The 55,019-nt window shown below is 64.7% G+C and carries 62 protein-coding genes and 1 tRNA gene (2 of these 63 running past the window's edge); 31 read left to right on the top strand and 32 right to left on the bottom strand.

Features of this window, described 5'->3' with window-relative positions; translation table 11 throughout:
- Together J2Z17_RS16060 and J2Z17_RS16055 are read right to left on the bottom strand one after the other, a co-directional pair.
- Nucleotides 1–208, bottom strand: the 5' end (the start) of a protein-coding gene (locus tag J2Z17_RS16060; RefSeq protein WP_209946632.1) for a GNAT family N-acetyltransferase. Its footprint begins 329 nt before the window's first position; only the first 208 of its 537 coding nucleotides appear in the window; it begins with the start codon at nt 206–208; its stop codon lies beyond the left edge, outside the window.
- Between the two features lie 27 nt (nt 209–235).
- The gene (locus J2Z17_RS16055; RefSeq protein ID WP_209946631.1) at nt 236–811 is read right to left on the bottom strand and encodes a helix-turn-helix domain-containing protein; all 576 of its coding nucleotides are present in this window, start codon (nt 809–811) and stop codon (nt 236–238) included.
- 188 nt (nt 812–999) lie between these two features.
- Between J2Z17_RS16055 and J2Z17_RS16050 the strand changes: the two genes are divergently transcribed.
- On the top strand, nt 1,000–1,611 hold the full coding sequence (locus J2Z17_RS16050) for a hypothetical protein (RefSeq protein WP_209946630.1): 612 nt from the start codon (nt 1,000–1,002) through the stop codon (nt 1,609–1,611).
- A gap of 50 nt (nt 1,612–1,661) precedes the next feature.
- Here J2Z17_RS16050 and J2Z17_RS16045 read toward each other — a convergent pair whose 3' ends face one another.
- The 3 genes from J2Z17_RS16045 to J2Z17_RS16035 form a co-directional block, all read right to left on the bottom strand.
- On the bottom strand, nt 1,662–2,519 hold the full coding sequence (locus J2Z17_RS16045) for a sigma-70 family RNA polymerase sigma factor (protein ID WP_245224150.1): 858 nt from the start codon (nt 2,517–2,519) through the stop codon (nt 1,662–1,664).
- Entirely contained in the window at nt 2,519–2,974 is a 456-nt protein-coding gene (locus J2Z17_RS16040) for a carboxymuconolactone decarboxylase family protein (protein ID WP_209946628.1), read from the bottom strand. The genes J2Z17_RS16045 and J2Z17_RS16040 overlap by 1 nt, the downstream gene beginning before the upstream one ends.
- A 107-nt stretch (nt 2,975–3,081) precedes the next feature.
- Entirely contained in the window at nt 3,082–3,483 is a 402-nt protein-coding gene (locus J2Z17_RS16035; RefSeq protein WP_209946627.1) for a ketosteroid isomerase-related protein, read from the bottom strand.
- Between the two features lie 88 nt (nt 3,484–3,571).
- Between J2Z17_RS16035 and J2Z17_RS16030 the strand changes: the two genes are divergently transcribed.
- The 7 genes from J2Z17_RS16030 (at nt 3,572) to bla (ending at nt 9,040) form a co-directional block, all read left to right on the top strand.
- Nucleotides 3,572–4,168, top strand: coding sequence for a GNAT family N-acetyltransferase (locus tag J2Z17_RS16030; RefSeq protein ID WP_209946626.1), 597 nt, complete (start codon nt 3,572–3,574; stop codon nt 4,166–4,168).
- Nucleotides 4,168–5,037 (top strand): carbon-nitrogen hydrolase family protein, encoded by an 870-nt coding sequence (locus J2Z17_RS16025; RefSeq protein WP_209946625.1) that lies wholly within the window; start codon nt 4,168–4,170, stop codon nt 5,035–5,037. The genes J2Z17_RS16030 and J2Z17_RS16025 overlap by 1 nt, the downstream gene beginning before the upstream one ends.
- Before the next feature lie 28 nt (nt 5,038–5,065).
- Nucleotides 5,066–5,470: a DoxX family protein gene (locus J2Z17_RS16020; protein WP_245224149.1), complete on the top strand. Its 405-nt coding sequence runs from the start codon at nt 5,066–5,068 to the stop codon at nt 5,468–5,470.
- A gap of 93 nt (nt 5,471–5,563) precedes the next feature.
- On the top strand, nt 5,564–7,387 hold the full coding sequence (gene lepA / locus J2Z17_RS16015) for a translation elongation factor 4 (RefSeq protein ID WP_209946624.1): 1,824 nt from the start codon (nt 5,564–5,566) through the stop codon (nt 7,385–7,387).
- Nucleotides 7,388–7,627: 240 nt separating this feature from the next.
- A complete protein-coding gene (locus J2Z17_RS16010; RefSeq protein ID WP_377300300.1) occupies nt 7,628–7,810 on the top strand; it encodes a type II toxin-antitoxin system CcdA family antitoxin in 183 nt (60 codons plus the stop codon).
- Nucleotides 7,811–7,812: 2 nt separating this feature from the next.
- Nucleotides 7,813–8,112, top strand: a complete 300-nt coding sequence (locus J2Z17_RS16005) for a CcdB family protein (RefSeq protein ID WP_209946622.1) — start codon at nt 7,813–7,815, stop codon at nt 8,110–8,112.
- 34 nt (nt 8,113–8,146) lie between these two features.
- The gene (gene bla, locus J2Z17_RS16000; RefSeq protein WP_209946621.1) at nt 8,147–9,040 is read left to right on the top strand and encodes a class A beta-lactamase; all 894 of its coding nucleotides are present in this window, start codon (nt 8,147–8,149) and stop codon (nt 9,038–9,040) included.
- Nucleotides 9,041–9,198: 158 nt separating this feature from the next.
- Here the strand turns inward: bla and J2Z17_RS15995 are convergent, their stop codons facing one another.
- Nucleotides 9,199–9,489: a FecR family protein gene (locus J2Z17_RS15995; protein WP_209946620.1), complete on the bottom strand. Its 291-nt coding sequence runs from the start codon at nt 9,487–9,489 to the stop codon at nt 9,199–9,201.
- A 147-nt stretch (nt 9,490–9,636) separates the two neighbouring features.
- Nucleotides 9,637–9,942, bottom strand: coding sequence for a hypothetical protein (locus tag J2Z17_RS15990; RefSeq protein WP_209946619.1), 306 nt, complete (start codon nt 9,940–9,942; stop codon nt 9,637–9,639).
- 291 nt (nt 9,943–10,233) lie between these two features.
- Between J2Z17_RS15990 and J2Z17_RS15985 the strand changes: the two genes are divergently transcribed.
- Complete coding sequence (locus J2Z17_RS15985; protein WP_209946654.1) at nt 10,234–11,178, top strand: NAD(P)-dependent oxidoreductase; 945 nt, start codon at nt 10,234–10,236, stop codon at nt 11,176–11,178.
- A complete protein-coding gene (locus J2Z17_RS15980) occupies nt 11,175–11,468 on the top strand; it encodes an Rdx family protein (protein WP_209946618.1) in 294 nt (97 codons plus the stop codon). The genes J2Z17_RS15985 and J2Z17_RS15980 overlap by 4 nt, the downstream gene beginning before the upstream one ends.
- Before the next feature lie 58 nt (nt 11,469–11,526).
- On the opposite strand, the gene J2Z17_RS15975 is transcribed toward J2Z17_RS15980, so the two are convergent.
- Nucleotides 11,527–11,895, bottom strand: a complete 369-nt coding sequence (locus J2Z17_RS15975) for a BA14K family protein (protein WP_209946617.1) — start codon at nt 11,893–11,895, stop codon at nt 11,527–11,529.
- Nucleotides 11,896–12,175: 280 nt separating this feature from the next.
- Here J2Z17_RS15975 and J2Z17_RS15970 point away from each other — a divergent pair.
- Nucleotides 12,176–12,262, top strand: a tRNA-Leu gene (locus tag J2Z17_RS15970).
- A 102-nt stretch (nt 12,263–12,364) separates the two neighbouring features.
- Here J2Z17_RS15970 and J2Z17_RS15965 read toward each other — a convergent pair.
- From J2Z17_RS15965 to J2Z17_RS15955, 3 genes are read right to left on the bottom strand one after another with little or no spacing between them, the layout of a single operon-like run.
- Entirely contained in the window at nt 12,365–14,002 is a 1,638-nt protein-coding gene (locus J2Z17_RS15965) for an acyl-CoA dehydrogenase family protein (protein ID WP_245224147.1), read from the bottom strand.
- A 10-nt stretch (nt 14,003–14,012) separates the two neighbouring features.
- Nucleotides 14,013–14,771, bottom strand: coding sequence for an SDR family NAD(P)-dependent oxidoreductase (locus J2Z17_RS15960; protein ID WP_209946616.1), 759 nt, complete (start codon nt 14,769–14,771; stop codon nt 14,013–14,015).
- Nucleotides 14,768–16,621, bottom strand: coding sequence for a feruloyl-CoA synthase (locus J2Z17_RS15955; RefSeq protein WP_209946615.1), 1,854 nt, complete (start codon nt 16,619–16,621; stop codon nt 14,768–14,770). Before J2Z17_RS15955 ends, J2Z17_RS15960 begins: the two co-directional genes overlap by 4 nt.
- A gap of 150 nt (nt 16,622–16,771) precedes the next feature.
- Here J2Z17_RS15955 and J2Z17_RS15950 point away from each other — a divergent pair, with 150 nt between their 5' ends.
- The 11 genes from J2Z17_RS15950 (at nt 16,772) to J2Z17_RS15900 (ending at nt 27,027) form a co-directional block, all read left to right on the top strand.
- Nucleotides 16,772–17,566: a crotonase/enoyl-CoA hydratase family protein gene (locus tag J2Z17_RS15950; RefSeq protein ID WP_209946614.1), complete on the top strand. Its 795-nt coding sequence runs from the start codon at nt 16,772–16,774 to the stop codon at nt 17,564–17,566.
- A complete protein-coding gene (locus tag J2Z17_RS15945; protein ID WP_245224146.1) occupies nt 17,559–18,044 on the top strand; it encodes a MarR family winged helix-turn-helix transcriptional regulator in 486 nt (161 codons plus the stop codon). The genes J2Z17_RS15950 and J2Z17_RS15945 overlap by 8 nt, the downstream gene beginning before the upstream one ends.
- A complete protein-coding gene (locus tag J2Z17_RS15940) occupies nt 18,041–18,916 on the top strand; it encodes an amidohydrolase family protein (protein ID WP_209946613.1) in 876 nt (291 codons plus the stop codon). Before J2Z17_RS15945 ends, J2Z17_RS15940 begins: the two co-directional genes overlap by 4 nt.
- Nucleotides 18,917–18,974: 58 nt before the next feature.
- On the top strand, nt 18,975–20,090 hold the full coding sequence (locus J2Z17_RS15935; RefSeq protein ID WP_209946612.1) for a C4-dicarboxylate TRAP transporter substrate-binding protein: 1,116 nt from the start codon (nt 18,975–18,977) through the stop codon (nt 20,088–20,090).
- Between the two features lie 71 nt (nt 20,091–20,161).
- On the top strand, nt 20,162–20,695 hold the full coding sequence (locus J2Z17_RS15930; RefSeq protein ID WP_209946611.1) for a TRAP transporter small permease: 534 nt from the start codon (nt 20,162–20,164) through the stop codon (nt 20,693–20,695).
- The gene (locus J2Z17_RS15925) at nt 20,692–22,002 is read left to right on the top strand and encodes a TRAP transporter large permease (protein ID WP_209946610.1); all 1,311 of its coding nucleotides are present in this window, start codon (nt 20,692–20,694) and stop codon (nt 22,000–22,002) included. The genes J2Z17_RS15930 and J2Z17_RS15925 overlap by 4 nt, the downstream gene beginning before the upstream one ends.
- A 403-nt stretch (nt 22,003–22,405) precedes the next feature.
- Entirely contained in the window at nt 22,406–23,593 is a 1,188-nt protein-coding gene (locus tag J2Z17_RS15920; protein ID WP_209946609.1) for an ABC transporter substrate-binding protein, read from the top strand.
- 57 nt (nt 23,594–23,650) lie between these two features.
- Nucleotides 23,651–24,505: a branched-chain amino acid ABC transporter permease gene (locus J2Z17_RS15915; protein WP_209946608.1), complete on the top strand. Its 855-nt coding sequence runs from the start codon at nt 23,651–23,653 to the stop codon at nt 24,503–24,505.
- Between the two features lie 94 nt (nt 24,506–24,599).
- Nucleotides 24,600–25,568, top strand: coding sequence for a branched-chain amino acid ABC transporter permease (locus J2Z17_RS15910; RefSeq protein ID WP_209946651.1), 969 nt, complete (start codon nt 24,600–24,602; stop codon nt 25,566–25,568).
- Entirely contained in the window at nt 25,565–26,323 is a 759-nt protein-coding gene (locus J2Z17_RS15905) for an ABC transporter ATP-binding protein (protein WP_209946607.1), read from the top strand. Before J2Z17_RS15910 ends, J2Z17_RS15905 begins: the two co-directional genes overlap by 4 nt.
- Complete coding sequence (locus J2Z17_RS15900; protein WP_209946606.1) at nt 26,320–27,027, top strand: ABC transporter ATP-binding protein; 708 nt, start codon at nt 26,320–26,322, stop codon at nt 27,025–27,027. Before J2Z17_RS15905 ends, J2Z17_RS15900 begins: the two co-directional genes overlap by 4 nt.
- A 58-nt stretch (nt 27,028–27,085) precedes the next feature.
- Here the strand turns inward: J2Z17_RS15900 and J2Z17_RS15895 are convergent, their stop codons facing one another.
- From J2Z17_RS15895 to J2Z17_RS15880, 4 genes are all read right to left on the bottom strand, one after another.
- Nucleotides 27,086–27,502: a hypothetical protein gene (locus J2Z17_RS15895; RefSeq protein ID WP_209946605.1), complete on the bottom strand. Its 417-nt coding sequence runs from the start codon at nt 27,500–27,502 to the stop codon at nt 27,086–27,088.
- A 33-nt stretch (nt 27,503–27,535) separates the two neighbouring features.
- Entirely contained in the window at nt 27,536–28,408 is an 873-nt protein-coding gene (locus J2Z17_RS15890; protein ID WP_209946604.1) for a C40 family peptidase, read from the bottom strand.
- A gap of 6 nt (nt 28,409–28,414) precedes the next feature.
- The gene (locus J2Z17_RS15885; protein WP_209946603.1) at nt 28,415–28,765 is read right to left on the bottom strand and encodes a MarR family winged helix-turn-helix transcriptional regulator; all 351 of its coding nucleotides are present in this window, start codon (nt 28,763–28,765) and stop codon (nt 28,415–28,417) included.
- Nucleotides 28,766–28,886: 121 nt separating this feature from the next.
- Nucleotides 28,887–30,278, bottom strand: a complete 1,392-nt coding sequence (locus tag J2Z17_RS15880; RefSeq protein WP_209946602.1) for a leucyl aminopeptidase family protein — start codon at nt 30,276–30,278, stop codon at nt 28,887–28,889.
- 130 nt (nt 30,279–30,408) lie between these two features.
- On the opposite strand from J2Z17_RS15880, the gene J2Z17_RS15875 reads away from it, so the two are divergent.
- Nucleotides 30,409–31,236: a tetratricopeptide repeat protein gene (locus tag J2Z17_RS15875; RefSeq protein WP_209946601.1), complete on the top strand. Its 828-nt coding sequence runs from the start codon at nt 30,409–30,411 to the stop codon at nt 31,234–31,236.
- Nucleotides 31,237–32,401: 1,165 nt separating this feature from the next.
- Here the strand turns inward: J2Z17_RS15875 and J2Z17_RS15870 are convergent.
- The 9 genes from J2Z17_RS15870 to J2Z17_RS15830 all read right to left on the bottom strand — a co-directional run bounded on the left by J2Z17_RS15870 (nt 32,402) and on the right by J2Z17_RS15830 (nt 41,372).
- Nucleotides 32,402–33,379, bottom strand: coding sequence for a type II secretion system F family protein (locus tag J2Z17_RS15870; protein ID WP_209946600.1), 978 nt, complete (start codon nt 33,377–33,379; stop codon nt 32,402–32,404).
- 11 nt (nt 33,380–33,390) lie between these two features.
- Nucleotides 33,391–34,398 (bottom strand): type II secretion system F family protein, encoded by a 1,008-nt coding sequence (locus J2Z17_RS15865; protein WP_209946599.1) that lies wholly within the window; start codon nt 34,396–34,398, stop codon nt 33,391–33,393.
- A 2-nt stretch (nt 34,399–34,400) separates the two neighbouring features.
- On the bottom strand, nt 34,401–35,918 hold the full coding sequence (locus J2Z17_RS15860) for a TadA family conjugal transfer-associated ATPase (protein WP_209946598.1): 1,518 nt from the start codon (nt 35,916–35,918) through the stop codon (nt 34,401–34,403).
- 26 nt (nt 35,919–35,944) lie between these two features.
- Nucleotides 35,945–37,234 carry a CpaE/TadZ family protein gene (locus J2Z17_RS15855; protein WP_209946597.1) on the bottom strand — a complete coding sequence of 430 codons (1,290 nt, stop codon included), beginning with the start codon at nt 37,232–37,234 and terminating at the stop codon, nt 35,945–35,947.
- 31 nt (nt 37,235–37,265) lie between these two features.
- Nucleotides 37,266–37,964, bottom strand: a complete 699-nt coding sequence (locus J2Z17_RS15850; RefSeq protein ID WP_209946596.1) for a CpaD family pilus assembly protein — start codon at nt 37,962–37,964, stop codon at nt 37,266–37,268.
- Nucleotides 37,965–38,023: 59 nt separating this feature from the next.
- Nucleotides 38,024–39,604 (bottom strand): type II and III secretion system protein family protein, encoded by a 1,581-nt coding sequence (locus J2Z17_RS15845; RefSeq protein ID WP_245224145.1) that lies wholly within the window; start codon nt 39,602–39,604, stop codon nt 38,024–38,026.
- 1 nt (nt 39,605) lies between these two features.
- Nucleotides 39,606–40,400 carry a Flp pilus assembly protein CpaB gene (gene cpaB / locus J2Z17_RS15840; RefSeq protein WP_209946595.1) on the bottom strand — a complete coding sequence of 265 codons (795 nt, stop codon included), beginning with the start codon at nt 40,398–40,400 and terminating at the stop codon, nt 39,606–39,608.
- A 117-nt stretch (nt 40,401–40,517) separates the two neighbouring features.
- Nucleotides 40,518–41,030, bottom strand: a complete 513-nt coding sequence (locus tag J2Z17_RS15835) for an A24 family peptidase (protein WP_209946594.1) — start codon at nt 41,028–41,030, stop codon at nt 40,518–40,520.
- 162 nt (nt 41,031–41,192) lie between these two features.
- The gene (locus J2Z17_RS15830) at nt 41,193–41,372 is read right to left on the bottom strand and encodes a Flp family type IVb pilin (RefSeq protein ID WP_209946593.1); all 180 of its coding nucleotides are present in this window, start codon (nt 41,370–41,372) and stop codon (nt 41,193–41,195) included.
- A gap of 433 nt (nt 41,373–41,805) precedes the next feature.
- On the opposite strand from J2Z17_RS15830, the gene J2Z17_RS25240 reads away from it, so the two are divergent.
- The 8 genes from J2Z17_RS25240 to J2Z17_RS15790 all read left to right on the top strand — a co-directional run bounded on the left by J2Z17_RS25240 (nt 41,806) and on the right by J2Z17_RS15790 (nt 47,696).
- Nucleotides 41,806–42,165, top strand: coding sequence for a pilus assembly protein N-terminal domain-containing protein (locus J2Z17_RS25240; protein WP_342454418.1), 360 nt, complete (start codon nt 41,806–41,808; stop codon nt 42,163–42,165).
- Between the two features lie 215 nt (nt 42,166–42,380).
- Nucleotides 42,381–42,935, top strand: coding sequence for a TadE/TadG family type IV pilus assembly protein (locus J2Z17_RS15820; RefSeq protein WP_245224144.1), 555 nt, complete (start codon nt 42,381–42,383; stop codon nt 42,933–42,935).
- Complete coding sequence (locus J2Z17_RS15815) at nt 42,932–43,564, top strand: TadE/TadG family type IV pilus assembly protein (protein WP_209946590.1); 633 nt, start codon at nt 42,932–42,934, stop codon at nt 43,562–43,564. The genes J2Z17_RS15820 and J2Z17_RS15815 overlap by 4 nt, the downstream gene beginning before the upstream one ends.
- A gap of 98 nt (nt 43,565–43,662) precedes the next feature.
- Nucleotides 43,663–44,883 carry a phosphopentomutase gene (locus J2Z17_RS15810; protein WP_209946589.1) on the top strand — a complete coding sequence of 407 codons (1,221 nt, stop codon included), beginning with the start codon at nt 43,663–43,665 and terminating at the stop codon, nt 44,881–44,883.
- On the top strand, nt 44,880–45,854 hold the full coding sequence (locus J2Z17_RS15805; protein WP_209946588.1) for an adenosine deaminase: 975 nt from the start codon (nt 44,880–44,882) through the stop codon (nt 45,852–45,854). Before J2Z17_RS15810 ends, J2Z17_RS15805 begins: the two co-directional genes overlap by 4 nt.
- A gap of 109 nt (nt 45,855–45,963) precedes the next feature.
- Complete coding sequence (gene upp, locus J2Z17_RS15800) at nt 45,964–46,593, top strand: uracil phosphoribosyltransferase (protein WP_209946587.1); 630 nt, start codon at nt 45,964–45,966, stop codon at nt 46,591–46,593.
- A gap of 185 nt (nt 46,594–46,778) precedes the next feature.
- Entirely contained in the window at nt 46,779–47,306 is a 528-nt protein-coding gene (locus J2Z17_RS15795) for a TIGR02281 family clan AA aspartic protease (RefSeq protein WP_209946586.1), read from the top strand.
- Between the two features lie 69 nt (nt 47,307–47,375).
- A complete protein-coding gene (locus J2Z17_RS15790; protein ID WP_209946585.1) occupies nt 47,376–47,696 on the top strand; it encodes a low molecular weight protein tyrosine phosphatase family protein in 321 nt (106 codons plus the stop codon).
- 19 nt (nt 47,697–47,715) lie between these two features.
- Here J2Z17_RS15790 and deoA read toward each other — a convergent pair whose 3' ends face one another.
- The 8 genes from deoA to J2Z17_RS15750 all read right to left on the bottom strand — a co-directional run.
- Nucleotides 47,716–49,026 (bottom strand): thymidine phosphorylase, encoded by a 1,311-nt coding sequence (gene deoA / locus J2Z17_RS15785; RefSeq protein ID WP_209946649.1) that lies wholly within the window; start codon nt 49,024–49,026, stop codon nt 47,716–47,718.
- Between the two features lie 7 nt (nt 49,027–49,033).
- Complete coding sequence (deoC, locus tag J2Z17_RS15780) at nt 49,034–49,810, bottom strand: deoxyribose-phosphate aldolase (protein WP_209946584.1); 777 nt, start codon at nt 49,808–49,810, stop codon at nt 49,034–49,036.
- The gene (locus J2Z17_RS15775; protein ID WP_209946583.1) at nt 49,803–50,612 is read right to left on the bottom strand and encodes a purine-nucleoside phosphorylase; all 810 of its coding nucleotides are present in this window, start codon (nt 50,610–50,612) and stop codon (nt 49,803–49,805) included. The genes deoC and J2Z17_RS15775 overlap by 8 nt, the downstream gene beginning before the upstream one ends.
- Entirely contained in the window at nt 50,609–51,001 is a 393-nt protein-coding gene (locus tag J2Z17_RS15770; RefSeq protein WP_209946582.1) for a cytidine deaminase, read from the bottom strand. Before J2Z17_RS15770 ends, J2Z17_RS15775 begins: the two co-directional genes overlap by 4 nt.
- Nucleotide 51,002: 1 nt before the next feature.
- Nucleotides 51,003–51,974, bottom strand: coding sequence for an ABC transporter permease (locus J2Z17_RS15765; protein ID WP_209946581.1), 972 nt, complete (start codon nt 51,972–51,974; stop codon nt 51,003–51,005).
- Nucleotides 51,975–51,984: 10 nt separating this feature from the next.
- Nucleotides 51,985–53,088: an ABC transporter permease gene (locus J2Z17_RS15760; RefSeq protein ID WP_209946580.1), complete on the bottom strand. Its 1,104-nt coding sequence runs from the start codon at nt 53,086–53,088 to the stop codon at nt 51,985–51,987.
- A 7-nt stretch (nt 53,089–53,095) separates the two neighbouring features.
- Nucleotides 53,096–54,607, bottom strand: a complete 1,512-nt coding sequence (locus tag J2Z17_RS15755) for an ABC transporter ATP-binding protein (RefSeq protein ID WP_342454416.1) — start codon at nt 54,605–54,607, stop codon at nt 53,096–53,098.
- A gap of 120 nt (nt 54,608–54,727) precedes the next feature.
- A protein-coding gene (locus J2Z17_RS15750; protein WP_209946578.1) for a BMP family lipoprotein crosses the window boundary here: on the bottom strand, nt 54,728–55,019 show its final stretch. The gene runs 701 nt beyond the window's last position; only the last 292 of its 993 coding nucleotides appear in the window; its start codon lies beyond the right edge, outside the window; its stop codon occupies nt 54,728–54,730.

Genomic DNA, 55,019 nt, shown 5'->3' with positions numbered 1-55,019 from the left:
CGCCCTCCACCTCTGCCACGAACAGCAGCACATCGCCGCGCCCCACACCCGAGGCCACGCCCTGCCAGAAGCCTTCGGCTTCGCCCCTGCCGAGCGGGGCCATGAAACCGACCGAGGCACCGTCTTCCACGCAATCGGCCAGCACCGCGCACAGCGCGGGCACGGCAGCCCTCGCCTCGGCTTCGTTCAGCAATCGGATCTCGGTCATGCAAGGAAACTCCAATGGAAGGGATCGTCAGCGGCTGCCGAGATCGATGATGACGCCGTAGCGGGCGGGCTTGTCGGTCGGGTTGCGAAATCCATGCACCGCGTCGATGCGCATGAACAGGCAATCGCCGGGGCGCAGGCGATGGACCGTCTCGCCCACCGTCAGTTCCATCTCGCCGTCGAACACCCAGACATGTTGCGACTGGTTGCGGCCGGGCGGCTGGTCGCCGAATGCGACCACGGCGCCCGGCGGGAACTCGACCTCGACAATATCGACCCGCGCGCCCATCCCGGGCGGCGAGACAACCCGGCGGCGATAGCCGCTTTCCGGGTCCTGCCAGACCGGCTGCTCCGCGCGCCTGGCAAGCGGCGAGGGCGTGCCTGCCGATCCCTCGAAGAACACCGAAAGCGACACGCCGAGCGCCGCGCAGAGCCGTGCCAGAAGCGCCGCCGTCGGGCTCGCCTCCGCCCGCTCGACGCGTGAAATCATCGCCCGGCTGACGCCGGAAAGCTCCGCCAGCGCATCGAGGGTCAATCCCTGATCGGTGCGAAGCTCCTTCAGGCGTCCGGCAATGATCTGATCGAAGTTGGCGACATTTTCCATTATCGGAGAATTGCTATCCTTTATAATGGAGTCAAGGTCAAATCGGACCCGGGCGCGCCAAAACCGGGACCCCGTGCCCACACCGCCCCCCTGGATCGTCGGCGCCACACATTTGGACATCTTTTAGGATATACGCATAAGATGAACGCAATATCCGATTTGGATCTGGTGACGCCAAGAGGCACACTTTGAAACTCGCAGATCTCAGCCTTGCGCATGCCCTCTTGCCTCTTGCGTTTGCCACGCCATCGTTATGCGCCGATACCGGCCGGCCCGGCGAGAACCATGCCTACGCGATTTTCGGTTTCGCCGGCGCCATGACCGATGCGGACATGGGGTCGACCGCGACGATTTTCGGCCCGGATTACGAGGATCATGCCGTGATCGGCGGCGGCGCCCAGTACTTTCCCTATGCAATCGGCAATGTGAAACTGGGCCTGGAGGCCGGCCTTGCGGCCCGCATGGGCGACGGCTTGACCGGCGAGATCTGGGGTGGCGTCGTCGCGCGCTACGACAAGATCCGGCTCGCCGATCATCTCTTCCTGTCCCCGGCCTTTACCTTCGGCATCAGCCATGTCTCGGATGCCCATGCCGGCCGCGAGGCGCGCGAGGAGGCCGCCGACGGCGGCGATGCCGCGACGCTGTTCTATCTGGGTCCGGAACTCAATCTCAGCTTTTCACAAGACTCCAGCACGGAGGTCTTCTGGCGGCTGCAGCACCGCTCCGGCGCCTGGGGCACGCTTGGCGACATGCATGGCGCCGCCAACGCCAATGTGTTCGGCATACGCTACAAGTTCTAGCGCAGGCGCCTGACGGGCACCGTGCCACAGGCGAAAGACCGCGGCGGCCCCTAATGCAGATGCCGCAGCTTGTCCGGATTGCGCATCACGTAGATCGTGTGCACGAGACCATCCTGGATATCGAGCGCGGTCACCTGCAGTTCGCCGTCCGCTTCCATCGTGACGAAGCCCGGCAGACCGTTGACGAAGCCGGTCCGCACCAACGTCGACGGATGCCTGGCGAACTGTGCGGCAAGGAATTGGTGCAGGTTGATCACCTCGTCGAAGCCCATCAGCGGGCGCTTGGCCGCCGAGCGCTTGCCGCCACCGTCGGAATGCAGGCTGACATCGGCAGCGAGCGTCGCGCCAAGGGCCTTCATGTCTCCCGTGCGCGAGGCAAGGAAGAAGGCCCGCGCCAGCGCCTCGCCGCGCGCTTGCTCGAGCTTGAAGCGCGGCCGGGCATCGCGCACATTCCGGCGGGCCCGTGCTGCAAGCTGCCGGCAGGCGGCCGGCTCGCGCTTGATCGTGGCGGCGACCTCCTCGAATTCCAGCCCGAAGACGTCATGCAGCAGAAAGGCGGCGCGCTCCAGCGGCGAAAGCCTCTCCAGCGCGAGCATCAGCGGCAGCGTCACATCGTCTTCCGGGGCGTCCTCGACGACGGGTTCGGGAAGCCAGGGGCCGATATAGGTTTCGCGCCGGTGACGGGCCGACTTCAGCTGGTCAAGGCAGAGCCGTGTCACCATGCGCCTCAGGAAAGCTTCGGGCTCGCGCACCTCCGCGCGGTCGGCCCCCATCCAGCGGATGAAGGCCTCCTGCACGATGTCTTCGGCATCGGCGAGCGAGCCGAGCATGCGATAGGCGACCCGCATGAGCCTGGAACGCAGCGGGTCGAAGCTTGCTGCAGCCTCCTGCGCTGCCGCAGCCGTCATCAGGCGGCGGCCGCCGCTGCCGGCTCGACCCACAGGCCGAACCCGACCGCCAGGCGGTTCCATCCGTTGATGACGTTGATCATCAGGGTAAGCTTCACCTGTTCCTCCTCCGAGAACTCGGCCTGCAGGAGGGTATAGGCCTCGTCCTGCCTATGCTCCTCGGACAGGCGCGTCAAAGCCTCCGTCCAGGCCAGCGCCGCACGCTCGCGGCTCGAATAGCACGGCGCCTCGCGCCATGCGGACAGCAGATAGATCCGGGCCTCCGTCTCGCCCTTGGCGCGGGCTTCGGCCGTGTGCATGTTCAGGCAATTGGCGCAGGCGTTGATCTGGGAGGCCCGGATCTTGACCAGCTCCATCAGGCTCGGCTCCAGGCTCGCGCCGACAGCGATCGACAGTTCCATCCACTTTTTTGCCAGCGGCGGGGCCGCGGCAAAGAGATCCAGTTTGGCAGTCATGGTCGGATATCCTTTTCAGTTGGTTCCGACACCATGACGAACGGGGATGCCCCGATGTGACATCCCCCGCAGATTTTTTTCGAGCTATCGACCCGCCGGCTCGCGCCTCAGCCTTCGACCTGGGCGATCCAGTCCGGCAGGTTATAGTAATTGGTGATCCGCGCGACCTTGCCGTCGCGGATGTCGAAAAAGGCGCCGGCCGACAGGCTGTAGGTCTGGCCATCGGCCTCCGGCAGGCCCTCGTCGGTCGCCAGATATTCGCCGTTGACGGTGAATTCCGCCGCGCCGCGCGTGCCGTCCTCGCTGGCCATGATCACCATGTCGGTGAGGTTCTCCCGGTAGCAGCGGTTCATGTGGCCCATGAAGGTGGCAAAGGCCTGTTTGCCGATCTGGCGCTCGCCCTGGTTGACGTCGTGGGCGACATCGTCGGTGAGGAGATCGAGGAAGGCCTCCATGTCGCCGGCATTGAAGGCGTCATAATAGGCGCGGATGATGTCTGTGGCGTGCATGCGGATATCTCCTTGTGGGACTGGCGAGAGCCCATACTTTCGCCCATCGGTCGCGAACGGTATAACGACTGCGAACCGAGCTGGAAACATGTCTGCAAATCTTGCCATCCGATCCTTTGCCGGCCGCGACGCCCGCGCCTATTTCGACGACCTCGCGCGTCTCAGGATCGCGGTCTTCCACGATTTCCCCTATCTCTATGATGGCGACAGTGACTATGAACGCCGCTACATGGAAGCCTATGCGCGCTCGCAAGGCTCAATCTTCGTGCTGGCCTTCGACGGAGACACCGTTATCGGAGCCTCGACCGGCACACCGATGACGGCGGAAACGGACGAGGTGCAAGACCCCTTCCTCGCCGCCGGTTACGATCCTGCGACCTTCTTCTATTTCGGCGAAAGCGTGCTATTGCCCGCCTATCGCGGCCATGGGCTTGGCCATCGCTTCTTCGACCTGCGCGAGGCACAGGCCCAAAGGCTTGGCCTTGCCTATTGCACCTTCTGCGCGGTCGAGCGCCCGCTCGACCATCCGCGTCGTCCAGCCGGCTACCGACCGCTGGATGACTTTTGGCGCAAGCGCGGCTACACCCATCATCCCGAGCTTCGCACCACGTTTTCCTGGCGCGATCTCGACGAACCCACGGAGAGCCCCAAGCCGCTCTCCTTCTGGATAAGGAAGATCGCCTGATGCCGGTCCTCGCCGCCTGTCAGTACAAAATTGAGCTGATCGAGACCTGGGACGCCTATGTCGCGCATCTCTCCGCCCTGGTGCGTGATGCGGTCGAACGCGGCGGAGAACTGCTGCTGCTGCCGGAATATGCCGGCCTTGTCCTCTCCGGCCAGTTGCCCGAGGCGCAACGCTGCGACCTGCATGGCGCGATCGCCGGCATCCAGCCGCTGATCCCCGCCTGGCTCGAACTTTGCGAGGAGCTTGCCCGCACCCACGACATCCTGCTGCAGCCGGGTTCGGCACCGGTCCGTGACCCCGACGGCCTCTATCGCAACCGCGCCTGGCTGTTCGGGCCCGACGGCCTGATCGGCCATCAGGACAAGGTGATCATGACCCGTTTCGAGCGCGAACAGTGGTCGATCGCCGGCGCCGTCGACGGGCTGAAGTCCTTCGACACGCCCATCGGCAGGCTCGGCATCCTGATCTGCTACGACAACGAGTTTCCGATGCTGGCGCGAAGGCTTGCCGAGCGTGGCGTCGACCTGATCCTCGCCCCCTCCTGCACCGACACGCTGGCCGGCGCCTATCGCGTCAGGATCGGCGCGCAGGCCCGCGCGCTGGAAAACCAGATGGCCGTGCTCGTTTCGCCCACCGCCGGCATAGCTCCCTGGTCGCCGGCGCTCGACGAAAACAAGGGCCGGGCAGCACTTTACGTGCCTTCCGACTACGGCATGCCGCCATCCGGCATCTTTGCCGAAAGCGCAGAGGACGATGTCGACGGGACAAGCTGGCTGGTAACCGAGATCGACCTTGGAGAAGTCACGCGGCTGCGCACCGAGGGTCAGGTGGTGACGCGGCGCGACTGGCCGGAACAATTCATCGACTGAGGCAGCGTCTGCGGGAGATCACAGCGTCATGAAAACCACCTTCAAAATGCGCAGCAGCGGCCGGGTTCTGAGCGGCCTGTTCGTCGTCTTCATGCTCGGCGCCTCGGTGACGCCGAAGCTGATGGGTTTCGACATCGCCGAGCAGACGCTTCAGGCGCTCGGCTGGCCGCCCGGTTATGCCTTCGGCATCGGCTGCCTCGAGCTTTTGGGCACGCTGCTCTATCTCTTTCCTTCGACCAGCCTTTTCGGCGCCGTGCTGCTCACCGGCCTGTTCGGCGCCACCATCGCCACCCATCTGCGCGTCGAAAGCCCCCTCTTCAGCCACACCCTGTTCGGGCTCTATCTGGCCGGCCTGATGTGGGGCGGACTGTGGCTGCGCGACAGCCGCGTGCGCACCCTGTTGCCGCTGATGAAGGGCGATCCGGCTGAATGAGGCTGCAAAACCAGCAAATCCCGGCTGATCCGGCAGGCTTTCGGCAATCTTTCCGCTTTGCGGGATCAATGACCGCTGCTATATGCGCGAACCATGAGCACATCTTCGCGCACGCCCCTTGACCATATCCGCAATTTCTCGATCGTGGCCCATATCGACCACGGCAAGTCGACGCTGGCCGACCGTCTGATCCAGACGACCGGCGGCCTTGCCGAGCGCGACATGAGCGACCAGGTTCTCGACTCGATGGATATCGAGCGCGAACGCGGCATCACCATCAAGGCCCAGACGGTGCGCCTGCACTATGTCGCCAAGAATGGCGAGACCTATGTGCTGAACCTGATCGACACGCCCGGCCATGTCGACTTCGCCTATGAGGTGTCGCGTTCGCTGAGCGCCTGCGAAGGCTCGCTGCTGGTCGTCGATGCCAGCCAAGGCGTGGAAGCCCAGACGCTCGCCAATGTCTACCAGGCGATCGACAACGACCACGAGATCGTCACCGTGCTCAACAAGATCGACCTGCCGGCGGCCGAGCCCGACCGGATCAAGGAACAGATCGAGGAAGTGATCGGCATCGACGCCTCGGAGGCCGTGATGATTTCGGCCAAGACCGGGTTCGGCATTCCCGACGTGCTGGAGGCGATCGTCCACAAGCTGCCGCCGCCGAAGACCGAAAAGGGTGAAACCGCGCCGCTGAAGGCGCTGCTCGTCGACAGCTGGTACGACACCTATCTCGGCGTCATGGTCCTGGTGCGCGTCATCGACGGCGTGCTGTCCAAGGGTCAGGTCATCCGCATGATGGGCACGGACGCCCGCTACCACGTCGAGCGCGTCGGCATCCTGACGCCGAAAATGGTGATCGTCGATTCGCTGGGTCCCGGCGAGATCGGCGTCTTCACCGGCTCGATCAAGGAAGTGGCCGATACGCGCGTCGGCGATACGATCACCGACGACAAGAAGCCGACCGAAACCATGCTGCCCGGCTTCAAGCCGGCCCAGCCTGTGGTCTTCTGTGGCCTTTTCCCGGTCGATGCGGCCGATTTCGAGGACCTGCGCTCGGCCGTGGGCAAGCTGCGCCTCAACGACGCGTCGTTCTCGTTCGAAATGGAAAGCTCGGCGGCGCTGGGCTTCGGTTTCCGCTGCGGCTTCCTCGGCCTGCTGCATCTGGAAATCATCCAGGAACGTCTCGAACGCGAATTCAACCTCGACCTGATCGCCACCGCGCCCTCGGTGGTCTACAAGCTGCAGATGACGGATGGCAGCGAGCGCGAACTGCACAATCCGGCAGACATGCCCGATGTCGTGCGCATCTCGGAAATCCACGAACCGTGGATCAAGGCGACGATCCTGACGCCCGACGACTATCTCGGCGGCATCCTCAAGCTCTGCCAGGATCGCCGCGGCATCCAGACCGAGCTGACCTATGTCGGCAAGCGCGCCATGCTGACCTATGAACTGCCGCTCAACGAAGTCGTGTTCGATTTCTACGACCGGCTGAAGTCGATCTCCAAGGGGTATGCCTCTTTCGACTACCATCTCGACGCCTATCGCGAGGGCAATCTCGTGAAGATGTCGATCATGGTCAATGGCGAACCGGTCGATGCGCTCTCCATGCTGGTGCACCGTTCGGCTGCCGAAAAGCGCGGCCGCGACATGTGCGAAAAGCTGAAGGACCTGATCCCGCGGCACATGTTCAAGATCCCGATCCAGGCCGCGATCGGCGGCAACGTGATCGCCCGCGAGACGATTTCGGCGATGCGCAAGGACGTGACCGCAAAGTGCTACGGCGGCGACGCGTCCCGCAAGCGCAAGCTGCTCGACAAGCAGAAGGCCGGCAAGAAGCGCATGCGCCAGTTCGGCAAGGTCGAGATCCCGCAGGAAGCGTTCATCGCCGCCCTGAAGATGAGCGACGAGTGAGGGCTTCGCCCTCACTTTCGCGTCTTCGAACGACCGCCCCCGCAGACACATGAGGCCGTTCGGATTGCCGCGTGCTCTGGCAACATCTTGATCGGCGTCCAAATCCGGGCGTCGCAGATGTCCGGTCAGCCACCCTTTGCCCTTCGCCGGTTGCCGCGCTATGATCCGGCCTTCACGAGGAGCGCTTTCATGGCACCGTCTGCAAAACCCTCCAATGACACCGTTGCCCCCGATGGGCTGATGATCGACGAAGCCCGTTCGCTCGGCCTTGATATCGCCCACGCATCCGCCACCGAGATCGCCCAGGCGATCAAGGCGGAAAAGGAACGGCGCTGGAAGATCGAGAATGCCGAGGCGATCCAGGCTGACAACGACTATGTCGCCAAGCATGGGCTGCCGCTCGCCAAATACCGGATGTGGTAAGCATGGCGCGGTTTCGCGTCTACCGGCTGCGATCTGCCGACCAGTTGGCCATCGACCTCCAGTCGGACTTTTTACAGGACCTGCCCTCGCGCGTGATGGCACCTTTGCAGCCCGTCGAGGAGGTATCATGGGTGATAACTCGCCTGACGCCACGCTTTGATATCGATGGCAGAACCTACGTCATGGCCACACAACGTCTCTCGGCTCTTCCTGCTTCCGCTATCGGCCCTGAAATTGCCGACCTCGGGGAGCATGCTGACATCATCACCGCGGCCACGGACTTTCTGTTCCAGGGCTTTTGACCATCTTGCCGGGCGACAGCCCCTAAGGACTGCCATGCTGCCTTCGCTGACACGCAGACAGACGCTGAGCATCGCCGCTGCACTCTCCGGCAGCGTTTTGGCACCGAGCCTGCTCAGGGCCGCCGATACCGTCGACCCGCAATTCGCAGCAGCCCTCATGGCGCTGGAAGGGCAGTTGAAGGCGCGGCTCGGGGTCTATGTACTGGCGTCTGCCACCGGCCAGGGCTTCGGCTACCGCGCCGACGAGCGCTTTCCGCTCTGCAGCACGTCGAAGGCGCTTTCGGTCGGCCTCGTGCTGGCGGGGGCAGACAGCGGCAAGCTGAGCCTCGAGCAGGCGGTCGAGATCCGTCCGTCGGATCTTGTCCCCTATTCGCCGGTCACGGAAAAGCATGTGGGCGGCGCGATGTCGCTCGTCGATCTCTGCGAGGCCGCAATCACCGTCAGCGACAACACGGCCGCCAATCTGCTGCTATCCGCCATCGGCGGGCCGCAGCAGGTGACGGACTTCCTGCGCTCCACCGGCGACCGGATGACCCGGCTCGACCGCAACGAGCCGGCGCTTAACCAGGCCACCCCCGGCGATCCGCGCGACACCACCACGCCCCAGGCGATTGCCCATACGCTCGGCTCCCTGGCACTCGGCAACGCGCTGTCGGACCCGTCACGCGAACTGCTCGCCGGATGGCTGCTGCAATGCACGACCGGCAAGGAAAAATTGCGCGCCGGCTTTCCGGACACGGTGCGGATCGGCGACAAGACCGGCGCCGGCGGCCATGGCACCAGCAACGACATCGCCGTCGTCTGGCCCTTCGACGGGCAGCCTTTCGTTGTCAGCGTCTACCTCACCGAATGTGCAGCCGACGAGGCCACGAAGAACGCGGCGATCGCCAGGGTGGCGAGCCTGACGGCCAAGGTGCTCAATCTGTGAGACCGAGCCAGGCCTTGCGCTTCGCAGAGGCCGCGAATATGGAAGCAAGCCCTTCCATGTGGTGACAGATCCGGCCTTTCCGGCCAGGAAAAAAGACCGCCCGCCCTGATCGGGCGAACGGTCTTTTGCTTGTCGTCGCTGTGACCTGGCTCACCCGCTCAGGGCTTGGCAGCCGGCGTATCGGTTGTCGAGGGGTCCGTCTGGCTCCCGTCGGCACCGGGCTTGGTCAACGGCAGTTCCGCGGACTTTGGCTCGGTTTGCTCGACTTGCGGCGTCGACGCGGTGGTCACCGGATCGGTGTCCTTGCCGCCCATGAACCACCAGGCCGCAAGCCCGACCACCAGCACTGCGACCAGCGCGAGCCAGGGCGATTGCGCCGGCCGGCGCGGTGGCAGTTCCGGTCTTTCGAGCTTGGCGCGGGCTTCGTCCGGATCTCTTTCCAGTTCCATGGGGGTTCCTCCTGGGTGTCGTTTGCAGGAACAATGGTCGGCAATGGCCAAAGGTTCCCAGCAGCCCGGAAAACGTCGCATGCAGCAGAAGTGCCGCCCGCCTCCGTAGAGACGAGCGGCCTTTGAAGTTAGCCGTTCTGGCGCGCCTTACGGCTTGGGGGCGCTCTGGTCGGGCGCGACCGGGGTCGCGTCGTTGCGAGCCGGTGCGTCCGTGCTTGCGTCCGGCGCGGTCATGGTATTCGGCTGCGGCGCCGTGTCTGTCACGGCCGGCGGCGTGGTCGACGACGTGGTCGTCGGATCGGTTGCCGGGCCGCCCATCATGCTCCAGACGACAACGCCCAGCACCACGACGGCACCGATGGCAGCCCAGGCCCAGGCGCCTGCGCGGGCCGGACGGCGCGGGGTCGTATACACGTCGGGACGCTCTTTGTTCAGATTGGGATCGTAAGTCATATCGCTCTCCTCCTGTATGACTGAATTGAAAATGCCAATCCCGGTTTTTTGTTCCAGCGCCCGCTACCTTATGGTGCAGTTTCTCGGCCATGCACGGCGCCATGAGCGGACGCATGCGGGCGTGCTCGCGAGGACGCCCTGCCGCCCGCCGCAAGCATCGCGCCTGAACTGGGCTTGCGCCAGATCGATCCCAACCCGGCCCCGCCGTTGCGTCCCGGCCCGGTCGGCAAGACGGTGGACCCTGACCAGGGGCTCAGCCCGGCTTTTGGATATGTCATCGCGATCGACCGGATGACGCGAGCCGGCGTTTACGGTTATGGTCCGGCCTCGAAAGATCGGGAGATGGACCATATGACTGCACTCAAAATCGGGATTGCCGGCCTCGGGCGCATGGGAGGCGCGATGGCCGAGCGACTGGTCGGCCAGGGCTTCGAGGTCGCCGGCTGGCGGCGAAGCGGCGTGGGGCCGCAGGAAGCGGCCACGCTGAAGATCACCGCATGCGAAACGCTGGCGGCGCTCGCTGCCGCCTCCGACATCGTCATTCTGGCGCTGCTCGATGACGAAGCGGTCGATGCCGTCCTTTCTGGCCTCGTCGACACCGACATCGCCGGGCGGCTGATCGTCGATACCAGCACCGTCAGTCCGCAGACGCTGACGGCCCATCAGGCGGCGTTTGCCGCGCGGGGTGCTTGCCTGATCGATGCGCCCATCGCTGGCGGTCCGGACATGGTGCGCATCGGCAGCATCGGTCTTTATATCGGTGGAGACGCGGCCGATGTCGCCCGCTTCATGCCGGTCGCCGAGGCCCTGTCCGGCCGTATCCTGCATGTCGGACCGCTCGGCCACGGGGCGGCCGGCAAGCTCGTCAACAACATGATGCTGCTCGGCTACTGGCAGTGCCTGAAGGAGGCCTTGCTGCTCGGCCAGAAATGCGGCCTGGACCGCGACACGATGATCGGCCTGCTGTCCGGCAGCCCGGCGGCAAGCGGTGCCTTCAAGGCGCGTATCCCGGTAATCCTCGGCCAGACGGACGCGGTCGGCTTTTCGATCGCGGGCGCCTTGAAGGATGCGCGGCTCGTCGATTCCGTGGCCACCGCGCTCGATCAGCCGATCCCGGCCATGCGGCTTGCGCAGCAAAGCTTCGAGGCTATGGTGGCGGCCGGCTACAGCGCGGCGGATCTCGCCGTCATGGTGCGCCACGCCGTTGAAACGACAGAGCAACGAGACCGCCCATGAGCATCGGACCCCGGATCAGCATTCTCTATTGCACCCAGTGCAACTGGCTCCTGCGTTCCGCCTGGATGGCGCAGGAACTGCTGCAGACCTTCGGCCCGGATCTCGGCGAAGTGGCCCTCATCCCCGCCACCGGCGGCCGATTCGAAATCCGCGTCGACGGGGCACTCGTCTGGGAACGCAAGCGCGATGGCGGCTTTCCGGGCCCGAAGGAGCTGAAGAAACTGGTGCGCGACGTCATCGACCCCGAACGGGATCTCGGTCACGTCGACCGGCCATCGGGCTCGGCCTGACGGCAGAGAACATCCCGACGGCGGGCGCGAAGGCCCGCCATCGGGGACGCGCCTTGCCCTAGCGATAGGGTGAGTAGCAGCGATGGTAGCGACCGTCATAGCCCTTGTAGCGGTCGGTCGCCGGACTGTAGGACCGATAGCGCCCCAGGCACCAGCGGATATGGGCCGAGCGTCCGTAATGGCGCGGCGGCGGGGCTGGCCGGTAGTGGTCGCGGCGATGCCGGTGCCGGTCATAATGGCGCGGGCGATGCCGGTGGCGGGTGTCGAAACAGCCGCGCGGGCCACAGACGATACGGGCATCCACCATATCGCTGCGCGATGCACCCTCGATGGCCGTCACCGGCATGGCAGCCGTGGCGATGGCCGGCTCGAAGCTTGCCAAACCGAAGACGAGGCCGATCAGCCCCTTGGAAATCCTGTTCATCATTCCTCTCCTACATTACAACAACGGCATATGTGTCATCCCCTTGCGGCGACAAGGTGACGCCGGGCGAATGCCCTCGACCCGCTGGGCTGCTTCGCCGCGGAGACCGCATGACTGTTGCGGACGCGGCGAACAGAGGGGGGCATTGCTGGAAAAATTCACCGCCCGGCAAAAAGCTTGAGTTGGAAAACCCCGCATTGCGCGGGTTTGTGCGGTCCCGACATGAAAACGTCAAAAAAGCCAGTTGACACTCCCCGGCACTGCCTTTACACGGCTCCTCGTCGCCCAGATGGCGGAATTGGTAGACGCGCCAGCTTCAGGTGCTGGTACTCGCAAGGGTGTGGAGGTTCGAGTCCTCTTCTGGGCACCAATTTCACGATTGACAGTCGCGCAAGCGATTGGGAAATCAACAAAAAAGCCCGGTTCAAGCCGGGCTTTTTTGTTGCCTGGATGCCGGCCGGGGATGGCCGCTTCAGCGGCACAGCCGCCCGAAAAGGGCAAGCTCGGCCCGCAGCCTGTCGACGCTTTGCCGCAGTTCATCCTCTCCCAGACCGACAGATCCCAGGCGGCGCAGCATCCAGATCGAGACGAGGCACCAGAACGCCCGCAAAAAGCTGTCGGCCCGCTCCAGTCCCGCCTCGGGTGTCGCTTTCAATGCCTGCATATGCGCCAGAAGCGCGCGGAATTCCTCGACCGCCTCCATGCCCGACCGGGCAAGCGCGCCACCCCCCAATGCGATATCGGCCGCGGCACGCTCAAGACAGATCTCCAGCCCCATGCCGCCGTCGCGCCAGAGCCTTCGGGCCAGGAGATCGATCGCCTGCATGCCGGTGGTGCCCTCGTAGATCGACATCACCCGCGCATCGCGCAGATGCCGTTCCAGAGGCCAGTCCTTCGTATAGCCGGCGCCGCCCAGCACCTGGATGCCGGCACTGGCAATATCGAACCCGGCCTCGGCCCCGAAGGTCTTGATCAGCGGCAGCAGCGTCCCGGCAAAGTCGCGGGCGGCGGCACGGTCGGGCGGATCCTGCGCAATCCTGGCAAGATCCATGGCGCAGGCGATTTCCAGATGGGCGGCGCGCAGGATTTCGGTGCGGTGACGCATGGAGCGCAACTGCCGGCGGACATCCGGATGGGCGGCAATCGGCACGGCGGGCGCATCCGGCGCGCCGCCCTGCCGCCGCTCCCGCGCATAGGCCTCGGCGATGTCGCAGCAGGCCGATGCCAGCCCCAGCCCCTGCCCGCCCGTCTGCAGCCGCATCTGCTCGATCATGGCGAAGAGCTGCGGCAGGCCGCGCCCCGCCTCGCCGAGCAGGATCGCCTCGGCCGCCTCGAAGCGTAGCGCGCAGGTTGGCGAACCGTGCAGACCCATCTTCTCCTCGATGCGCTCCGGCGTTACGCCGTTCGGCCGGCCGTCGGCATGCCGGTCAGGCACGAGAAACAGGCTGAGGCCGCGCGTGCCGGCTTCCTCGCCGGTCCGGGCCAGCAGGCAATGGCCGATCCGCCCGCAGAGATCGTGATCGCCGAACGAGATCCAGACCTTCTGCCCCGTCACCCGCCAGATGCCGTCGTGCCAGGCAGCAGCGGTGCGGATGCGACCGACATCCGAGCCGGCGTCCGGTTCGGAAATGCAGATGGTCGCGGCCCAGTCTCCGGCAAGCAGTTTCGGGATCCAGCGGTCCGCCGTCTCCGCATCGGCAACCGCAGCCAGCAGATGGCAGGCGGCGCGCGCGCTTCCCGCCGCCATCATCAGCGACATGCAGCCCCGTTCGAACAGCGGCGCGCAGGCGGCCTGCACGGCAAGCGGCAGACCGCTGCCGCCATGGCACTCGCCAACATCGATGCCGATCCAGCCGGCTGCGGCAAATTGCCTGTAGCCGGCGGCAAAGCCCGGTGGGGTGACGACACGGCCGTTCTCGATGCGGCAGCCGATCCTGTCGCCGACCGCGTCGAGCGGTGCCAGCACCCTTTCCGCAAACGAGGCGGCCTCGCCGACGATCGCGGCCACGGTCTCGTCGTCGCAGTCCTGCCGCAGCGACCGGAGCCGCTGCCAGCCGGGCGTGACGGCGAGAAGCGCCAAGGTGCGGTCGGCCTGATCGGAAAAGCTCAAGGCCCGCGCCTCACTTCGGCGCGAGCCGCAGCGCGCCGTCGAGACGGATCACCTCGGCATTCAGATAGTCGTTCTCCACCGCAAAGCAGACGGCGGCGGCGAATTCTGCGGGGTCGCCGAGCCTGTTCGGATAGGGAATGGCAGCGGCAAGCGCGGCCTGCGCCGCCTGCGGCAGTTCGTCCATCAGTGGTGTCAGAAACAGCCCCGGCGCGATGGTGTTGACCCGGATGCCGACCCGCGCCAACTCGCGGGCCACCGGCAGGGCCAGCGAGACGATCCCGCCCTTCGACGCCGCATAGGCCGCCTGGCCGATCTGGCCGTCGGTCGCCGCCACCGAGGCGGTGTTGACGATGATCCCGCGCCCGCCACCCTCAAGCGGCGAAAGCCCGGCCATGGCCTCGGCCGAGAGCCGCAGCATGTTGAAGGTGCCGATCAGGTTGACGCGAATGGTGCGCTCGAAGTCGGTCAGTGGCATGACGCCGTCGCGCGGCAGGATCCGGCCGGCACCGCCGATGCCGGCGCAATTGACGAGGATGCGGAACGGAGCCCCTTCGCCGGCCGCCGCGATGGCGCGCGCGCCGTCCGCCTCGCTTGCGACATCGCCCTCCACCGCCCGTCCCCCGATCGCTTCTGCCACGCGTCTTGCGGCTTCGCCATTGCGGTCGAAGATGACGATATCGGCGCCGCGCTGCGCCAGTTCCCGCGCCGTCGCTTCGCCGAGCCCCGAGCCGCCGCCCGTCACCAGGGCCGTCGCGCCGTCGATCCTCATGCCGCCTTCTCCGTCCCGATCACGATCACGTCGCGGCCGCCGGCGTAGAGCGCCTCGACCAGCTCGGCGCGATTGCGCAGCATCGCCCGCTGGTTAACCGACCCCTTGTCGGTGATCTCGCCCCGGTCGAAACGCGGCGGCTCCGCCAGCAGCATCAGCCTGACGATCCGGCTGGCCGAGCCCGTCGCGCGGCGCGCATGCTCGGCCAGTTTCTCCGCCAGGGCATGCCGCACCGCCGGAGCCGCCATGACCTCCTGGTCGCTCATCGCCGCCCCGCCCTCGACCAGCGCCCTCAGCACCGGCAGGACCGGCAGCACCAGGGCGCCGAGTTCGCTGCGATCCGCCCCGGTGATCACCGCGTCGCGGATCAGCCCGCCGAAATCGTCGACCAGCTGCGCACGCAGCTTGCCGACGGCGACCCAGGTGCCGGTATCGAGCTTGAAGTTTTCCGCAATCCGCCCGTCGAAGAAGAAGCCGGCCTTCGGATTGCCCGGTTCGGCAAAGCGCACGGCATCGCCGATCCGGTAGAAGCCCTCCTCGTCGAAGGCCTCGGCGGTCAGCTTCTCGTTGCGCCAGTAGCCGGGCGTGACGTTCGGCCCCTTCAGGCGCAGCTCGTATTTGTCCTCGCTTGGCACCAGCTTGACGGTGATCCCCTGCGCCGGCAGGCCGATATTGCCGGCGGCGTCCTGATGCTCGGTGCAGAACAGGGCAAAGGGGGAGGTCTCCGTCGAGCCGAGACCGGTGCCCAGAATGATCCGGTGACCGACGGTTTCCTCGCAAAGCCGCAGCAGTTCGTCCCAGGTGTGCTGCGCCATGCCGGCGCCGGCATAGAGCATGAATTGCATCCGCCGGAAGAAATTCTGTCGCAGCGCCTCGTCTTCGCGCATCGCCCGCACCAGCATCTCGTAGCCGGCCGGTACGTTGAAGAACCAGGTCGGCGAGATCTCGCGCAGATTGGCGATCGTCACCTTCATCCCCTCGGGATTGGGCCGGCCGAGATCGATGTAGAAGGTGCCGCCATTATAGATCACCAGGTTGAACACCTTGTTGCCGGAGGCCGTGTGGTTCCACGGCGCCCAGTCGACGACCACCGGCGGCTCGTCGCGCAGGAAGGCATAGCAGTCGGCCACCATTTCCTGGTTGGAGCAGAGCATGCGCTGGGTCTGGATCACCGCCTTCGGCGACCCCGTTGTTCCCGAGGTAAAGAGGAATTTCGCCACCGTATCGGGCCCGACCGCGTCATAGGCGGCCTCGACCGCCGGCCCCGGATGCGTGCCGAAGGCCTGGTCGAGCGTCACCACCCTGCGGCCGAGCGCAACCGGGGCCTCGCAGAGAAGCGGAACGGAAGCATCGAAGACGGCCTCGATGGCCGGAACGAAGGGGGTCGGATCGGCCGCAAAGACAAGGCCCGGCGTGATCTGTTCGGCGATCTCGCGCAGCTTGCCGAAATCCTCCGAAACCAGCGCGTAGGCTGGCGCGATCGCCGCCGAGGGTATGCCGACATATTGCGCGGCAAGGGCTGCGACCGCATGGGCAATCGAATTTTCCGACAGGATCAGCACCGGCTTTTCAGACGAGAGCCCGAGATCGAGAAAATACTGGGCAAGGGCCCGGATCTGCCGATGCGCCTGGCCATAGGTCAGGCGGCGCCAGCCGCCGGTGGCATCCCGCTCGGCAAGCCAGTCCCGTTCGGGCGCGACCTCTGCCCAGTGGCGGAAGCGCTCGGTGATCTTGTCCGGATAGGGACCCAGCGGATCGTCCCGCCAGATCAGAAATGTGCCGTCCGTCCGCTCATGCCATCTGAGCCTGGGCGACCAGACAGAGGTCGCCGCACTGGCTGCGTTTCCCATGACCACTCCTCCCAGATCCAGTCACGAACCACCGATATGTGGAGCGCCTCCCGCGCTCGAATTTTGTTTACAAGGAAACAATCGCCCTGTAAACAAAACTCAATCGGCCACGCGCCGCAAAAGACGTGCATGGGAGAGGGAGGTCTTCAGATGAGCGACATGACGGTGGGCGACTTCGTCACCTATGAGCTTGTCGACGACATCGCCCATGTCGGCCTCAACCGCCCGGAAAAGCGCAATGCCATCTCCGACCGCTTCGTCGAGGCGATTGCCGCGGCCGTCGCGCGGGCCGAAAGAGAGGCCAAGGCCGCCGTGCTCCATGGCCACGGCAACCATTTCTGCGCCGGGCTCGATCTTGCCGAACACGTGCAGAAGACGCCGATCGAAGGGGTGCGCGGCTCGCGCCGCTGGCACGCCGTCTTCGCCGGCATCGAGCACGGCACCATCCCCTGGTTTTCCGCCCTGCACGGCGCCGTCGTCGGCGGCGGGCTGGAGCTGGCCGCCGCAACCCATATCCGGGTCGCCGACGAGACCGCCTTCTTCGCACTGCCCGAGGGCCAGCGCGGCATCTTTGTCGGCGGCGGCGGCTCGGTGCGGGTCGCCCGGCTGATCGGCGTCGCGCGGATGACCGACATGATGCTGACCGGCCGCGTCGCCTCGGCAAACGAGGCCGAGCGCTGGAATGTCGCGCAATATGTGGTGCCCGCCGGGCAAGCCCGGGCAAAGGCGCATGCGCTTGCCTGCAAGGCGGCCAGCAATGCACCCCTTTCCAATTACGCGGTGATCAACGCCCTGCCGCGCATCCAGGACATGGCCAAGGAAGACGGCCTGTTCGTCGAAAGCTTCATCTCGTCCTTCACCACCACCAGCCCGGAAGCGGAAGAGCGCCTGCGCGCCTTCCTCGAAAAGCGGGCCGGCCGGGTGCAGGCGCCGGGCAATGCGTGAGGCCGCCACCATGGACGTGACCACCCGCACCGCTTCCCCCGTCGCCGTCGGCGAGCTTGGCCAATCCCTCGGCTTCCTGCTGCGCCTGGCGCAGCTGCAATCCTTCGAGGACTTCTTCTCCGCCCACGGACCGCAGGGGCTGAAGCCGGGCGAATTCTCCGTGCTCTTCGTCATCCACCGCAACCCCGGCATCCGCCAGAGCGCGCTCGGCCAGCGGCTGATGATCAAGCGGGCGCACATGACCAAGCTGATCCGCGCCTTCGAGGACAGGGGCCTGGTGTCGCGCCGCATCCCCGACGAGGACCGGCGCGCGATCGAACTGACCTTGACCGATGCCGGCATCGCCGCGCTCGACACGGCAAGCGGCGCCTTCTTCGCCTATGAAGAGACGACCGGCGCGCCGCTGACCTTGATCGAACGCGATCGTCTCGTGGCGCTGCTGCGGAAGTTCACCGGGATCGACGAGGTCGCCGGATGAATATCGACGACCTCATCGCCATCGATGTCCATACCCATGCGGAAGAGCCGTGCTGCGGCCCGCGCGACGACGGCTATGACGAATTCCAGGCCGGCATGGCCCGCTATTTCAACAACCCGGCCGGCGCCGAGGGCATGCTGCCGACGGTGCAGGACACCGCCGCCTATTACCGCGAGCGCAAGATCGGCTGCGTCATCTTTCCCGTCGATGCCGAGCGCGAAACCGGCTTTCGCCGCTACGAGAACGAGGAAGTCGCGGCGATTGCCGCCGACAATGCCGACATCATGATCCCCTTCGCCTCGATCGATCCGGCCAAGGGCAAGGCCGGCGCCCGCGAGGCCCGCCGGCTGGTGCGCGACTTCGGCGTCCGGGGTTTCAAGTTCCACCCGACCATGCAGGGCTTCTTTCCCAACGACCGCATGGCCTATCCGCTCTACGAGGCGATCGCCGAGGAAGGCGCGGTCACGCTCTTCCATACCGGCCAGACCGGCGTCGGCGCCGGCATGCGCGGCGGCATGGGCATGCGGCTCAAATATTCCAATCCGATGCATCTGGACGACGTCGCGGTCGACTTTCCCGACATGCCGATCATCCTGGCGCACCCCTCCTTTCCCTGGCAGGAGGAGGCACTGTCGGTCGCGACCCACAAGCCCAACGTCTACATCGACATGTCCGGCTGGTCGCCGAAATATTTTCCGCCTGTTCTGGTGCAATATGCCAACACGCTTTTGAAGCACAAGATGCTGTTCGGCTCCGACTGGCCGGCGATCACGCCCGACCGCTGGCTCTCCGATTTCGACAAGATTGCCATCCGGGACGAGGTCAGACCCCTCATCCTGAAGGACAATGCGAGGACACTGCTGAAACTCTGACGACCTGACTACCTGACTATGGAAAATGCCTACGTGTTTAGACTGGGAGGATTTGAACATGAACCGCATGCTATCGATACTGGTGGGACTGGCGGCACTTGCCGCCTCGACCGCCGACGCCCGTGAACTGCGGGTGGCACCCGGCGCCCCGCCGGCCCACCCGTCCAACAGCCATCTCTACCAGAAACTCGTCGAATACCTGCCGGAGGTCTCCGACGGCCAGTTGACCGGCCAGCTGCTCGGGCCGGAAGTCGTCTCGCTCGGCCAGATGAAGGACGCGCTCCAGAGCCAGCTCGTCGAGGTCGGCAATATCCTGCCGCTCTATTTCCCGGCCGACCTGCCGAACATGGCGCTTGCCGGAGAACTGGCGCTATCCGGCCGCGAGCCGCATGCCATGGCGGCCGCCATGACCGAATACATGGTCACCTGCGATACCTGCCAGCAGGAGCTGAAGAAGTTCGGCGTCGTCTATCTCGGCTCCGGCTCGTCGGATGTCTATGCCATCCTGACGAAGAAGCCGGTGAAAACAGCCGAGGACCTCAAGGGGCTGCGTCTTCGAAGCGGCGGGGCGCCGTTCTCGCGCTTTGCCGAGCATTTCGGCGCGGTGCCGGCCAATATCCCGGTCGGCGACACCTTCGAATCCATGTCGCAGGGCGTGATCGACGGGTCGATGGCCTCGGTCGGTGACCTCCTGTCCTTCCGGCTCGTAGAACTGGTCAAGGACGTGACCCTGGTGCCGCTCGGCACCTATCATGCGACCTCGGACTTCACCGTCTCGGGCACTACATGGGAAAGCCTGTCGCCCGAGGAACGCAAACAGCTGGCGACGGCGGCCAACAAGGCCAATGTCGATTTCACCCAGCGCTGGGGCTACGAGATGGCGGCGGAGGCAACCAAGGCCGCCAAGGACGCCGGGATCACCTTCGTCGACCCGGACCCGGCTTTCGTCAAGGCGGTCCAGGACTTTGCCGAGGCCGACAAGGAGACCGCCGCCAAGGTCGCGCAAGAGCGCTTCGGCTTCACCGACGCCGGCGACCGCGTCGCCCGCTTCTCGGCGCTGGTCGACAAGTGGAACGGCATCTTCCAGGAGGTGAAGGGCGATCCGGCGGAGCTGACCAAGCGTCTCGACAGCGAGATCTGGAGCAAGGTCGACTTCTCCACCTACGGTACCTGATGGCCAAGGGGCCGGCGGCCGATGCGCTGCCGGCCCGACTTTCCTATCGCTCGCATTCGGGAAACCGCCTGATGTCCCGCACGATCTTTCTGCTGACCGGTCTCGCCGACCGCCTGTCGCGCCTGCTCGCCTTCGTTGCCGGCATCGGCGTGATCCTGATGATGGTCCATGTCTGCGCCGATGTCGTGGCGCGGGTGATCACCGGCGCATCGCTGCCGGCGACCGTCGAGATCGTCTCCTATTACTACATGATCATCGTCGCCTTCCTGCCGCTCGCCTGGGTGGAATGGAAGGAACAGATGGTGAGCGTCGAGATCATCGAATTCCTGCTGTCGCCGGGGCTGCGCCGCGCTTCGGATGCCGCGGTCGCGCTGCTGTCGACCGTGATCTACGGCGTGATGACCTATGCGACCTGGGCGACCGCCATGAAGAACTTCCACACCGGCACCTTCGTCGTCGCGCTGCAGACCAAGATCGTCACCTGGCCGGGCTATATCCTGCCGACGCTCGGCTTTGCGCTCGCCGCCCTGATCACCGCCATCCGGCTTTTCCAGCTGGCAAGCGGCACCGAGCGGCCATTACGCACCGGGGACGTTGCCGCATGAGCGTCGAAACAGGTCTCTACGGGATTGCCATTCTCGGCCTGCTGCTGATCCTCAGGGTGCCCGTCGCGCTCGCGCTGATCGCCGTCTCCTTCGGCGGTATCGCCGTGCTCATCGGCCTCAGGCCCGCCGTCGGCATCGTTACCTCGACGCCCTACAGCTTCGTTGCCAGCTGGACGATGAGCGCGGTGCCGATGTTCCTGCTGATGGGTTTCGTCTGCTTTCATGCCGGCCTGACGGCCAACCTGTTTACCGCCGCCAAGGCGGTGCTGCACCGGGTGCCGGGGGGCCTTGCGATCTCGTCGATCTTTGCCTGCACCGGCTTTGCCGCCGTCTCCGGCTCGTCGATCGCCTGTGCCGCTGCCATGGGGAGGATCGCTATCCCGGAAATGGTCGAGGCCGGCTACCGGCCGAGCTTTGCCGCGGGCGCCCTTGCCGCCGGCGGCACGATCGGCGCGCTGATCCCGCCCTCGATCCTGATGATCGTCTACGGCGTCTTTGCCGAGACATCGATCACCCAGGTCTTCATCGGCGGCATCGGCGTCGGCCTCCTGACCGCGCTTTCCTACTGCCTCGTCGTCTTCGCCCTTTGCTGGCTGCGGCCGGATATCGTGCCGCGGCGCCTGCATCACGATGCCGAGGCGGGAAGTGCGCTTGCGGCCCTTATCCGTATCTGGCCGCTCGGTCTGCTGGTCCTGCTGGTCTTCGGCGGGCTGTTTTCCGGCTATTTCACCGCGACCGAAGCCGGTGCCGTCGGGGCCGGCGGCGCGGTGATCCTGTCTGCGGTCACCGGCAGGCTCGATCGCCGAGTGATCCGGATCTCGCTGCTGGAGACGCTGTCGACCTGCGCATCGCTGTTCATCATCGGCATCGGGGCCTCGATGTTTACCCGTTTCCTCGGGATCACCGGGCTGTCGGGCTTCCTCGGCTCCTTCGTGTCCGACGCCGATCTCGGCTATGGCGCGCTGATGACCATCATCGTCGTCATCTATCTGGCGCTCGGCATGTTCATGGAACCCTTCGGCGCCATGCTGGTGACGCTGCCGGTGATCCTGCCGGTGCTGAAATCCGAGGGCATCAGCCTCGTCTGGTTCGGGGTGCTGGTGGTCAAGCTTTTGGAAATCGGCATGATCACCCCGCCGGTCGGGCTCAACGTCTTCGTCATCAAGAATGTCGCGGCCCGCTATGTCAGCGTCGTCGACGTGTTCAAGGGGGTCACCCCGTTCATCCTTGCCGACCTTGTCGTCGTCGTCGCCACCATCACCTTTCCCGCCCTGGCGCTGGCCCTGCCGCAATGGCTGGCGCAGTGAGGGGGCCGAAGCACGGGAAGGGGCTCGCGCCCACGGCAGGCACGGCTTGCCCGGCCGGACCAAACGACGAGGCGTTGACACGCATCTGTGTACATGCATTCTAATTCAGCAGGCTGTTTCAGGGAGGAGAACCGGGACACATCCGTCGCAGCACGCTTACGGTCAGCAAGCCCGCTCCGGTGCATGCGGCCGACAAGGGCCGACTGCAGCCGCCCCGCGACATCCGCAATAATGTATACATTTTACACCGCTACCGCCCTGCAACGGGATGAGGATAGCCAGCACGGAGAGACCGATAGCCGACGCATGACATGTCGCTAGAAACGGCGACCGGACGAGGAGGAGACATCGTCCGCGACAACCGCAATCTTGGGTTCAGACTGTTCTTGGAGGAGAAACACGGATGATTACCAGACGCGTATTACTGGCATCGAGCCTGGCGCTCGCCGCCACGACGATGCTGCCGTTCATGGCCGCACCGGCCATGGCCGAGGACACGGTGAAGATCGGCCTGGTGCTGCCGATGACCGGTCCCTTTGCCTCGACCGGGCGACAGGTGGAAGCCGGGGTCAAGGCCTATATGGCCCTCAATGGCGACATGGCCGGAAAACAGAAGATCGAGATCGTGCTGCGCGACGACGGCGGCGTGGCCGACCAGACCCGGCGCATCGCCCAGGAACTCGTCGTCAATGACGGGGTGAAGATGCTGGCAGGCTTCGGGCTGACACCCTTGGCCCTCTCGGTCGCGCCGGTGTTGAGCCAGGCCAAGGTGCCGGCAATCATCACCTCGGCCACGACATCGGTGATCACCCAGAAATCCGACTATTTCGTCCGCGTCAGCATGGCCGGGCCGCAATCGGCGGTGCCCGTCGCCAAATGGGCGGTCGAGAACGGGCTGAAAAAGGTGGTGACGCTGGTCACCGACTACGGTCCCGGCCACGACATCGAGAAAGGCTTTACCGACGAGTTCAAGAAGGATGGCGGCGAGATCGCGGAAGCCGTCCGCGTGCCGTTGCAGAACCCCGATTTCGCGCCGTTCCTGCAGCGGGTGCGCGACACCAAGCCCGACGCCGTTTTCGTCTTCGTGCCCTCGGGCGTCGGCTCGCTGTTCATGAAGCAGTTCGTCGAGCGCGGTCTGGCGGATGCCGGCATCAAGCTGATCGCCACCGGCGACGTGACCGATGACGACCTGTTGAAGGCGATCGGACCGGCCGCCAAGGGCGTGATCACCGGCCACTTCTACTCCGCCGATCACGACAGCCCGGAAAACAAGGCTTTCGTCGACGAGGTGAAGAAGGAAAACGACGGCATGCGGCCGAACTTCATGGCGGTCGGCGGCTATGACGCCATGCATCTCGCCTATGCTGCACTCGAAAAGACCGGCGGCGATACCGACGGGACCAAGCTGATCGAGGCGATGAAGGGCATGGAATGGACGAGCCCGCGCGGGCCGATCTCGATCGATCCCGACACTCGCGACATCGTGCAGGACATCTACATGCGCGAGGTCAAGGAGAAGGACGGCGAGCTCTACAATGTCGAGTTCGCCACCTATCCGAAGATCCACGACCCCTTCGTCGAAGGCAAATGACAGTAGCGACCGCAGGCGGCGCGGGCTTTCGCGCCGCCTGATCTTCTGCGAGGTCCCATGCTCACCATTCTCTTCGACGGCATCGCTTATGGCATGCTGCTTTTCGTGCTCGCCTGCGGGCTCACCATCACGCTCGGCCTGATGAACTTCATCAATCTCGCCCATGGCGCCTTTGCCATGGTGGGCGGCTATGTGACCGTGGTGATGATGAACCGGCTGGGGCTGTCCTTTTATCTCAGCCTGCCGGCCGCCTTCATCGTCACCGCGGCCCTCGGTGCGGCTCTCGAAATCACCCTTTACCGCCGGCTCTACCGGGCAAGCCATCTGGACCAGGTGCTGTTTTCGATCGGCCTCGTCTTCATGGCGATTGCCGGTGCCGACTATTTCATGGGCGGCCAGCAGCAGCTGATCCGGCTGCCGCCGGAGCTGTCCGGCCAGATGGAGGTTTTCGGTGTCGGCATCGGCCGCTACCGCCTGTTCATCATTCTCGTCTGCGCGGCGCTGGCCGTGGCGCTGCAGCTGGCGCTGACGAAGACGCGCTTCGGCTCCCGGCTGCGCGCCGCGGTCGACGATCGCCGCACGGCGCTCGGCCTCGGCATCAATGTCTCCCTGGTCTTCGTCATGACATTCGCGGTCGGCTCGGGGCTTGCAGGCCTCGGCGGCGCGCTCGGCACCGAAGTGCTCGGCCTCGACCCGAACTTCCCGCTGAAATTCATGATCTACTTCCTGATCGTCGTGGCCGTCGGCGGCACCTCGACGGTGTCGGGTCCGTTTCTCGCCTCGCTGATCCTCGGGATCGCCGATGTCGCCGGCAAATATTACGTGCCGGATGCCGGCGCCTTCGTCATCTATGCGCTGATGATCGTGCTGCTGCTGGTGCGCCCGCACGGCCTGTTTTCGCGGGAGGGTTGACCAGATGACCGCGCCGCCGACCGTCCAGACCTCCGCCGAAGACACCGCCCTGCCCGGCACCGCCACGCCGGCAGTCGCAGAGGCCCGCAGGCTGATGGCGCGCCGATCGCGTATCCGCCTGTTCGAAGTGGCGGTCTGGGCGGCAGCCGTGCTCGCCTATTTCCTGCTGCCGTCGAAAATGCTTGTCTTGACCGAAATTGCGATCCTCGGGCTCTTTGCCCAGTCGCTCGACCTGGTGCTCGGTTTTGCCGGGATCATCTCGCTCGGCCATGCCGCCTTTTTCGGCATCGGCGCCTATACCGCCGGGCTGATGGCGCTGCATGCCGTCGCCGAACCGGTGCTCGGCCTGCTTGCGGCAGCCCTTGTCAGTGCGCTTGCCGGCTTTCTGTCGAGCTTTCTTCTGCTGCGCGGCAGCGACCTCACCCGGCTGATGACGACGCTCGGGGTCGGCATGATGATCGCCGAGGCGGCCAACAAAATGGCCTGGCTGACCGGCGGCGCCGACGGGCTGACGGGCTTTTCCACCGGCCCGGTCCTCGGCCTGTTCGCATTCGATCTCTGGGGCAAGACCGGATATGTCTATTCGGTCGTCGTGCTGTTCCTGGCCGTCATGGTCTGCCGGCGGATCGCCTATTCGCCCTTCGGACTGTCGCTTCGGGCGATCAAGGACAATTCCCTGCGCGCCGGGATGATCGCGGTGCCGGCGACGCGGCGGATCGTCATCGTCTACACGCTGGCCGCCGGTCTTGCCGGGATCGCCGGCGCCTTGCTCACCCAGACCACCAGCTTTACCTCGCTCGACGTGCTTGCCTTTCACCGCTCGGCCGACGTGCTGCTGGTGCTGGTCATCGGCGGCACCGGCTATCTCTATGGGGGGATCTTCGGCGCCATCGCCTTTACGCTGCTCCGCGACAGCCTGTCGATCGCCACCCCGCAATACTGGATGTTCTGGATCGGCCTGCTGCTGGTCGTCCTCGTGCTGTTCGGCCGCGACAGGCTTGCCCGGATCTTCGAGCCGGATCGCTGGCGGCGCAGGCTTCGCGGCAAGGGAGATGCGGCATGAGCGCGACGACACGGCCGCCCGCGCTGGAGACCCGTGGCCTGAAACGGCGCTTCGGCGCCTTTCTCGCCACCGACGACGTCAACCTGACGGTCGCGCCCGGCGCCCGGCATGCACTGATCGGCCCGAACGGCGCCGGCAAGACGACGCTGGTCAATCTGCTGACCGGCGTCCTGAGCCCGAGCGAGGGCCGCATCCTGCTGTCGGGCGAGGATATCACCCATACGGCGCCCTATCGGCGGGTCGGCAAGGGCATTGCGCGCACCTTCCAGATCAACCGGCTGTTCATGAACTTCACGCCGCTCGAGGCCGCAACGCTTGCGGTGATCGAACGGTCCGGCCGCTCGCATCTGCTGAAATCGCTGGGTGCCGAGCATCGGGCGATCGATCAGGCGGCAGCCCTGCTCGACAGCCTCGGCCTCGCCTCGGTGATGGGCGAGCGGACCGCCACTTTGCCCTATGGCAAGCAGCGGCTCTTGGAGATCGCGCTGGCGCTGGCCAGCCGACCGAAGGTGCTGCTGCTCGACGAGCCCGCGGCCGGCGTGCCGGAGGAGGAGCGCCACGAGGTGCTGGCCATCGTCGCAGCCCTGCCCGCCGACGTCACCGTGCTCCTGATCGAGCACGACATGGACCTCGTGTTTTCCTTCGCCGACCGGATTTCGGTGCTGGTGGCCGGCGCCATCTATGCCGAAGGCACGGTCGCGGAGATCGCGCGCGATCCGAAGGTGAAGGCCGTCTATCTCGGAGAAGAGGCATGAGCGACGGGTTGTTGCAGACCACCGATCTTCGCGCCGGCTATGGCGAGGCAAGCGTGCTTTCGGGCATTTCGCTGACGCTTGCCCGGGGGGCGACACTGGCGCTGCTCGGCCGCAACGGCGCCGGCAAGACGACGCTGGTCGACACGCTGGCGGGACTGACCACCCATCATGGCGGCACGATCGTGCTGGACGGGCAGGACATCACCCGGCTCAGGCCCGAACGCCGGGCAGCGGCGGGGATCGGCTGGGTGCCGCAGGAGCGCAATATCTTCCGTTCGCTGACCGTCGAGGAAAACCTGACGGCCGTCGCCCGGCTCGGCCGCTGGACGGTGGAGCGGGCCTATGAGCTGTTTCCCCGGCTGAAGGAACGGCGCGGCAATCTCGGCAACCAGCTTTCCGGCGGCGAGCAGCAGATGCTGGCAATCGCAAGAGCGCTGGTGCTGAACCCCAAGCTGCTGCTGCTCGACGAACCGCTCGAAGGGCTGGCGCCGATCATCATCGACGAATTGCTGCTCGCCTTGCGGGCGATCGTCGAGGGTGAGCGCCTCGGCATGATCATCATCGAGCAGAAGGCGCGGCACATCCTGCCGCTCTGCGACGCGGCGATCATCCTCGACCGCGGCATGGCGGTCTATCAGGGGACGGCAAAGGGGTTGCTCGACGACGAGACGGCGTTGTCGCGGCATCTGGCGGTCGAGCGCTGAAGCTTGACGTCAAGGACACCGTTGCGGGCAAGCAGAATGGCGAGAACGGCCCGAAGGGTCAGGGTTTTCCCGGATTGAGATCGGTCGGATTGATGCCCGGGAACCAGTGCGGCGAGACGAGCGAGCCGGTGCCCTGATAGGTGACGCCGGCATCCGTCTGGCAACGGGTGACGAGATAGGGCAGGCTGTCGCGGGCGCTCGGGCCCGGCGGCCAGTGGTCGTCGACCTCGGTTGCCGTGTGGCAGGCATATTTCGCCTCGGCCTCGCCCTGCGGCTTGACGCCGGGCAGGTCCTTGTAGACCTCGACCGGGGCGGCATGGGTGACGGTCTCGGCCATAGCAGAGGCGGGCAAGGCGCCGAAGGCCAGAGCCGAAGCCAGAGCCAGAAGTGCGCAGGCAGCTCCGGTCTTTGACGGACGTGCGCCCGGCCCTTTATTTCCGTTTGTCATCATCGCCTTTGCCTCATGCTCCTGCATGAATATAGGTCTTCGGCAGCGGAAAAAGAAGGCTCAGTCGACGGGTCGGCGATAGCCGGTCGGTTCGGCATAGAGCCAGGCGATCCGCTGCACGGCGGCCTCGAAATTCTCCCGCGCCACCGTCATCGTATGCCCGTTGGCATGCAGCAGCGTCTCGGCATCCTCCATGATGCCGACATGGCCCTTCCAGAACACCAGATCGCCGCGCCGCAGTTCCTCGCGCGCAATCGGTCGGCCAAGCCCTTCGGCCTGCATGTCGGAATCGCGCGGTGCCGTGCGGCCGGTCATCTGCAAGGCGAGCTGGACCAGACCGGAGCAGTCGATGCCGAAGCCGGAGCGCCCGCCCCAGAGATAGGGCGTTTCGAGGAAGCGGGCGGCGACGGCCACGTAGTCCATCGTCTCCGGTACAGCTTGCAGCGACCGGCAGTGACCGGCGATCAGGCCATGGCCCTTGTCGGTGAGGAGATAGCGGGTGCCGCGCGTCTCGGCCTCCCCGGCGATCGTCACGCGGCTGCCCATCGACAGAGCCTGGACCACGGGGAAGCGCAGGTCCGGCCCCGGATAGAGGAAGCTGCGCGGCGCCGTGACCACATGGGTCGGCTCCGCCAGGGTGGCGGCGACGGCCTCCTCCGGCAGGTAGCCGACATAGCCATCGGTTGCCGCCTTGACCCAGGCCCAGCCCTCGGCGCGGTCGAGGACGGCGACATCCTCGCCGAGCAGGAGCTGGGTGTCGATACCGCCGGTCTCGCCGGGCTTTCGGCGGAGCGCCACGACCGGCTGAGCGATCCTTGCCGGGGTGCCCGTCGTGTATCTTGCGGCCGCCACCGTGCCCTTTAGCGCGATGTCTGCGAGGTCGTCGCGATAGGCGTTCAATCGCCGATCAGGGGTATGGGCGTCCAGGCTCATCGGATCTCACATGTTCAGCTTGCGGCCCTGATCAATCACCAGATCGCCGAGTTTTTCAAGATAGAGCGCGCCGTCGACCGTGCGCTTGATGACGACATTGCGCCGGTCGATGGCGTCCCGTTCCCGGGTGACCAGCCCCATGGCGCCCATGGTGTCGAGCGCCCGGGTGATGACCGCCTTGGTGACGCCGAGGGTGGCGGCAAGCCCGCGCACGGTATGCGGCGGCGGCACCAGATAGATTTCCAGCAGGATCGCCATCTGGCGCAGCGTCAGGTCGCGGTGGTCGTGCCGCACCTGGCCGAGCGCCACCCGGTGCCAGAGCCCCAGCGCTTGCGAAGGCGACAGTTCCACACTCATCGATCCACCCCGTTCATCGCGTCGATATCCACCGCCCCTGCCGGCAACGGAAGGCCAGCGTCAAGAAGGCCCGGCGCTGCCTGCAGGCGCCGGGTCCGATGTTTTGCCCTTGCGCGCCGTCTCAGGCCAGATTGTGGCGCAGGTGATGGTAGAGCGCGCGGATCGCTTGGGCCTCGCCGCCGGCCGGACCCTGGGCGCGTTCGGACTGCGACCAGCCATAGATGTCGAAATGCGCCCAGGACGGGCAGCGGGTGACGAAGCGCTTGAGGAAAAGCGCCGCGGTGATGCTGCCGGCCATGCCGCCGGACGGCGCATTGGTGAGGTCGGCGATCGGCGTCTTCAACAGCTTCTCATAGCCCTTGTGGAGCGGCAGCCGCCAGACCGGATCGGTGACCGCCTCGCTTGCAGCCGCGACCGCGCCGGCCAAGGCCTCGTCGTCGGTGAAGAAGGGCGGCACCTCGGCGCCGAGCGCGACGCGGGCGGCACCGGTCAGCGTCGCCATGTCGATGATCAGGTCGGCCTCCTCCTCGTCGGCATAGGCCAGCGCATCGGCCAGCACCAGGCGTCCTTCCGCATCGGTATTGTCGATCTGCACCGTCAACCCCTTGCGGCTCTTGTAGACGTCGCCCGGACGGAAGGCATTGCCGGCAATGGAATTTTCCACCGCCGGGATCAGCACCCGCAGGTCGATTGGAAGACCGGCATCCATGATCATCAAGGCGAGGCCCAGAACATTGGCGGCGCCGCCCATGTCCTTCTTCATCAGCAGCATGTTGGCGGCACCCTTGATGTCGAGGCCGCCGGTGTCGAAGCAGACGCCCTTGCCGACCAGCGTCACGCGCTTGCCGCCCTTCCGGCCCCAGCGCATCTCGATCAGGCGCGGGGCGGTGGCGGCGGCGCGGCCGACGGTGTGGATCAGCGGAAAGTTCTGCGCCAGCAGATCGTCGCCGGCAACCACCGAGACCTCGGCACCGTAATGGGCGGCCAGACGCCGCGCGGCGTCCTCGAGATCGGCAGGCCCCATGTCGTTGGTGGGCGTGTTGATCAGGTCGCGCGCCAGGAAGGCGCCGGCCACCTGGCGGCCGAGATCGGCCGCATCGACGCCATCGCCAAGACCGATCCGGACCGGGGCCGGCCGCTCGGCGAGATAGCGGCGGAAGCTGTAGCTGCCGAGGCCGTAGCCGAGCAGCGCGTCGCAAGGCGCGCCGGCCGGCGTCTCTATATGCCAGGCGCCGGGCGGCAGGAGGCGCGCCAGGCGGCCCGCTGTGAACGGCGTGGCGGCCGGATCGCTGCCGAGGCCGAACAGCGCGCAATTCACCGCGCCGTCAGATCCGGGCACCAGCAGGAAATCCCCGGCCTGGGCCTGGAAGCCGGCATGTTCGGCCCATGCCGCCGCCGCGTCGGCAAGGGTGTTTGCCTCCAGGTCGGCGGGGGTCAGCAAATGCACGGGGCGCGACGCTCCCGCCTTTTCGGTGAAGGGGAGTGGACGTTCGATATACTGAAAAGGGGTCATGGGGACTCTGGCGATGGTTTAGGAAATGCGGATGAATTTAACATTCCATTAGGGTTAACAGGTTATTGCTGGGATGGAAATTAGGTCGTTCCCGGCAAGGGCGACAAAGGGGCATCGAGGACTTGGCATCATGGCGACAGCAGCTCTGGCATCTCGGCACGGGAGCAGAATTCTTGGCGGTATCTGCAGTGCACTGATCGTGGTTCTGCTGGCGGGCTGTGCGACGAAACCCAGTTCGATGACCACCGGATCGATCCCGCGCGCCGCGCAGAATCTCGACCAGATGAGCGCGCCGGAACTGGCCAATGCCTCGCGCCAGATCGGCGCCGCCTACGGCAAGAACCCGAAGGATCGCGACATCGGGCTGTCCTACGCCAATGTGCTGATGATGACGGGCCATGAGCAGCAGGCGCTGGCGGTGATGCAGCAGGTGGCGATCGCCCATCCGACCGACCGCGACGTGCTCGCAGCCTTCGGCAAGGCGCAGGCCGCCGCCGGCCAGTTCGACCAGGCGCTGACCACCATCCGCCGCGCCCAGACGCCCGATCGCCCCGACTGGAAGCTGCTGTCGGCGGAAGGCGCCGTGCTCGACCAGCTCGGCCGTTCCGACGAGGCGCGCAACCGCTACAAGCTGGCGCTCGACATCAAGCCGAACGATCCGTCGATCCTGTCCAATCTCGGCATGTCCTTCGTGCTGAGCGGCGACCTGAAAAAGGCCGAAACCTATCTGCGCAATGCGGCGAACCAGCCGACCGCCGACAGCCGCGTGCGACAGAACCTGGCGCTCGTCGTCGGGCTGCAGGGCCGGTTCGACGAAGCGCAGAAGATCGCCGCCAACGAGCTGACGCCGGAACAGGCGACCGCCAACCTGACCTATCTGCGCTCGATGCTGGCGAGGCAGAACTCCTGGAAGGAACTGGCGGCCAAGGACAAGGCCGACACCCAGGCGACCAACTGACCCCGTTCCGCCCCGGTTGCCCGAAAGGTCCGGTGGGCGGCGCGTGAACGGAGAAACGGCCCGACCGGCTGACCGCCCGGCGGCCCGACCGGCTGAACGCGCGGCGGCCTGATTAGGGTCTTGCGTCGCTGCCCCGCAGCAGAAACGGGTCCGTTCTCGGCCTTCCTTTCGTCTCTTGTAGCGATCACACCGGCCAGCCGGTCCCGAAGGCCGCGATGGCCCTCCCCCTCCCCGCAATGGTGCCGCCGTCCACCCACGGCAAAACCCCGGCCGGGCCAGAGACCCTCCGGTGGATGCTGCCATTTCTGCTGTCTCCCTTTCGGGAAGACGGACGGGGCGCCTTCGGCTGCCGCGTTAAGTAATTAAATAAGACACCCGCAGGCGCCCCGTTCGGTGTTCTTGTGCCGGTGCTGTGCGATCCCTCTGCGCGGATCCGGTGCCTTTTCCAGGGACGGTGCTCATCGGGGCGCTACCCCCTTGGGACGTGTCAGGTCCGGCACCGCGAAAGCCGGGAAACCCCGACAGTCACCGGTCATGTCATGTGTGCCCCACAGGCACGCCCCGCCTGCAGTCAGGCGAGAGGGAGATCCGTCAACACGCGGCCCCTGGCATCGCGGTCCACGTCATCGACCACGCCTCCAGGGCACCGGCCCCACCTCGCCGGCGACGTTCACCGGTGTATCCGAGGGCGGGACGGGAGGAGTGTGGCACGGGGTCGGAGGGTGGGGAAAATGGGGCGGGATTTTTTTGTGGGGGCCGGGTTGGTGGGGCGCGGCGGATGCGAGGATTGGGGCCAGGTTTTGGCGGCGTGCGGGGAGGAGGAAAGTGTGGCGGGCGGTGAGACCGCCGGCAAATGCGGTAAAGATAGATGAACCGCTAACGTCCAGTTTTTGCGAAATTTCCAGCATCAAACGCAGTCGCCTGCGCTGACAGCGAACGAGCGCGGCATGGCTCTTTTCCAGGCTTGCCGTGAGACGATCCGGGCAGCGAGCGGAGAGCGAGGAAAAATCGCTGCCACCGAGGTTTTTCGGTTTTGATTTTCCCCGTCGTCGTGGCGTGTGGCATGGCCCCGCGGCTGGCACGACGCAACCCTCCCCCTTGTGGGGAGGGTCGGAGCGGAGCGACGGGGCGGGGTCTTGGGTTTTGCGGGCGGCGCGGCGTTGGGCTAGAAGCGGTCGGCGATCTGGATGCCGGCGGGGCCGAGGATGACGGCGATGAGGACCGGCAGGAAGAACAGGATCATCGGCACGGTCAGCTTCGGCGGCAGGGCGGCGGCCTTCTTTTCGGCCTCGTTCATCCGCTCGTCGCGGCCTTCCTGGGCAAGCACCCGCAGCGCCTGCGAGATCGGCGTGCCGTAGCGTTCCGCCTGGATCAGCGCCTGCACGGCGTTGCGGACGGTTTCGAGCTGGGTGCGGTTGCCAAGGTTTTCCAGCGCCTGGCGGCGATCCGGCAGGAAGGAGAGCTCGGCTGTGGTCAGCACCATTTCTTCGGCCAGTTCCGGCGACTGTACCGCCACCTCCTCGGAGACACGCCGCATGGCGGCCTCGATCGAAATGCCGGATTCGACGCAGATCAGCATCAGGTCGAGCGCATCCGGCCAGGCCCGCTTGATCGACATCTGCCGCTTGTTCATGCGGTTCTTGATATAGATGTTCGGCAGATAGAAACCGACATAGCCGCCGACGACGGTGGCCAGGATGCGGATGCCGAACGGCTTTTCAGCCAGGCCGCCCATGCCGAAGATCCAGAGACCGGTGAGCACCAGAAGGACGAAGGGCAAGAGGAAGCGCGCGACCAGGAAGTAGTTCAGCGCGTTCTGCGAGCGGTAGCCGGCCGCCCGCAGCTTGTTCATCGTGTTCTCGTCGACCAGCGCCTGCTTCAGGTTGAAGCGTTCGACGATCTCGACGGCCGAGCGGTTGTTGGTGGTGCGCAGCGAGGCCTTGCCTTCGCTGTTCATCTTGGCGCGCTCACGGGCGCGGATCTGGTCGCGCTCGGTGGAGACGGCCTTCATCCGCTTGTCGAGGTCGCCCTTCTCGAAATAGGGAATGACAAGGGTGTAGATCGTCGCGAACACGGCAAGCGCGGTCAGCACCGCGATGATCGTGGCGGGGTCGGTCAGTCTCGCAGCCAGATCGCTGGTCATGCCCTCGTTCCTCAGATGTCGAAGTTGATCATTTTGCGCATGATGAAGATGCCGATCGACATCCAGACGCCGGACGCCGCCAGGATCAGGTGACCGCGCGGATCGGTGAACAGCAGCATGATGTATTGCGGCGAGGTCAGGTAGACGAGCAGCATGACGATGAACGGCAGGGCGCCGATGATCGCCGCCGACGCCTTGGCTTCCATCGACATGGCCGAGACCTTGGAGCGCATCTTCTTGCGGTCGCGCAGCACGCGCGACAGGTTGGCCAGCGCTTCCGACAGGTTGCCGCCCGCCTGGCCCTGGATCGCGATCACGATGGAGAAGAAACTGACCTCCTGCAGCGGCATGGTATTGTGCATGCGGGTGCAGGCTTCCGGCACGGAGAAACCGAGCTGCTGGGATTCGACGACGCGGCGGAACTCACCCTTCACGGGCTCCTGCGAGTCGTTGGCGATCAGCCGCAGTGCGTCGTTGAGCGGCAGGCCGGACTTGATCGAGCGGACCATGACGTCGAGCGCGACCGGGAATTCGTTGAGAAACTTCTTCTGGCGGCGCGTGACCAGGAAGCCGACGACCCAGCGCGGCAGGCCGAGACCGAGGACGAAGGCGGCCCCGAGCGCGACCAGCGGCTGGCCGCTGAGGATGAAAGCCCCCAGGAAGCTGAAAACGCCGGCGCCGGCGCTGATCATGTAGAATTTCGCCATGCTGAGCGAAAGGCCGGCCTGGACCAGCTTTTCCTTGATGCTCGCCGCCTTCTTGTCGCGTTCCTTCTGCTTGTCCTCAAGCTGCTTCAGCGAATCCTGCACGGATTTGCGGCGCTTGGAGACTTCCGCGACACGGTCGCGCGCGTCCTTGACCTTGCCGCGATCGGTCTCGGCCGCGCTGACCCGGTGGACGCGCGAGGTGACCTTGCGTTCGACCTCGATCTGGGTGAACAGAAAGCTGTAGGCGACCGCCCCCGCGGCAACGGCGGCAAGCGCGACGATGGCCAGGACAATCGGATCGATCGCAAACATCGTCACATGCCTCCGCTGGACGTCTGATCCATCGAGTCGAGCGCATTCGCCAGCCGGCGCTCCTCGTTGTAGTAGCGGGCGCGGTCCCAGAAGGCCGGCTTGCCGATGCCGGTCGACAGATGCCGGCCGATGATCTTGCCATTGGCGTCTTCGCCGTCCATCTCGTAGCGCATCAGGTCCTGGGTGACGATGACGTCGCCTTCCATGCCGATCACCTCGGTGATGTGGGTGATGCGGCGCGAACCGTCGCGCAGACGCGCGGCCTGGATGATGACGTCGATCGAGCCGGAGATGATTTCGCGCACGGTCTTGGCCGGCAGCGAGAAGCCGCCCATGGCGATCATCGATTCCATACGGCTGAGGCATTCGCGCGGGGTGTTGGCGTGGATCGTGCCCATCGAGCCGTCGTGACCGGTGTTCATCGCCTGCAACAGGTCGAAGACCTCCGGTCCGCGCACCTCACCGACGATGATGCGTTCGGGGCGCATACGCAGGCAGTTCTTGACCAGCTCGCGCATGGTGATCTCGCCCTCGCCCTCGATGTTCGGCGGGCGGGTTTCCAGCCGCACGACATGCGGCTGCTGCAGCTGCAGTTCGGCCGTGTCCTCGCAGGTGATGACGCGCTCGTCCTGGTCGATATAGCCGGTGAGGCAGTTCAGAAGCGTCGTCTTACCCGAGCCGGTACCGCCTGAAATGACCACATTGCAGCGGACGCGGCCGATGATCTGCAGGACCTGAGCGCCTTCGGGCGTGATCGCGCCGAACTTGACCAGCTGGTCGAGATTGAGCTTGTCCTTCTTGAACTTACGAATGGTGAGCGCCGGGCCGTCGATCGACAGCGGCGGGGCAATGACGTTGACACGCGAGCCGTCGGGAAGACGCGCGTCGCAGATCGGCGAGGATTCATCGACGCGGCGGCCGACCTGGCTGACGATGCGCTGGCAGATCGACAGCAGCTGGGCATTGTCGCGAAAGCGGATTTCCGATTCGATGGTCTTGCCGCCGACTTCGATGAAGGTCTGGCCGGCGCCGTTGACCATGATGTCGGCGATGTCGTCGCGCGCCAGCAGCGGCTCCAGCGGGCCATAGCCGAGGACGTCGTTGCAGATGTCCTCGAGCAGTTCCTCCTGCTCGGAGATCGACATCGCGAAATTCTTGATGGTGATGATGTCGTTGACGATGTCGCGAATTTCTTCGCGGGCGCTTTCGCCATCGAGCTTGGCCAGCTGCGACAGATCGATCGTGTCGATCAGCGCCGAAAAGACCTGGCTCTTGGTGTCGTAATAGGCCTCGCCGCGGACCGGGCGGCGGCGGGCGGCGGCTGCAGGGGTCTGCATCGGCGGCGGCGTCACCTGCTGGCGCGTCTCCACGACCTTTTCGACGACCGTCGCGGACGGCGCGGCGGAGGCGGATGGCGACTGCGGCTTCGGCTGCGGCGCGGCCGCAACCGGAGGCGGCGCATCTGCACCGCCCATGCCACCGGCTTTCCCAAATCCGTCGCTACCGCGCTTGCCAAACATTTTATCTACCTATCGATTTCGATGAATCACTTGCGGCCGAGCATTCCGAGCATCGCGCCCAGTCCGGCCTTTTTCGGCTTCTTCACCGTGGCGCGGCCGGTTATCAGGTGCGCCAGCTGGGCAAAGGTTTCCGAAGTCGGCGACTTGGCATCCATTTCCGAGATCATCCGGCCGCTATTGGCGGCATTGCCGAACAGCTGGATGTCGAACGGAATGATCGCCACCGGTTCGATTTCCAAGGGTTCGCAGAAATCGGCCGGCGCGATCTCGGGCCGCTTCGGCATGCCGACCTGGTTGAGGATGATATGCGGCGCCTTGTCGTTCGGCCGAAGCTTCTTCAGCGCGTCCAGCATGTTCTTGGCATTGCGCAGATTGGCGAGATCCGGCACGCAGCTGATCACCACCTCGTCGACTTCGGCCAGCACCTTGCGGGTCCAGTCCGACCAGCCATGCGGTACGTCGAGCACGGAGACCGGCACGCTGCGCTGGAGCACTTCGATCACCGGCAGGAAGGCCGTCGGCTCGAAATCGTAGGGACGGTCGAGCAGCGAGGGGGCTGCCAGCAGCGACAGGTTCTGCGCACAATTGGACAGCAGGCGGTCCAGGAAGACCTCGTCCAGCCGGTCCGGCGAGAAGATCGCCTCGGCGATCCCCTGGGCCGGATCCTGGTCGAAGTCGATATTGGCCGTGCCGTAGGGCAGGTCGAGATCGGCCAGAATGGTTTCGGTGGCAAACAGGCTGGAGACCGAGAACGCGCAGTTATGCGCGATCGTCGACGAGCCGACGCCGCCCTTGGCGCCGATGAAGGCGATGGTGCGACCGATCGGCTCGGCATCCGGATCGACGAAGATCGTCGAAATCGCGCCCAGAATTTCGGCCATGGTGACAGGTGCCACCATGTATTCGGAAATGCCGTGCCGCATCAGGTCGCGGTAGAGCGTGATGTCGTTGTAGCGGCCGATGAGGATGACGCGCGTCGACGGATCGCAGACCGAGGCCAGCGGCTCCAGCTCGGCCATCAGCGCACGCGGCTCGGTCTCCGTCTCCAGAATGATCAGGTTCGGCGTCGGTGCATTGGCGAACATGTTGGCGGCGGCTTCGATGGTGCCGCTGGTGATGCGAAGGCTCACCTTGGCCATGCGCCGGTCGACGCCGCATTTTTCCATCATCCGCTGGACATTGTCGCTGATGCAGAAGGCATGCACCGAGATGCGCGGAAGCGGCCGGGTCTGCTCGATGTCTCCAATGTCGCCCGCGGCATGACCATCGCCTGCCGGCCCGTTATGCCCGTCAATCCGGTAATCAATCGCACTCATGACTTTTTCCTGTCTTCGCTCGGGGCCATCATCAGTCGGCGGTCGCGGTGTTGGCGCCGCTGCGATACTTTTCGATCACGTTGCCGCGACGCTCGGCATCGATCGGCGCAGGCTTGCGCGGGCCGAGGAGGTCCGTCGGATTTGCAATCTGGGCCGCCAGATTGGCCTGGGTCGAGCAGCCGAAATTCTCCCAGTTGCGGTTCTGGAAGGTGTCGTTTGCCAGATCCTCCGGCCACTGGCCGCAAGGCGCCGTGCTGGCCGTCATCGCCACATAGCTGAGGCGCACGGGTGCGGCATTGCCGTAGCCACCCGCCTGATAGGCGGTGAAGACGATCCGGCCGGACGGCACGCCCGCATTGATCAGCGTGCGGCGAATGTCCTTGCTCAGATGCCTGGCGGCGGCGGCGTTGGCAGACCCGCTCGGCAGCATGATCTGGACGATGGCCGAGGAGTCGCTTTTGTAGGCGCTGGCGAAACCACCGATGGTATCGCGCATGCCGACCGTCAGCCGGCTGTCGCTCCCCGAGATCGGCAGGTCGATGGCGTGTTCGACCTGGTTCAGCACGATCGGGTGGCGGGTGCGGTAATCGTCCGGGATCGCACCGGTGGTCGTGTCGTCGCGGTTCATGTTGCCGCAGCCGGACAGCGCGGTGGCGGCGGCGAGCAGGCCGACGGCCAGCAGCGTGCGGCCCTTGACCGGACCAGACAGGAATAAGCGTGACGGAGCCATGATGTTTGCCTTCGTTCTGCGGCTATCGATCTTTGCGTTCGGCATCCCGATGTCCCCGCTCACTTGTAGATAAATCCGACGGCGCCCTGGTACTGGCCCACTGCCTGGTTCTCGCGGCGGCCATAGACCTTGTTGACGCGATTGAGGAAGAAGCCTGCGGCATCGTTTGTCGGGTTGAAGTTGTCGTCGGGGCGCTGCAGATCGTTGCGGGCAACCGGACGAACGAGATAGGGCGTCGCGATGATGACCAGTTCGGTCTCGTTGCGAATGAAGTCCTTGCTGCGGAACAGCGCGCCGAAGACCGGCACCTTCGAGATCCCCGGCAGGCCGGAATAGGCCTGGCGAATATTGTCCTGGATCAGGCCGGCGATCACGATCGAGCCACCCGAGGGCAGTTCCACCGTGGTGGAGGCTTCACGCTTGCGGATCGAGAGATAGGTGTTGCCGGGGATGCCGGGACGCTGGTTGATGTTGCCGGTGACCGCCGAGCCTTCATAGGTCGGCTCGGAGACGTTGGTCTCGATCTTCAGGCTGATGCGGCCCGGTGCCAGGACCACGGGGCGGAAGTTCAGTTCCACACCGTAATCGACGGTCGAGACGGTTCTGCTGACGGTCGTGTTGCCGGAATCGTCGTCCGAGACGTCCTGCTGGCCGGCCAGACGATATTCCCCGCCGACATAGAACTTGGCCTGCTCGCCCGAAATTGCCGTCAGGCTGGGTTCGGCCAGCGTGCGCATCACGCCCGCCTGCTCCATCGCGCTGACATAGCTGGCAAAGTTCATGCCACCGATCGATCCGGTTGCAATGCGCGACGCACCGGTCGCGATCGCATTGCCGAGATTGGCCGGATTGTTGAAGGCGATGCCGTTCGTACCGTCGGAGATGGCGCCGTTCATGCCGAGCTGCTTGAGCACCTGGCGGCTGACTTCGGCGACCGTGACCTTCAGCGTCACCTGGTCCTCGCCTTCGATGGTCAGCAGGTTGACGATCGAGGATGTCTGCCGGTCTTCGGCGTAGATCGCGACTTCGGTATCGCCGCTGGTGCTCGAACTGGTGGCGGTCTGGTTGCGGGTCGTGGCTTCGCCGCCCTTCAGAAAGGCGCCGGCGAGGCTGGCCGCGCGGGCCGCGTCCTGGGGTGTGCGCACCGTGCCGGTGAGCACGATATTGTCCGAGACGATTTCGACCTTGATGTTCGATTCCGGAATGAAGCGGGCCAGATTGGCCTGGAGATTGGACACGTCGCGTTCGATCTCGATGTCGAGGGTGACGAGTTCCTGGCCATTGCCGCCGAAGATGAACACATTGGTCTGTCCGACCGACTTGCCGAACAGGTAGATGCGCCGCGAGGTTCGCGTGACGGCATCGGCCATGGTCGGATCGGCGACCAGAATGTCGTGGGCGTCGGCCGGCAGGTCCACCACGATCGCCTTGTTCAGGCCCAGCTTGACGATGCGATGCGCACCGGGACCCGCCTGCGAGACGCGGATGATGTTGTCGGCGGCGGCCGCCTGGCGATGCGGCGCATCGTAAGGCAGGGCGCTTCCCGCAACCGAGGAGACCGCAAGGCAGACTGCCAGAACGGGTCTGATGCCGGTGCGCATGTTATTCAAGAGACCGATCACGTTTACGCCCCCACTCATGTCAATTGGTGTTCTTTACGATGGTGCCGGACTTGATCACCTGGATCGTCGACTGGCCGTTGCTGCCGCTGAGAAGATGGTCGGCGGCGGCAGTGTCCTGCTCCTGCGCGTCGGCGACCGAGCGGAGAACCAGGCTCAGCCTGTCGGCCATCTGCTGCGCGACCGTGATCACCTTCGCCTGATCCGGCGTCAGCTCCAGCGTCGCGGTGTTGCCGACGACGGACTTCTTGCCGTCCTCGTCTTCCTGGATCTGCTGATCGATCGCCAGCACGCGGACATTGGACAGGACGTTTTCCGTCTTGAAAGTGTCGCCGTCCCCCTTGCGGACCATGATCACGTCGACCCGGTCGTTGGGCAGGATGAAGCCGCCGGCTCCGGTTGCGACCGAGATTTCGGTGGACACGGCGCGCTTGCCCGACGGCAGCAGCGACGACATGATGTGGCTGGAGGAGTCGGCGACCTTTTCGCCGCGCACCGGTTCGCCCTCGAAAATGGGAATGCGCACGACGGCGCCGCTCAGTTCCTCGAGCGCCTTGGGACGTTTTTCATCGGTGATGAAGCCTTCGAACACATCGCCCTTGGGCCAATTGGTCCAGCGCATCGAATCCGGGTTCAACCTTGCGCCGACCGGCAGGTTCTCGGATGCGACGAGAACGCGGGTCGACGGTTCCTTCTGGATGATCTGCTGCGCCTTTTCGGCGATCACCCGGGGGCCGGACAGCCGCATGGCAAGAAACCCGGCAAGTCCGGCTGCAACAACAGCGACCGTGAGGATGATGATACGTGCGGGTTTCATTGGGCGATCCTTGCGGGGAAAGACTGGTTCCCGGGCACAATGATCCGCAATTGGTATAATTATAGTTAATGGCGGGCTTATAAAGGTAGTTAATGAAAGCTTTTGCTCGCATGCTGCCTATTTACCGGCAGAGAGCGCCCAGAGAACGATGGGGGAATCCTGGTAGGCGATCAGCCCGGCGATGCCGATGGCGATGCCATAGGGCACTTTCTTCGCCGAAATCAGCGAATCGGGCAGCGGCAGATTGAGCGTCATGACGATGCTCGACCGGCTGCGCAACAGGATCAGCAGGACGGTCAGCAGGCCGCCGATATAGGACACATAGATGGCAAAGCTGAGCAGGCTTTCATTGAAGCCGAACCACAGGGCGGCCGCGCTCAGCAGTTTCGCATCGCCACCCCCCATCACGCCGAAGGCAAAGAGGGCGAAACATGCGGCAAAGACCACCGCCCCGGCAGCCAGATGCCAGCCGAACCCGGTCCAGCCGATATCGATGAAAGGCGCGACCACCAGAAAGCCGAGGATGAGAGCCAGCGGGATATGATTGGGAATGGTCATTTCCAGGAGATCCGTCAGCGCCGCGAGAACGAGACAGATGGGAAAGAGAAGGAAGATCAAAGTGACAATCATGCCCATATCCTGAAATGTGCGGTCTAACGGAAACCCCGACGGGCTCCATGAGGGATAGCTTGAAAACCTTACTGCTTCGGAAAGAGAAGCATGCGAATCAGGCAGTCTCCAGATACAAAAAAGCCGCCCCGAAGGGCGGCTTTCGATCGCAAGCCGCGAGGCTTACTTCGAGTTGGCCGTATCGAGAGTGCCCGAGACCTTCGAGAAGGTGTTGTTGAGCGAGTTGCCCAGGGTCGAAGCACCGGTGATCAGGGCGACGGAGATGAGCGCGGCGATCAGGCCGTATTCAATTGCAGTTGCGCCCGACTCGTCCTTGAGGAAACGCGAGAAAATCTTAGTCATTGTATTCTCCTAACTCTATGAAGCTGTTCAGCACGCCCGGCAACTGTTTACCGTTGCTCGGATGACCTCAACCTACAGAGCGTCCATTGCTACCGACTTAATAAAGAACGTTACCAAAACGTAAATGTGGCAGGACGCGCAGCAAGGTAAGCGCTTCGTTACCGAGGTCGCTACATTTCGAGGGACTAATGTCGCCGGGAAAGCGCCCCCTTATAAGACTGCATCCTCAAGGGGATATCTCCCCGGCCTCCAGGGGCTCCGATCTGGGCATCAGTCAGGGGCAACGGATGCCTTATATATTAAGAAAGCCCACTTAACCGTTCATTCACCAAATCGCGGCATCTTGGACCCGAGATTTAAAGCATTAAGAGCGTCCTCAAGGATCTTGCCGGTGATCACTTTCAAACTTTCCGCTTCCCTGTTCGCTGCCTGCGTGACCGGCACACTGCTGGCCGGCCCCGTCCTGGCAGAGGACGGCGCTCTGCACGTGTTCATGGATCACGCCCGTGTCCTGAAACTCGACCGTCCGGTCAGCAAGGTGATCGTCGGCAATTCGAAGATCGCCGACGCGACTGTGGCAGACGAAAAGACGATCGTGCTGACCGGCCGTGATTTCGGCACGACTAATCTGGTTCTGCTCGACAATGACGGCAACGCCATTCTGGACGAACGGATCCAGGTCTCGATCGACGAAGACAACACAATTCGCCTGTTCAAGTCGACTGCTCGTATCGTCATGTCCTGCACCCCGATCTGCGAAGCGCAGGCTGCAAGCACCTACGCAGAGCCCTGATCAGGAAGCCGGCTTCCCACATACGTCGCATGCTTTCGGATTGATTAACGGTTCGCCACCAATTCCGCGTGGTTGGTGAACGAAAATTCAATATCTCTCGCCTAATATAGCGTCATAAAGATATTTTTAGGCGTTCAGAAATGAATTCAAGACGCAAAGCGGGCATGCGCCCAATCCGATCCGCGCGACGAGCGTGTTCAACCTTTCTTCGATTGATGCGTTCGCGCGACGGCACCGCGGCGATCGAATTCGCCATTCTGGCGATACCCTATTTCCTGATTGTGTTTGCCATCATCGAGACCTTCGTCGCCTATAGCGCCGAGCAGCTGCTGACGAATGCAACCAACAACCTGGCCCGGCAGATCCGCACGGGCGAAATCACCTACAAGCTCGGCAGGGACACCGACAAGGACAAGACGGAGTTCCGCCAGCTGCTGTGCAACGACATTGCAGTGATGATCACCTGTTCGAAGACGGAGGCCGCCAACGAGTCGGATCTCTATGTCGATGTCCAGACCTACACCGATTACAACGACGTGCCGACCTCCATTCCGCGCGTCAGCGCTGCGGATTATGCCGACATCGACCCCACCAAGTTCAAGTACAGCCCCGGCGGACCGAAGACCGTCAACATGGTCCGGGCCTTCTACCGCTGGCATGTCATGACCGACCTGGTGCGTCCCTACATCACGAATATTCGCCCTGCCGACGGATCCTCGGTGTTCCTGATCGTTGCAACGACGACCTTCAAGAACGAGGACTATCCATGACCGCGATCCGATCGGCATTTTCCGGCACCCGCCTGGCGACGGTCGGCAAAGCCACCCTGCAAGCCCTCAGCCGGCAGTTCAAGCGTTTGGGCACCGACCGACAGGGTTTCGGCGCCGTCGAATTCGCGCTGCTTTTCCCGCTGCTTCTGTTCGTCTACCTCTCGGCGCTGGAACTCACGCTGGCGTTCAGCGTGCAGAAGAGGGCAACGGCCGCCGCCAGTACCGTCGCCGACCTGATTGCCCAGGAAGGCGATGTGAACAAGGATTTCCTCGACTCCATGACGCATGTGGCCCAATCGCTGTTCGTGCCCTACCCGACCACCGGCATGGTGCTGAAGGTGACCGGCATCACCATCGACAAGAATTCGAAGGCCACCGTGACCTGGTCCTGGGAAAGCGACAGCAAGAAGGCCCCCTACACGGCGGGGACCACCCTCAATCTGGACGCGGCGATGAGCAATGCCGAGACCTTCCTCATCCATGCGGAGCTTTCGATCCCGCACGAGCTCGTCACCTATGTTCCGAATTTTTCCAGCAGCGGGCTGACGACGATCACCATCGCGCGCGACTACTATTATCGCCAGCGTGTCGGCGACGACGGGATTGCCTGCACGAACTGCCCATCCTGAGGTTTCTCCGGGCCTGTCGCGATTTGCAAAGGCCGTTTCGACGGGCTATTCATCACCGGTTCCGCGACCCTCAAGGGCGCTTCGATTCTAGGTGACGGATGGCCCGCGCATTCCTCTTCGTTCTCGACTCCTTCGGCATCGGCGGTGCGCCGGATGCTAGCGCCTATGGCGACGAGGGATCCGACACGCTTGGCCATATCGCCGAATTCTGTGCGACAGGCGCGGGAGACCGGGCAGGATTGCGGTCCGGTCGGCTGAAGCTGCCGAACCTCTCGGCGCTGGGCCTGATGCAGATCGCCAAGCTTGCCAGCGGCACCTATCCGGCCGGCATGCCGGTGCCCGAGCGGATCTTCGGCCTGCATGGGGCGGCCTCGGAAACCTCGCGCGGCAAGGACACGCCGTCGGGCCACTGGGAGATCGCCGGCACGCCGGTCATGTTCGACTGGGGCTATTTTCCAGAGGGCGACCAGGCCTTCCCGCGCGACCTGGTGGAGGCGATCTGCGAGCGCGCCGATCTTCCGGGCATTCTCGGCAATTGCCATGCCTCGGGCACCGAGATCATCGCAAGGCTCGGCGTCGAGCATATCCGCAGCCACAAGCCGATCTGCTATACATCCTCGGATTCCGTCTTCCAGATTGCCGCCCACGAGGCGAGTTTCGGGCTGGAGCGGCTGATGGATCTCTGCGCGATCGTGCGCGAGCTCGTCGACCCCTTGAATATCGGCCGGGTGATCGCCCGGCCCTTTGTCGGCGACAGTCCGGCCACTTTCGAGCGCACCGGCAATCGCCGCGACTTCTCGGTGCTGCCGCCGGAGCCAACGCTGCTGGACCGCCTGATCGAGGCGGATCGCCGCGTGCATGCCGTCGGCAAGATCGGCGACATCTTCGCCCACCAGGGCGTGTCGCGCGTGATCAAGGCCAATGGCAATATGGCACTGGTGGATGCGACGCTGAAAGCCATGGACGAGGCCAGCGACGGCGATCTCGTCTTCACCAATTTCGTCGATTTCGACATGCTCTACGGGCATCGCCGCGACGTGCCGGGCTATGCCGCAGCGCTCGAGGCCTTCGACCGCCGGCTGGCGGAGATCAACCGCAAGCTGAAGCCCGGCGACATGGTGCTGATGACCGCCGATCACGGCTGCGATCCGACCTGGCGCGGCACTGATCATACCCGCGAAAGGGTTCCGATCATGGCGTTCGGGCCGGGCATCCGCTCGCGCGCCATCGGCATACGCGACACCTATGCCGATATCGGCGAGACGGTCGCGGCGCATCTCGGCATTGCGCCCGGCAAGCATGGACGGAGCTTCCTGTGACCAAGCACCTGAAGAAGGCGGAACTGCATTGCCATGTGGAGGGCGCAGCCCCACCTGCGCTCACCCTGCGCCAGGCGGAGAAATATGGCGTCGATCACTCCGTCTTCATCCGCGACGGGGCCTATGTCTGGCATGACTTCACCAGTTTCATAGCCTGCTATGACCATGTCGCATCGGTATTTCGCACCGCCGACGACTATGCCGCGCTGACGCAGGCCTATCTCTGCGAACTCGCAGCCGAAAACACCATCTATAGCGAGCTGTTCATTTCGCCCGACCATGGCGAGGCCGTCGGTCTGGCGCCGGAAGATTATATCGGCGGACTGGCAGCCGGCATCGCGGCGGCCAGGCAGGAGACCGGCATCGAATGCCGGATGATCATCATCGGCGAGCGTCACCTGGGCCCGGAAAACGTGCTGCGGCGCGCCGAGTGGGCGGCGACATTCGACCACCCGCTGATCACCGGCTTCAACATGGCCGGCGAGGAGCGGATGAACCGGGTCGCCGATTATGCCCGCGCCTTCGACGTGGTGCGTGAGGCCGGCCTCGGCATCACCATCCACGCCGGCGAGTTGTGCGGCGCGTTTTCCGTTGCCGATGCGGTCGAGCTGGTGAAGCCATCGCGGATCGGCCACGGCGTGCGCGCCATCGAGGATCCGGAGCTGGTCAAGCGGATTGCCGATCTCGGCATCGTGCTCGAGGTCTGCCCGGGTTCCAATATCGCGCTGCAGGTCTTCCCCGACTTCGCCTCCCATCCGCTGCGGCAGCTGGTGCAGGCCGGCGTTCCTGTGACGCTGAACTCGGACGACCCGCCCTTCTTCCACACCTCGCTGGCGCGCGAATACGAAATCGCCGCCGACGAACTGGGCTTCAGCGAGGCGGAGATCGACGCCATGACCCGCACGGCCATCGAGGCGGCCTTCGTCGATGAGGAGACACGGCAGGCGCTGCTGGCGAAGCTTGCCGCCTGAGGGGCTTTTCCGTGGCTTTTTGATCGCCGGCGTTGCTCGACGCTTGCTTAACCGAGGCTGCCCGTGACAAAGACATGGGCAAGCCCAGTTTGAAAAGAAGGTTTGTCCCATGAACGGCGTCACTGTCATCGATCATCCGCTCGTCCAACACAAACTGACGATCATGCGCCGCAAGGAGACCTCGACCTCGAGCTTCCGCCGGTTGCTGCGCGAGATCTCGACGCTGCTCTGCTACGAGGTGACGCGCGATCTCGAATTGACCATGCAGACCATCGAGACACCGCTGCAGACGATGGAATCGCCGGTGCTGGAAGGCAAGAAGCTGGTCTTCGCCTCGATCCTGCGCGCCGGCAACGGCCTGCTGGAAGGCATGCTGGAACTGGTGCCGGCCGCCCGCGTCTCGCATATCGGCGTCTACCGCGATCACGTGACGCTGGAGCCGGTCGAATATTATTTCAAGGCGCCGGAAGACATTGCCGAGCGACTGATCATCGTCGTCGACCCGATGCTGGCGACCGGCAATTCCTCGATTGCCGCGATCGACAAGCTGAAGGAGCGCGGTGCCAAGAACATCCGCTTCCTCTGCCTGCTGGCAGCGCCCGAAGGGATCAAGCATTTCACCGACGCGCATCCCGACGTTCCGGTCTACACCGCCTCGATCGACAGCCACCTGAACGAAAAGGGCTATATCATGCCGGGTCTCGGCGACGCCGGCGACCGGATGTACGGCACGAAGTAAGGCGGCCGCCGGGCCATGGCTGACTGGGAGGGGCCGGCGCATGCCGTCCCGCCGCCACCGCCGCCTGCGTAAGCCGTGCAGGAAACGGCCGGTTCGACGGCATTTTAGTCATTGCGTTAGTCCGACTATCAGCCTTGCAACCTAGAATGCTCCAGGCAGCATACGACCTGCCGGAGGACCTCATCATGCTCGCTCGTGCGTTCATCATCCTGGGCATCGCCGCGGCAGCGGCGATCGAACTGCCGCAATACCTGACGAAGGTGGCCCCTGCGCCGGTGGAGAATGCCGATGCGGCGGTGCAGGACGAGCCCTCCGTGCAGAAGGCGAATGCCAGCACCAGGCCCGGTCATGCGCGGATTGCCGCGGATGCGCAGGGACATTTCAAGGCCCGGTTCAAGCTGAACGGCAAACCCGTCGACGGCCTGATCGACACCGGCGCCACGCTGATCGCCTTCAACCAGTCCACGGCCCGCCGGCTGGGCTTCAATTCCGCAAGCCTCGATTTCAAATATCCGATCAATACGGCGAACGGCAAAACCCTGGCCGCCTATGTGAAGCTTGCGACGATCGAGATCGGCGATGTCCGGGTGCGCGACGTCGATGCCTTCGTGATGAAGGATCAGGCGCTGTCCGGGACGCTGGTCGGCATGAGCTTCCTCAAGCGGTTGTCCTCCTACACCGTCGCCGACGGGGCGCTGGAGATGAAATTCTGAGCGATGCCGGATTCCGACCATCCCGATCGACGATACGGCAAGGCCCTGCCGTCATCTGGAGGCTCGCCCGTGAAGAATGTCCTGTTCGTCCGCAGCCAGAACAGGCTGCGCAGCCCCACGGCCGAGCAGGTCTTCGCCGGCTGGCCGGGCATCGAGGTGCCATCCGCCCGGACCGACAACGATGCGGAAAATCCGCTGTCGGCCGAACGCGTCGACTGGGCGGATATCATCTTGGTGATGGCGCGGGGGCACCGTTCGAAGCTGCAGGGCAAATGCCGCCCTCGGCTGAAGGACCGGCGTATCATTTGCCTCAATATTTCCGATGATTGCGATTTCATGGATCCGGCGCTGGTCGAACGGCTGAGGGAGCGGGTGCCGCGCCATCTGTAACGCGCTCGGGCGCGCCGTCTCAGCCGAGCCGCTTGAGCACGACAGGCGCGTCCGCAAGGCTGCCCTCGCCGATCCGGTAGGCCGAGGCCACGGCCTGGGCGGCGCGGGCGCCGCTGTCTTCGTCGGCGGCATGGACCATAGCAATCAGATCGCCTCTTGCCACCTCGGTGCCCAGCGGGACAAGACCGCTGAAGCCGACGCGGTGATCGATCGTGTCGGTGGCGCGGCGACGGCCGCCGCCGAGATCGACGACCGCCATGCCGAGATCGCGGGTGGCGCAGCTTTGCAGGATGCCACCGGACTGCGCCAGCACGGGGATCTCGATCGGCGCCTTGCGCAGATAATTGGCAGAATGCTCGAGGAAATCGACCGGCCCGCCGAGCGCGTGGACCATGGCCCCGAAGATCTCAGCAGCCCTGCCCGACGACAGCGCATCGCGGCTGCGCGCTGCGGCCACAGTCACATCCGTCTCCACGCCGGCATTGACCAGCATGTCGGCGGCGAGCGCCAGCGTGACCGTCTCCAGCCGCGTGCCCGCCTTGCGGCCGGCGAGAAAATCGACGCAGTTGACGATCTCCAGCGCATTGCCGGCGGCATCGGCGAGCGGCTGGTTCATGTCGGTCAGAAGGGCTGTGGTCCTGACCCCTGCCCCGTTGGCCACGGCGACCAGGGAGGCGGCCAGCGCCTCGGCATCATCGAGGTCGGCCATGAAGGCGCCATTGCCGAACTTCACGTCGAGCACCAGCGACTGCAGGCCGGCGGCGAGCTTCTTCGACAGGATGGAGGCGGTGATCAACGGGATCGATTCGACCGTCGCCGTCACATCGCGCACGGCATAGAGACGCCGGTCGGCAGGCGCCAGGTCGCCGGTCTGGCCGATGATCGCGCAGCCGACATTGGCGACCGTGCGGCGAAAGGTCTGGGCGTCGGGCATGACCTCGTAGCCGGGGATCGCCTGCAGCTTGTCGAGCGTGCCGCCGGTGTGGCCGAGGCCGCGGCCGGAGATCATCGGCACGGCAAGCCCGCAGGCCGCCACGATCGGCGCCAGCATCAAGGAGACATTGTCGCCGATGCCGCCGGTCGAATGCTTGTCGGCGATCGGCGCCTCGATGCCGTCCCAGGAGAGCACCGTGCCGGAATCGCGCATGGCGCAGGTGAGCGCAACCGTCTCTTCCGCCGTCATGCCCTGAAAGAACACCGCCATGGCGAAGGCCGCGACCTGCCCTTCCGACAGGCTCTCGTCGCTCAACGCCTCGATGAAGGCGGTGATTTCCATCGCCCCGAGGGTCTCGCCATCCCGTTTGCGCCGGATGATCTCCTGCGGAATGATCATGGGGTCAGTATCCGGAGGCCGCCGCGGCCAGCGGCTTGCCATGCGCCATGACCGATTCGATGTCGTCCAGCAGCCCCGAGGCGCCGAAACGGAAGGTCGAGGGCATGACCCAGTCCTCGCTCATGATCGTCGAGGCGAGCCGCAGATAAAGGGCAGCATCGGCGACCGTCGAGATGCCGCCGGCCGGCTTGAAGCCCACGGGGCGCCGACTGTCACGGATGGCGAGCATCATGATGTCGGCCGCTTCCAGCGTGGCGTTGACATTGACCTTGCCGGTCGACGTCTTGATGAAGTCGGAGCCCGCGGCAATGGCGATCTCGGAGCCGCGGCGGATCAGCCCGGCCTCCTTCAGTTCGCCGGTTTCCAGAATGGTCTTCAGGGTCACCGGATGGGTGCACACGGCCTTGACCGCGCGGACCATGGTCTCGACAGCCGCCTCGTCGCCCTGCAGCAAGGCCTTGTAGGGGATCACCAGATCGATCTCGTCGGCACCGTCGGCAATCGCCTTGCGGGCCTCCTCCACCACCTCTTCCACCGGCAGGTCGCCGGAGGGGAAGTTGACCACGGTTGCGATCTTCACCTGGCTGTCGGCGCCGAGCAACGCCCGCGCCTGGGCGACAAAGCGCGGCCAGATGCAGATCGCCGCGGCGTTGCCGAACGGCCCCTGCGCACGCGCGCACAGTTTCTCGATTGCCTCAGGCGTGCAATCATCCTTGAGATTGGTCAGATCCAGAAGCGTCAGCGCAACCGCTGCGGTTGCCCGCTGTTCGTGGCTATCCAATATCTTTTCCTCCACCAGATATCATCCGGCTCAGGATGACAGCGAGACGTTTCCCGCCAATGGGTGCCATATCCTTGGTTTCGTCGTGACTGAGTTCGGCACCTGTCATTCCCGCACCGAGATTCGTAATAACCGATGCAGCCGCAACGCGCAGCCCTAAAAAGCGAGCAATTATGACTTCCGGCACCGTAGACATGCCGACGGCATCGGCGCCGAGCGTGCGCGCCATGCGGATTTCCGCCGGCGTCTCGAAGCTCGGGCCCGAAAACCACATATAGACACCGGATGACAGCGGGATGTCTTCCGCTTCGGCCGCCCGACGCATCCGGACTGCCAGGTCGCTGTCATAGGCGCCGGTCATGCCGACGAAACGCCGGTCGCTCGCCTCGCCGATCAGCGGGTTCAGGCCGGAGAAATTGATATGGTCGGTGATCTGCATCACCGAGCCCGGGGGCATGTCCTCACGCAGCGACCCGGCCGAGTTGGTCAGGATCAGCGACTGTACGCCGAGCGACTTCAGCACCTGGATCGGCAGCCGCATGGCATTGGCATCACCGTGTTCGTAGTAGTGCACCCGGCCGGACAGCATCATCACCGGCGTACCGCCGAGACGGCCGGCCACCAGTTCGCCCGCATGGCCGGACACCGCGCTCACGGGAAAGCCCGGCAGTTCGTCATAGGGAATGCGGATCGGGTCTTCCAGCGCCTCGACCAGGGTGCCGAGGCCGGAACCGAGCACGATGCCGGTACGCGGCACCAGTCCCTGAAGCCGCTCGACGAGAAGATCGATCACCGTTCTCATCCGAGCGTATCCGTCTTGAAGCTGAAGGGCAGCAGTTCGTCCATGGTCATGGTCTTCTGCACGCCGACCTCGTCGCACAGATAGATCTTCGTGCCGGCCGAGGCGAATTCGGCGATCTTCTGCCGGCAGCCGCCGCAGGGCGGGCAGAGCGCCAGCTTCTCCGCGATCACCGCCATTTCGACGATCTTTTTGCCTCCGCCCATGATCATGCAGCCGATCGCGGTCGGCTCGGCGCACCAGCCCTGGGGAAAGGAGAGGTTCTCGATATTGGCGCCGGTATAGACCTTGCCGTCATCGGCGCGGATCGCCGCACCGACCGGAAATTTCGAATAGGGCGCATGGGCGAACCGCATGGCGTCGCGGGCAGCCTCGAACAGATCATGCGACATGTCAGCGCTCCTTCACGTAAGGCACACCGCCGGCCTTGGGCGGATTGGCAACGCCGATGAAGCCGGCGAGCAGGATGCAGGTGAGGATATAGGGCAGGGCCTGGAAGATCTGCACCGGCACCTCGCCGATCCCCGGTATGGTCTTGCCCTGCATGAAATTGGCGAAGGCATCGAGGAAGCCGAACAGCAGGCAGGCCAGCAGCACCGGGAACGGCTTCCACTTGGCAAAGATCAGGGCGGCGAGCGCGATATAGCCCTTGCCGGCCGACATGTCCTTGATGAAGGCGGCGGACTGGGCGATCGCCAGATAGGTGCCGGAAAAGCCGCAGAGCAGGCCGGCGACGATGACGGCGCGGTAGCGCAGCCAGCTGACCGAAATGCCGGCCGTGTCGACGGCGCCCGGATTTTCACCGACCGCGCGCAGGCGCAGACCGAAACGTGTGCGGTACAGCACCCACCACGACAGCGGCACGGCGACGAAGGCAAGATAGGTGAGAATATTGTTGCCGGAGAGCACATTGGCATAGAGCGGGCCGATGACCGGCACGTCGCGCACCGCATCGGCGAACGGCAGGGTGATCGGCGTGAAGCGGGCGCCCTGCCCCAGATTGGCCGTGCGGCCGCCCTGGTGGAACCAGGCCTGGCCGAGCACCGCCGTCAGGCCCGCCGCGACGAAGTTGAGCGCCACGCCCGAGACGATCTGGTTGCCGCGATTGGTGATCGAGGCAAAGCCGTGCAGCAGGGAAAACAGGATCGACACGCCGATCCCGAAAGCCAGGCCTATCCAGGGGGAGCCGCTGATATAGGCACCGCAGGCGGCGGCGAAGGCAGCGGCCAGCATCTTGCCTTCCAGGCCGATGTCGAAAATACCGGCCCGTTCGGAAAACAATCCGGCAAGCGCGGTGAAGATCAGCGGCACCGACAGGCGGATGGTCGACCCGAGAATGCTGACGAAAACGTCGAAATATTCCATCGATCTCTCCTCAGCTCCTGGCCAATTGTTGGTACATGCGCACCATTGCCGGGCGGAACATGTATTCAAGCGCGCCGGTGAACAGGATGACAAGCCCCTGGATGACGACGATCATGTCGCGGGTGATCGCGGGCATGTCGAAGGAAAGCTCCGCCCCGCCCTGGTAGAGGATGCCGAACAGGATGGCGGCGAGCACGATGCCGACCGGATGGTTGCGGCCCATCAGCGACACCGCGATGCCGACGAAGCCCGCACCGCCGACGAATTCCACCTGCAGGCGGGCCGAGGCCCCGAGCACCGGATTGAGCGACATCATGCCGGCCAGCGCACCCGAGATCAGCATGGCGATCACCACCGTGCGGACATAGGGAATGCCGGCATAGGCAGCCGCCGAGCGCGACATGCCGAGCGTGCGCATCTCGTAGCCGAACTTGGTGCGCCAGATCAGCAGCCAGACCAGGTAGCACATGACGAGCGCGATCAGGAACGAGACGTTGAACGGCGCGGCACCGAGCTTCATGCCGAGCAGCTCCATCAGGCCCTTCAGCTTGGGCAATTGCCCGCCTTCGAGAAAGGTGCGGGTCTCCGGTGCCATCTTGCCCACCGGGCGCAGCACGTTGACCAGCAGATAGACCATCAGCGAGGCGCCGATGAAATTGAACATGATGGTGGTGATGACGATATGGCTGCCGCGCTTTGCCTGCAGCCAGGCCGGGATCAGTGCCCAGAGCGCGCCGAAGACGGCGGCACCGATGACGGCAAAGGGCATGGTGACGTACCACGGCACCCAGCGATCGAGCAGCAGGGCGGCAAAGGCCGCGCCCAGGCCGCCGACATAGGCCTGGCCTTCCGAGCCGATATTGAACAGGCCGGCATGATAGGCGACGGCCACCGACAGTCCGGTGAAGATGAAATTCGTCGCATAGTAAAGCGTGAAGCCGACGCCTTCGCCGCGACCGAGCGCGCCCTGCAGCAGCAGGCTCAGCGCTTCCAGCGGGCTTTCACCGATGATCCAGACGACGACGCCCGACACCAGGAAGGCCAGCACCAGATTGATCACCGGCAGGACGGCGTAGTTGATCCAGTTGGGCAGGGTTACAGATGCAGTGCTCATGACGTCCTCATGCCGCGATGCCCGCCATCATCAGGCCAAGGGTCTGCTCGCCGGTATCGGGGCTGGTCTCGCCGACGACACGGCCGGCAAACATGACCAGCACCCTGTCGGAGAGCGAACGGATCTCGTCGAGTTCGACCGACACGAGCAGGATCGCCTTGGCGGCGTCGCGCGTCTCGATGATCCGGCGATGGATGAATTCGATGGCGCCGATATCGACGCCGCGGGTCGGCTGACCGACGATCAGGAGGCTCGGATCGCGCTCGATTTCACGGGCGACGACGATCTTCTGCTGGTTGCCGCCGGAGAAATTCGCCGACTTCAACCGCGCGTTCGGCGGGCGGATGTCGTATTTCTCGATCTCGGCCTCGGCCGCCTTGCGCACCGCGTCCGGATCGAGCATCGGGCCACGCCCGTAGCGGTTGTCCCGATGATAGCCGAGAATGGCGTTTTCGGCCTCCTCGAAGGGCAGCACCAGGCCCATGTGGTGGCGGTCCTCCGGGATATGGGCTAGGCCCAGCTGGCGAAGCCTCGCCGGATCGTAGCCGGTGACCGGCTTGCCGCCGATATAGATCTCGCCGGACACGGGCTTGCGGATGCCGGTGATCGCCTGCAGCAGTTCGCTCTGGCCGTTGCCGGCAACGCCCGCAATGCCGACGATCTCGCCGCAGCGGACATCGAAGGAGACATTGTTGACCATGGTGACGCCGCGGCCATCCTTGACCGTCAGGTTGCGCACCGACAGCATGATGTCGCCCGGATTGGCGGCACCCTTTTCCACCTGCAGGAGCACGCGGCGGCCGACCATCAGCTCGGCCAGTTCCTCGACGGTGGTCTCGGCGGTCCTGCGCGTGGCCACCATCTCGCCGCGGCGCATGACCGACACCGTGTCGGTGATCGCCATGATCTCGCGCAGCTTGTGGGTGATCAGGATGATCGTCTTGCCCTCGTTGCGCAGCACTTCGAGGATGCGGAACAGGTGATCGGCTTCCGCCGGCGTCAGCACGCCGGTCGGTTCGTCGAGGATCAGGATGTCGGCGCCGCGGTAGAGGGCCTTCAATATCTCGACCCGCTGCTGCAGGCCAACCGGCAGTTCCTCGATGACGGCGTCGGGATCGACCTCGAGCTCGTATTCCTGCTCCAGCCGCTTCAGCTCGGCACGCGCCTTGTCGACGCCCTGGCGCAACAGCGCGCCGCCTTCGGCGCCGAGCATCAGGTTTTCCAGCACGGTGAAATTCTCGACCAGCATGAAATGCTGGTGGACCATGCCGATGCCGGCATCGATCGCCGACTGGCTGTCCTTGATCGCAACGGGCTTGCCATCGATGTGGATCGATCCGGAATCGGCATGGTAAAAACCGTAGATGATCGACATCAGCGTCGATTTTCCGGCACCGTTTTCGCCGATGATCCCGTGAATGGAGCCCTTGGCGACGGTCAGGTTGATATTCTTGTTGGCGTGAACGGCACCGAACTTCTTGTCGATGCCGATGAGTTCGATCGCTGGCGCCTGATCCACGGCTTCACTCCAGATTGCAGACATGGCCCGATGACAGGCATGACCGGGTAGCGGATACGGCCCGATAGCGGACATGGAAAGGGCGCAAACCGGTCTGCACCGATTTGCGCCCCTGTCAGATCACTTCGGGCAGGCGTTGTCCGTCATGTAGTCATGCACGGTCACGGCGCCGGAGATGATGTCGGCCTTGGCCTTTTCGACGGCGGCCTTCATTTCGGGCGTGATCAGCGCCGCATTGTGCTCGTCCATGGCAAAATCGACGCCGCCTTCCTTGACACCGAGGCTGGTGACGCCGGCCTCGAGCTTGTCGTCCTTGGCAGCGGTGAAGCTGTCATAGATCGCCAGATCGACGCGCTTGACCATCGAGGTCAGAACCGAACCCGGCTGCACGTAGTTCTGGTTGGAGTCGACG

The organism is Heterorhizobium halophytocola, assembly GCF_017873095.1.
Lineage (GTDB): Bacteria > Pseudomonadota > Alphaproteobacteria > Rhizobiales > Rhizobiaceae > Allorhizobium > Allorhizobium halophytocola.
This window is presented reverse-complemented; position numbering and strand designations above follow the sequence as displayed.

Coding starts and splice junctions, on each gene's coding strand:
- J2Z17_RS16055 (WP_209946631.1), bottom strand. CDS start 811: ATGGAAAATGTCGCCAACTTCGATCAGATCATTGCCGGACGCCTGAAG.
- J2Z17_RS16045 (WP_245224150.1), bottom strand. CDS start 2,519: ATGACGGCTGCGGCAGCGCAGGAGGCTGCAGCAAGCTTCGACCCGCTG.
- J2Z17_RS16040 (WP_209946628.1), bottom strand. CDS start 2,974: ATGACTGCCAAACTGGATCTCTTTGCCGCGGCCCCGCCGCTGGCAAAA.
- J2Z17_RS16035 (WP_209946627.1), bottom strand. CDS start 3,483: ATGCACGCCACAGACATCATCCGCGCCTATTATGACGCCTTCAATGCC.
- J2Z17_RS16030 (WP_209946626.1), top strand. CDS start 3,572: ATGTCTGCAAATCTTGCCATCCGATCCTTTGCCGGCCGCGACGCCCGC.
- J2Z17_RS16025 (WP_209946625.1), top strand. CDS start 4,168: ATGCCGGTCCTCGCCGCCTGTCAGTACAAAATTGAGCTGATCGAGACC.
- J2Z17_RS16020 (WP_245224149.1), top strand. CDS start 5,066: ATGAAAACCACCTTCAAAATGCGCAGCAGCGGCCGGGTTCTGAGCGGC.
- lepA (WP_209946624.1), top strand. CDS start 5,564: ATGAGCACATCTTCGCGCACGCCCCTTGACCATATCCGCAATTTCTCG.
- J2Z17_RS16010 (WP_377300300.1), top strand. CDS start 7,628: ATGATCGACGAAGCCCGTTCGCTCGGCCTTGATATCGCCCACGCATCC.
- J2Z17_RS16005 (WP_209946622.1), top strand. CDS start 7,813: ATGGCGCGGTTTCGCGTCTACCGGCTGCGATCTGCCGACCAGTTGGCC.
- bla (WP_209946621.1), top strand. CDS start 8,147: ATGCTGCCTTCGCTGACACGCAGACAGACGCTGAGCATCGCCGCTGCA.
- J2Z17_RS15995 (WP_209946620.1), bottom strand. CDS start 9,489: ATGGAACTGGAAAGAGATCCGGACGAAGCCCGCGCCAAGCTCGAAAGA.
- J2Z17_RS15990 (WP_209946619.1), bottom strand. CDS start 9,942: ATGACTTACGATCCCAATCTGAACAAAGAGCGTCCCGACGTGTATACG.
- J2Z17_RS15985 (WP_209946654.1), top strand. CDS start 10,234: ATGACGCGAGCCGGCGTTTACGGTTATGGTCCGGCCTCGAAAGATCGG.
- J2Z17_RS15980 (WP_209946618.1), top strand. CDS start 11,175: ATGAGCATCGGACCCCGGATCAGCATTCTCTATTGCACCCAGTGCAAC.
- J2Z17_RS15975 (WP_209946617.1), bottom strand. CDS start 11,895: ATGATGAACAGGATTTCCAAGGGGCTGATCGGCCTCGTCTTCGGTTTG.
- J2Z17_RS15960 (WP_209946616.1), bottom strand. CDS start 14,771: ATGAGGATCGACGGCGCGACGGCCCTGGTGACGGGCGGCGGCTCGGGG.
- J2Z17_RS15955 (WP_209946615.1), bottom strand. CDS start 16,621: ATGGGAAACGCAGCCAGTGCGGCGACCTCTGTCTGGTCGCCCAGGCTC.
- J2Z17_RS15950 (WP_209946614.1), top strand. CDS start 16,772: ATGAGCGACATGACGGTGGGCGACTTCGTCACCTATGAGCTTGTCGAC.
- J2Z17_RS15945 (WP_245224146.1), top strand. CDS start 17,559: ATGCGTGAGGCCGCCACCATGGACGTGACCACCCGCACCGCTTCCCCC.
- J2Z17_RS15940 (WP_209946613.1), top strand. CDS start 18,041: ATGAATATCGACGACCTCATCGCCATCGATGTCCATACCCATGCGGAA.
- J2Z17_RS15935 (WP_209946612.1), top strand. CDS start 18,975: ATGAACCGCATGCTATCGATACTGGTGGGACTGGCGGCACTTGCCGCC.
- J2Z17_RS15930 (WP_209946611.1), top strand. CDS start 20,162: ATGTCCCGCACGATCTTTCTGCTGACCGGTCTCGCCGACCGCCTGTCG.
- J2Z17_RS15925 (WP_209946610.1), top strand. CDS start 20,692: ATGAGCGTCGAAACAGGTCTCTACGGGATTGCCATTCTCGGCCTGCTG.
- J2Z17_RS15920 (WP_209946609.1), top strand. CDS start 22,406: ATGATTACCAGACGCGTATTACTGGCATCGAGCCTGGCGCTCGCCGCC.
- J2Z17_RS15915 (WP_209946608.1), top strand. CDS start 23,651: ATGCTCACCATTCTCTTCGACGGCATCGCTTATGGCATGCTGCTTTTC.
- J2Z17_RS15910 (WP_209946651.1), top strand. CDS start 24,600: ATGGCGCGCCGATCGCGTATCCGCCTGTTCGAAGTGGCGGTCTGGGCG.
- J2Z17_RS15905 (WP_209946607.1), top strand. CDS start 25,565: ATGAGCGCGACGACACGGCCGCCCGCGCTGGAGACCCGTGGCCTGAAA.
- J2Z17_RS15900 (WP_209946606.1), top strand. CDS start 26,320: ATGAGCGACGGGTTGTTGCAGACCACCGATCTTCGCGCCGGCTATGGC.
- J2Z17_RS15895 (WP_209946605.1), bottom strand. CDS start 27,502: ATGCAGGAGCATGAGGCAAAGGCGATGATGACAAACGGAAATAAAGGG.
- J2Z17_RS15890 (WP_209946604.1), bottom strand. CDS start 28,408: ATGAGCCTGGACGCCCATACCCCTGATCGGCGATTGAACGCCTATCGC.
- J2Z17_RS15885 (WP_209946603.1), bottom strand. CDS start 28,765: ATGAGTGTGGAACTGTCGCCTTCGCAAGCGCTGGGGCTCTGGCACCGG.
- J2Z17_RS15880 (WP_209946602.1), bottom strand. CDS start 30,278: ATGACCCCTTTTCAGTATATCGAACGTCCACTCCCCTTCACCGAAAAG.
- J2Z17_RS15875 (WP_209946601.1), top strand. CDS start 30,409: ATGGCGACAGCAGCTCTGGCATCTCGGCACGGGAGCAGAATTCTTGGC.
- J2Z17_RS15870 (WP_209946600.1), bottom strand. CDS start 33,379: ATGACCAGCGATCTGGCTGCGAGACTGACCGACCCCGCCACGATCATC.
- J2Z17_RS15865 (WP_209946599.1), bottom strand. CDS start 34,398: ATGTTTGCGATCGATCCGATTGTCCTGGCCATCGTCGCGCTTGCCGCC.
- J2Z17_RS15860 (WP_209946598.1), bottom strand. CDS start 35,918: ATGTTTGGCAAGCGCGGTAGCGACGGATTTGGGAAAGCCGGTGGCATG.
- J2Z17_RS15855 (WP_209946597.1), bottom strand. CDS start 37,234: ATGAGTGCGATTGATTACCGGATTGACGGGCATAACGGGCCGGCAGGC.
- J2Z17_RS15850 (WP_209946596.1), bottom strand. CDS start 37,964: ATGGCTCCGTCACGCTTATTCCTGTCTGGTCCGGTCAAGGGCCGCACG.
- J2Z17_RS15845 (WP_245224145.1), bottom strand. CDS start 39,604: ATGAGTGGGGGCGTAAACGTGATCGGTCTCTTGAATAACATGCGCACC.
- cpaB (WP_209946595.1), bottom strand. CDS start 40,400: ATGAAACCCGCACGTATCATCATCCTCACGGTCGCTGTTGTTGCAGCC.
- J2Z17_RS15835 (WP_209946594.1), bottom strand. CDS start 41,030: ATGATTGTCACTTTGATCTTCCTTCTCTTTCCCATCTGTCTCGTTCTC.
- J2Z17_RS15830 (WP_209946593.1), bottom strand. CDS start 41,372: ATGACTAAGATTTTCTCGCGTTTCCTCAAGGACGAGTCGGGCGCAACT.
- J2Z17_RS15820 (WP_245224144.1), top strand. CDS start 42,381: ATGCGTTCGCGCGACGGCACCGCGGCGATCGAATTCGCCATTCTGGCG.
- J2Z17_RS15815 (WP_209946590.1), top strand. CDS start 42,932: ATGACCGCGATCCGATCGGCATTTTCCGGCACCCGCCTGGCGACGGTC.
- J2Z17_RS15810 (WP_209946589.1), top strand. CDS start 43,663: ATGGCCCGCGCATTCCTCTTCGTTCTCGACTCCTTCGGCATCGGCGGT.
- upp (WP_209946587.1), top strand. CDS start 45,964: ATGAACGGCGTCACTGTCATCGATCATCCGCTCGTCCAACACAAACTG.
- J2Z17_RS15795 (WP_209946586.1), top strand. CDS start 46,779: ATGCTCGCTCGTGCGTTCATCATCCTGGGCATCGCCGCGGCAGCGGCG.
- J2Z17_RS15775 (WP_209946583.1), bottom strand. CDS start 50,612: ATGAGAACGGTGATCGATCTTCTCGTCGAGCGGCTTCAGGGACTGGTG.
- J2Z17_RS15770 (WP_209946582.1), bottom strand. CDS start 51,001: ATGTCGCATGATCTGTTCGAGGCTGCCCGCGACGCCATGCGGTTCGCC.
- J2Z17_RS15765 (WP_209946581.1), bottom strand. CDS start 51,974: ATGGAATATTTCGACGTTTTCGTCAGCATTCTCGGGTCGACCATCCGC.
- J2Z17_RS15760 (WP_209946580.1), bottom strand. CDS start 53,088: ATGAGCACTGCATCTGTAACCCTGCCCAACTGGATCAACTACGCCGTC.